The following is a 48268-nucleotide window of genomic DNA, read 5'->3' as shown; positions in this document are numbered from 1 at the left end:
CCCCAACTACTGCATTCAGGGTTGATCTTCTCATTGCCACTGCACTCGATTTAATTAATCCCGTGCATTTGAAAAACTGGTTTACTCACTGTTGCTACTGTGCCTCATAAAACTGCAATAGGCTGTATATGCATTAGTATTACAACAATAAATTTTTAAAAACCTATTGTTGTTTTATCTTTCTATTACATAAACAGAATAAAAACTCTAGCTATCTTGAGTTGTATTTAGGTTAATTGCTAGGCGTTACTGAAGAGGAGTATGATTTACCCCCTATCTCTCTGAATAGTCATTTTTACTTATCTTCTTCTCTAGGACTGGGGAAACTGAGAGGGGGCAGGAAAAACCAAACCTTTCAAAGTCCCCCAATTTTAGGAAATAACTGTGTTGCGAAGATTTCCCTCTTTATAGCAAGCAGCATGGAATCAGGGGGTTTATAAAAGTGATGTTAGTTAACTATCGATTGCTTTTAACTTATTCTTACTCAGTCAGTAGACATCTTTAATAAAGATGCTCAGATTGATCTACACTATAAACGATAGATAAAGTCTTTTTTTGAAAAGTATGTAGACAGTAAATCTATTTAGATTAAAATTCTTGACTTAAAACTAAGTTTGAGGTACTACTTGATGTTTCCATAAGGGAATTATAAGTCCTTCTGCATGAGCGATCGCAAAGCCAAGACAGTTAGCAAAATATTCGAGAAGCTTCACTTCGTCTCTAGTAAACTTACGCGAAACATAGCTACCGACATGAAACACTCCAAGGACTTCACCTTCTGCTTGCAAGGGAATGCCAAGCATTGAATGTAATCCCTTATTGCGGAGAATAGGACTCACAACCTCAATTGTGGACAAATCTTCTACAATCATCAACTGGCACTCAGCAGCAATACGACCAGCAAAGCCTTGCCTCAGAGGGATTCTAATTCCTGCTGTAATCTCATCTTCTAACCCAATAGAAGTATGCACTGCTAACTGCTCCTTATCTTGAGTTTGCAGTAAAACTGTAGCAGTGTCCATATTTACAATTTGACGCATTCCATTAAGTAGCTGATATAGCGGGGTTTCAAGCATTGAATTTCTCAAGTCAGTATCTTTCTGAACTAACTGTTGGGCTTTATGGTGAGTATTCTCTGTCTCGACCATATTGGTATCCGAACAAACAGTTAGGTTATCGTCATTATCTGTGTTTTCCTTTGATACCTGAGATGTTGTTGTCTGTTCTTGTGTTCTACGATTTTTAATCACCCTGGCAGGTACACCAACAGCAACAGAGTAAGGAGGAATGTTTTTAGTAACAACAGCACCTGCACCAATTACACTACCTTGACCAACAGTAACCCCATCTAATACTTTAACCCCACTACCCAGCCAACAATTATCTTCAATGACGATCCCCTTGTAACTGCTTCCCTGCCCTCTAATTGTACGGTTGGGATCGCCAAAGTTATGATTATTAGCATAAATACCTAAATGAGAAGCAATTCGGCAATCTCTACCAATTTTGATATAGTTACCCGACAGACAGGTGTAAGGACCAACATAAGTGTTATTACCAATCTCTATATCACCACTCTTATGGGTTTTGATAATAACTCCTAAATCAATCTTGACAAAATCTCTTAGCCGAATTCTACTATTTTGACCTGTATTTCGTAAGCAAACCCCTCGATCAATTCTTACCCCATTACCAATTTCAATTCTACTCGTATGAATCAGTTCAACTCCAGTTTTAATCTGTACTGAATTCCCAAATTGCGCAAAAATACTACTATAAGTTCGTCTTCTTAATGCTCTACCTACTGACAGGGGTACCCATCCCAACAAAGTAGTTACTACAGCTTCCTTCCAACGAAAATGTTGTGAGATAAATGGGAATTTTACAGCATTCATATTTACTGATTAATTTTGTTGAGTGGAATAATTTTTTAAGTAGCGCTATTTGAAACAACTCCTGCTCGTCAGTTTCTGCTGTTTAGTTATAATATCCTCGGCTCAATAATGAATTTTTCAATAATCTCTAAGGTTATTTAAAATGTTTTTATACTGAAGTTATAAATTAACTTAAAGACTATTTTTACTTGTTTTATTTGGTGCTTGGTAACAGGTTTTGATAAATAGCTACAGTATCTGCTGCCTCTACAGACATAGTTCGGATCGGCTGAATTCCTTCACGGAGTTTAGACAAGAAATCGATGTTTATAGCTAGTAAACTAAGCGCTTCTGCCCAGGCTGGAATATTACTAGGAGGTAGTAATAAACCGTCTACATTATGTTTGATTAGTTCATTAACTCCTCCTACATCTGAGCCTAATACAGGCAACCCTAGAGCGTGAGCTTCTAAAACAGCCATTGGTCTAACATCAAACCATTGTGCCGGTAAAGCTAAAACATCATATTTGGCTAATACTGTAGGTAATTCATCTCTTGTCAAAGTTTGAGCAACATGAATTCGAGGTTCATTTTCAATACTCTTGAGGATTTCTTGTCTATATTTTTCTTCATCAACTGCACTACCATGAATTGTTAATTCAATTGGTAAAGTAGTAGGTAAAGATTTGATTGCTTCTACAATAATATGAATTCCCTTGTTACGATTCCAGCGCCCTAAAAAGACAACTTTTAAAGTATTATTACTTTCTTGTTCTTTATTTTGAGTTGATGCTAGGAAAAAATCAGGTACACCTGTTTTACAAATAAGTAACTTTTCTTGAGGAACTCCATTAAGTAATAAGGTTTCATAAAGTCGCTCACTCAGCGTGACAATGCGATCTGCGAACTTTGCCATCTCTAACAAACCATTTCTGCGAGCAGCTACGTAAGCTGGCATAGAAAGTGGAGTTAGCAATCCTGTCACATTTGTATTAACTTGAACTGGTACTTTGTCTAATTGATGTATCAGCCCACTTGCCAGATTACTGATAAATAAAGGTGTATTAGCTAAGTTTCTAATTGCTACATCCGAAAGAGATTTTGGCACACCACAACAACGGCTACATCTTACTTCATCGATTTTTCCATCACAAACTTCTTGACCATTTAACATCAAAGTTTCACGCTGGCAAACAGGAGTCGGTAAGCGAATTGATACAATTGTTGCCATACCAAGTTCTTTCGCAAGGCGTAGATGCGATAAACCACATTTTGGAGTCCATTGATGTTGATGGTAAATATCAGCTTTCTGCTCTTTTAACCAATGTGCAAAAAACTCAAATCTACCATGCGGTGATTCTCCATGATTTGGTTCTGCCTTTGGTGTAGGAAAAACAGGATAGCGATAAACTTCTATTCCGTTGTGTACATAAGTATTTTCGCATTTACTATCTTGAGCTGCTGCTATTTTACTTTCAACTCCATACGTTTGTAGCAACGGCAAAAGTTCGCTAAGGCGAATTTGAATTCCGCCACATTTTTCTGGTAAGTAACGGGCAACAGCTTGAATAGTTTTCATAAATTATTCTTCCTCTTAAAATATTGAGGTATAGCAAATAAAAGTTGAGTTAGTCTTTTGAAAATATTACTTTTTCATAATTTTCTCAATAAGAACTTGACTGAACAAAATACTAAAAATTACAATTGCTGGTAGACAATGGAAAATATTTATTAAATATATAAAACTAATTAGATTCTACATAAACTTATTAAAAGCTTTATTAATTGTCGATACAGATAAGTTCAGGTATTTAGAAAATTTACTTTTATAAAGTTTGAGGAAGAATATTAAAAATAAATAGGATAATTTAATAGTTTTATAGAGCTTTTCTATAGCATTAATTAAGCTAATCTAGTCATCTAGTCAATATGGATGTGTTAATTATATTCGATTCATACAGTTGGCTGTAAATAACAAGTTATATGTGGTGGCTGCGATCGCCTCTCAACTCAATAAAAAGCGATCGCCCACTACCTAAACAACGAAGTCCTCTTAGCAACCCAACGAATCGCGTGTTGCCACTCCTGTTTTTGAATTTATCCCATTTGCTTGCGCACAGAGTTTTTTAACCACAGTTCTGTCAAGAACTGCATTAGTAAAATCAGCACCAGTAATCTCAACATTATTGAATGTGGAACGCAACATCATAGCCTCTTCCATCACAGCATCACTTAAGTCAGCCCCAGTAAAGTCAACTATATAGGCAATTCCATTTGTAAAATCGGCTCCATGTAAATTTGCTTTTGTTAACTTTGCACCATTAAAAACCACACCGCGTAAGTCAGCATTACTAAAATTAGCTGCTTCTAAATCTGCATTGGCAAACTCAGCCGTTTGTAAGTTTTGCCCTGAGTAATCTTTGCCGACGACTTCTCCAGTAGCCGCAGCACGAGAAATAGAAGAAGAACTAGCTGCTTGTGCAGTCATAGGAAAGACTACAAAAAGTAAAAACATAAAAGCAACTACTGCAAGTCGATAGAAACGCTTCATCATCCTTTAAGAAAAACAACAAAATCCACTAATACGGTGAATAATTGGGATTAGCAGGATACATTTAAAGCCTGCTGTTAGTACAGTAACCTAATTACATTCACAATAGAGATAATCAGCAGGCGTGGTTGTTTTCTCAATTGAAAACTGTCCATAACCTACTCAAATAAATCTAACGGCAGATGACCGTACATCTCGTTGATTGCTCCTGATTCTGGGGATTGACAAGAGACAAGTACACCTCGATGTTCTCCAGAATAAGGATTGAGATAACACAAACTAGTAACTGGATTAAATTTAATATAAACAGGATCTTCAATCAAAGTTAAATCAAGATTAGGTTGATAGCCCAAGGCTTCTGCATAACTTGCCAAGGCTGCTATACCTTGGGTTGCTGTATCAGCACAAATTCCCAAAATTTGGTAATCAGAAAAACGACTGACAACTAAAACAGCCTGACGAATCAATGCTTTCTCCGATTCAGAAGTGACTAACTTACCAGCAGTACAATTAAAGTCTTGCAAAAGTGTCTGTGCTGCTTCGACAGTAAGATGAGATTGCTGTTGTGGGTTAAACATAACTTTGTTAGCTATCGACTACTTAATTTTTATTGTGATATCGTTTGCAAATAAAAAAAGCGGTGACACTGAAGTGTTCCGCTTGGTTGCAATTAATAATTCCAATACTAAGCTGCTTTAGTTAAGCCACTGTGTCTCAGTAAAGGTTCAGTACTAGGTTCGCGTCCTCGGAATGATTGAAAGACTTCCATCGGATGCTTGCTACCACCTAGCGCCAGCACTGTGTCGCGGAAGCGTTTCCCTGTAGCAGCAATTTTCTCAGGTTCTAACCCTGATTCCTCAAAAGCCGCAAAAGCATCAGCACTTAGCACTTCTGCCCACTTGTAGCTGTAATAGCCTGCGGCATATCCACCAGCAAAGATATGACCAAACGAACATAAAAAGGCATCTTCTGGTAGCGGTGGCAATATAGTAGTAGTCTTAGCGATTTGATTGCGTATATCATTAACTGTTTCACTACCACCAGGTTGATAGCGGTTGTGTAATTCAAGATCAACCAAGCTGAAATGCAGTTGCCGTAACATTGCACTACCACTCATGTAGTTACGCGCAGCAACTAACTTTTGATAATAATGCTCAGGTAAAGTTTCACCTGTCTCATAATGCTTCGCCATTCCTAATAAGGTGTCGCGGTGATAGCACCAGTTCTCCATAAACTGGCTAGGCAGTTCGACTGCATCCCACTCAACATTATTAATGCCTGCTGCCCCAGCATAGTCTACCTTCGTCAGCATATGCTGCAAACCGTGACCAAATTCATGGAATAGAGTTTCTACTTCATTGAAAGTCATTAAACTTGGTTTGCCATCCACAGGGGGAGTTTGGTTGCACACAAGATAAGCTACAGGTTTACGAGTTGAAGTTGTTCCTGCTTCAGTCATTTTGGCACGACCGATGCAATCATCCATCCAAGCCCCGCCGCGCTTTTCTGCAGGGCGACTGTAGGGATCGAGATAGAAATATGCGATTGCACCACTTTCATCCGCAATCTGGAAATATCTCACATCTGGCTGCCATACTGGTGCTTGACCATCCGCAGCAGTCACACTCACACCAAAAACTCGTTCAACTAAGCCAAATAGCCCATCTAGAACTTGTGGTAACGGGAAATAAGGACGCAACTCTTCTGCCGTAAAATTAAACTTTTCTTCGCGTTGGCGTTCTGCCCAATAACTAATATCCCAATGTTTTAACTCACTATCCGCACCCTTAGCCGCTGCAAATGCTTTTAACTCTTCAAATTCTTGCATTGCTGCATCATAGCTGGCACTCCGCAATTCCTCTAAGAGGTTTTCTACTGCTTCAATGCTCGGAGCCATTTTACTCGCTAAACTTAACTCTGCATAACTATCAAAGCCAAGTAATTTAGCTTCTTCCTGGCGTAGTTGCAAAATCCGTTCAATCAGCGGCGAGTTGTCTAAATCACCTGATGATGCCCGACTAATGAAAGCCCTGTATAATTTCTCGCGTAAATCGCGGCGAGTACTATGCTGCATGAAAGGACCAAAACTGGGGAAGTCCAAAGTAATCCGCCAGGGACCTGCTTCGGGTGTAGCATTTTCTTCACCAGCAGCCCGCGCCGCTTGTGCAGCTAAACTTTTGAGACTCGGAGGTAAACCATCAACTTCGTCTTGTTCTGTCAATGTCAGGCTAAAAGCTTTTGTTGCGTCTAAAACATGATTAGAAAACTTGGTTGAAAGTTCTGCGAGTTCCAGTTGAATTTCGTTAAAGCGCGATCGCCGTTCTCCTTCTAAACCTACACCAGAAAGCTCAGCATCTCGAATCGCTGCTTCCACAATCCTCTGTTGCGCAACATCTAAACTATCCCAGCGATCGCTTTGTCGTAAAGCTTTAAACGCATCATACAAAGGTTTACTTTGATTGAGCTTGTTGTAGAACTCTACAACTTTGGGCTGTACGGTTTCGTACGCTTCGCGCAGTTCTGGGCTATTTTTTACACCCATCAAATGCCCAACGATACCCCAACTCCACCGCAAACGCTCTGTAATGTGGTCTAGTGGCTCTACTAAACCACTCCAAGTTGGACTGACATTCGCTTCTAATGTAGCAAGTTCGGTTTCCAATTCTCCTAGTAGCTGTGTCATTGCTGGCACAACGTGTTCAGGCTTGATTTGCTCAAATGGAGGAAGACCTTTACCGATTAGCAATGGATTGTCAGTAATTGTGGTTGCACTCATAACTTGTTTTAGGTCGCTGTATCTTAATTATCATTAACATTTACAACCCTTGCCGAGTGCAGAAGACCGTAACCTACATTTCCGTTATGACACATGAAGGTATCACTTGTTCAACTTACGTGAATGCTAAAAACCTCTTATCCCCAAACCTTTTTTTCAATGTTGACCAAAAGGGTAACTTTCTTTTAAAGTCCCTCTCTCAAGTTTGAGAAAGGGATTTAGGGTGAGGGCAAGGACTCATACGCACAAGTTTACTGCTCTTTCAAGCTCTCCTCTAGCTGTCTGCGCCCAGTAATTTCTTTTTCTAGTTCTTGTTTGGCAAGTTCAGCCACCGTCGCACGCAGCATTGCTTCTTTCATCTGTTTGAGTGCAGTAATATCCCTAATCATCACCTGCGTTGCTGGTTGACCCGAATGAATAATTGGTACTTCTGTCATCTCAACATCGATGACTTGGCTATCAAGCCGAATTAACTTTTCTTGATTGATAGCAACTGCTTGGTTGACTTGCACTTGATTTTGTCGCACTGCTACAGCTGCTCTAGAATCGGGGTGGACGAAATCTAAAAGCTGCTTGCCAATAAGTTGTTCTGGAGCAACTGCACCAAAAAGCCTTGCTCCCGCAGTATTGATATACTCGAGTTTTCCATCAATGTGGACAGCAATTGTTTCTGAAGAAAGATCCAGTAAACTGCGGTATTGTTCTTCTCTGGCTTTCAGGGCTTGTTCTGTTTCTTGACGTTGTCGGAGTGCTTCTTCTAATTCAGCGATGTTGCGGCGTAACTTTATTTGTGTAACAACCTGACGACCTAAAATTTCTAGTGCTTCTTGCTGCTGGGGAGTCAAATTGCGAGGCACATAGTCAATTGCGCATAAGCTACCAACAGCAACGTCTTCTGAAGTCAATAATGGTGCGCCAGCATAAAATCGAATCTGAGGACCTGATGTTACCAGGGGATTGTCAGAGAAGCGCATATCTTGCTGAGCATCTGGAACAACAAACAAATCAGTTTGGAGAATTGTATGCGCACAAAAAGCAACGTCGCGAGAGGTTTCTGAAGCATCTAAGCCTAACTTCGACTTGAACCATTGTCGATCAGAATCGACTAGACTCACTACCGCGATTGGAGTTTCACAAATTTGCGAAGCTAAACGAGTCAAGTCATCGAATGCTTGTTCGGGATCGGTGTCGAGAATTTCATACTCGCGTAGGGCTTTGAGCCTAGCTTCCTCGTTACTAGGTAATGGAGCTTTCACTGTTGTATTCCTTTGTTACTTGATTATACTTAGAGGCAAATTCAGGAAGATGGCAAGAGTTGATCGACATCCAGCAAGAAGACTGTTAAGGACGTTTCGGCTTGCGGAATGTGACAAACATGAGTTGCGATCGCTAGTAAATCTGCGTGACGATATGAGTCTGGCAAAACTTGAATTCTCGATAACGGAACATCTATCAAAGTCGGAACGGATGCAACGGGAATACCATAAAGTTCTCTTACTTTGTTCTCAACAATGATTAAGTATTTCCCTTTGGCTGTAAAAAAGCGTCGATGTAGCTCAACAATGGTAATCTGGCGATCGCCAAAATGTGCCAGCCCTACACCGTTAAATCCAGATCCGTAAACTGGCATTTGGTTAGTTACTTTAAATACGGCATCGCTGGGTAGTGCTAAGTTAATATTACCCATACCAAATACAACTAGTTTTTGGAACTTTACAGTATTTTGGTTATGAGACTTCAAACCAGGAAAACTTGAATTGGCGAATGCATTTTTCATCTCAAATTACTTGCTTTATCCTTCAGAAAAAACTAATTATTAAATACTCACTTAACAGTAGGTAGCATTGATGAATTTTGCTGGATAGTGTCTTTAATTGCTGCGATAAATTCTTGCTCAATATAAGGTTTAGTAAAGTAATTATTCGCACCTAAATGCTTTGCTAACTGTCGATGTTTATCACTGCTACGTGATGTCAGCATCACAACTGGAACCTTGCTCATTTGTGGATCTTGGCGACGATGGCTGAGAAACTCAAAGCCATTCATATTCGGCATTTCCACATCACAAACAACAAGTTGAACTACCGACTGTTGCAATTGCTCAATTGCTTCACGTCCATCACGTGCTTGTAAAACCCGATAGCGAGCTTTTTGCAGTGTAAGAGCTAATGTTTGGCGTAGGGTAATCGAATCATCAACAACTAAAACTGTTAGGGTAGTATCCTTTTTAACGATATTTGAAACACTATCACTCGTATCAATGATTGATAAATCAGATGGGAATTCAGTGGGTGTAGTCTTAGTTTGATTTCCAGCAAAAGATGCCAGCATTTCTGCTCCATCAATCACAGGAATAAGACTACCATTACCCAAAATCGTACAACCATAGATGTAGTTTGGTGGTGCGATCGCTTTACCAAAGGGTTTAATGACTAATTCCTGCTCAGTCACTAAACGGTCAACTTCGACAGCAACAATATTATTTTCCTGCTCCAACAACAACATAGGAGAAGCCCAATCTTCTGGAGTTGGAACTGCTTCCAAGTTAAGATTAGGAACTGTCTCAGGTAACGGACAGCTATATCTAATAACTTCAGATAGACGATATATTGGAATAATCCGATCTTGCCAGTGTAAAAAGCGATAACCACTAGAGTATTTAACTTGATTGGCTTCTGGAATCAAAATTTCTGCAATACTGTCCGAAGGCAAAGCATAAGCATTTGTGCCCACAAAACAAACTAGCAACTTCGCGATGGTTAGTGTTAGAGGAATCCGTAAACTAAATACGCTACCCTGCCCAGGTTCAGAAGTTACAGTAACATTACCTTTAAGCGATCGCAATTGAGCGCGGACAACATCGAGTCCGACACCTCTACCTGATAATTCACTCACTTGCTTGGCAGTAGAAAACCCAGGCTCAAAAATCAGATCTAACAAACGGGCAGTAGAAGCTGTATTAACTTGCTCTGGTGACAACAAACCCATTTCTGCAGCTTTAGCACGAATTCGTTCTAAGTTGAGTCCTCTGCCATCATCTTTTACTTCAATAATCGTTTGATTGCCCTGATGGTAAGCCCGAATTTCAATTTTGCCCTGCGCAGGTTTACCTTGCTCTACACGGACATCAGAAGCTTCAATTCCATGATCGAAAGCGTTACGTACTAAGTGCAACAAAGGATCGTACAGCTTTTCTAAAACTGCCTTATCAACTAACACTCCTGTACCGCTTAGCTTTAAATCAACCGGCTTATCATAAGACCGCGATAAGTCGCGTAACATCCGAGGAAAGCGGTTGAGAACCTCACCTAAAGGCAACATCCGTGCCCACATCAAGTCATCCCGCAAGTGTGCTAGCATTTGGCGCTGTCTTTCAATCGTCTCACTCGACTGTCCAGCCAGGAGAACAACGTCACCCACTGTCTCTTCAAGCTGCACCATGTCTTCGAGAGTAGCTTGCAACAATGAGTAAACTTCACCGTAGCTATCCATCTCTAATGAATCAAAAGATGCTAGCGAAGGAAGTAGAGTAGAGGCAGTAGCAGAAGCAACAGAGGAAGAAATCAGCTTCTGTGCTCCTTGAGCAGGTAATATCCCTGAACGACTTGAATTTTCCCGTGCATAATGCTCAGGTGCAACGACCATTAAGTCAGATAAATCGCGTAATTGCCGCGCCATTGTTTGAAACTTAGTAAAGCGGCGCAATAGTTCTTGAATCGTTGATTGTAATTGTTCGTTTTGTAGCGATAGACTGTTACGGTTAATTGCTAACTCACCAACCAAGTTGTTCATTCGCTCTAAACGATCTAAGTCAACTCGCACAGACAACTGAGCCGTAGGACTAGAATTTGTCGTAACTTCCTGTTTTGGTGGTGAAGATTGCGTTGTTACGATTTTCGTCTTTTGGGACGCTACGGGCACTACTTCAGGAACTACTGTATCTGAAAATTTGGCAACAGTGGAATTGTCAGCGATCGCTGGTGCGAATACTTCTGCAATGTTAGTCTGCGAAGCGACTTGTTCTGTGGATTGTGAGTCTGTGCTTGTTGGCGTGCGATCCGCAGCTATGTTGGCATTGAGACGAGTACTATCTTCTCCAAAGCTACCAAAAATATCATCGAGTGAACTCGCTGAAACTGCTGCAACCTCAAGGGGAATGGTAGCAGGTGTTGTTGGTTCTAGCTCAAAGTTAGGGTCTGGAACACTACTGAACAAGTCATCTAGCATTGAGCCTGCGGTAGAAGCAGTGCTAATATCTAATGCTGGCTGTAGGGATTGCGTAGGTGTTGGATCTAGAGTACCTTGCGTAGACTGCTTGACAAATTGGGTTAAAGCTAGAGAGGGAGAACCACCTTGAGTGCGATCGCCTGCGAGAACTGCTAGACGTGCTGCTTGAAAATCAGCAAATGCCGTTTGAGCAATTTGAACTGCTGCTTCAGGATGGGCATCTAGTGCAGCAAGTGTTGTCGATGCGATCAATCCAAATCCAGGCAAGTTTAGTAGTTCTGCAATCCCAGCAAAAACCTCTGCTTGTGCCCGTACTTCTCCTTCTATAATTTCTTGATCCTGTGAGTATGCTAAAACTTGGGCAAGCCGCTCAATTCCTTGAGCCACGTCTACTTCAAAAATTGATGCTGCAATATCCACACCTAATTCAACCGAACTAGGCATCTCTGTTGAACCTTTAAGGTATTCTCCTATTTGCGCTTCAATTTGGGCAAATACAGGTTCAGCATTAACCATTGCTTTTTCAGCATCAAACTCTCCCGTATTGAGTTGCTCGATCAATGGGAGACGGAGGCAGTCGTATGCTTGAAGTAACAAGTTTTCGACATTAACATCAATTTCTAATTCTGGATTATGCAGACCTTTAAAAATATCTTCGAGACTATGCGCTAAAGTTTTGATGATATCTAGTCCAACACTTGCCGCCCCACCCTTAAGCGAGTGCGCAGCACGCATCATGTTATGAATTTTAGCAGTACTGCGATCTTCTCTTAGTGTTAATAAATCTGTTTCAATTACTTGGAGTAATTCAGGAGCTTCTTGGATGAAAAACTGATAGGCTTGGTCGCGGATATCAGAATCGATTGCCATATTTATAAAGCTTTAAATATAAAAAAATGGAAATAGTAGGTAAGAGGTTAGAGATCAGGGATCAGGGAGAGAAAACTAAGATAAACTTCTACTCATCACTAGTTCCACTAATCACTAATCCCTTCACTTCTAGTTGACTTTGAATTGACCAACACTTGTTTGCAGTTCATCAGCTACGCTCATCAATTGGTTAAATGCAGTTGATACCTGAGTCGCTTCATCTGAAGTTTGACTAGCGATCGCGGCAACATCATTCATCCGTTGCGTAACTGCCTCAGAAGCTTGCGATTGCACGACCGATGCTTCACTAATTCCTTGCACCAAGTTACTGATTTCTGCACTAATTGCAGTAATTTGATTGAGGCGTTGGCGCGTATTATCAACAAGAACAGTTCCTGCAACAACTTGTTCCGTTCCAGCTTCCATTGCAGCAACTACGGCGTTAGTTTCTGCTTGAATGTCTAAGACAAGTTTTTCAATTTCTGCAGTAGCTTGAGCAGATTGACTTGCCAAGACTCGAACTTCATCTGCAAGAACCGCAAATCCACGCCCCTCTTCACCCGCACGCGCAGCTTCAATGGAAGCTTTTAGTGCTAATAAGTTTGTTTGTGCGGCAAACCGACCAATCAAGTTGACAACCTTAGAAATCTTTTGCGATGATTCCCCAAGCTGCTTAACTTTTTTAGCTGTTGCTGATACAGTTTCACGAATCGCTTCAATGCCATCAACTGTACGGTTCATTGCAGCATCTCCTGCGGCAACAGTGTCGTTTGCTTTTTGAACTGCAACTTCAGCTTGTTTTGCACTGGTAGCAACAGCAGAAATTGAGCCAGACATTTTCTGAAGTTGCTCTAACGCACTATTAATTTCTTCAGCTTGACGTAGAGCTTCTTGGGATAGAGCTTGTACCGAATTTTCGCTATAGTTAGTAGTTACAGCTACTTGTTGAGCTGCAGTTTTCACTTTGCTCACAATTTGCCGTAGACTAGAAATCGTCGCATTGTAAGAGTCTGCGATCGTACCAATTTCATCTTCAGTTACATTTGCACGAATTGTCAGATCTCCCTTGTTAAGAGGATCGACTTCTATCAGCAGTTCAAGCGCACGTTGCTGCAGTTTTTCTTTGGCTTGTGTTTGCTGTTTTAACAGGTTAGCACGGTCTAATGCAAAGCCAACTTGCGTTGTTAACTGAGCAAACAAATCAATCTCACCTTGTTGCCAAGCCCGTGGTGTAGAACACTGGTGCGCAATTAATAAACCTAAAAGTTGACCACCTTGAACAATTGGCGCAACTAAGTTAGCTTTTACCGCAAACTGCTCAAGTTGCTTGATATGGCACTCGGTTAGACCTGCAGCGTAGATATTTTCTGTTGCTTGCACCCGCCCTTGGCGATAGCGTTCCACATATTTGTCAGCAAAACACGGATCGCTAATATTTGCACCCAAAGCTTGCGGAAAACCCACAGCTACCGATTCTGCAATTACAGTACCTTGCCACTGCTCGTTGAAAGTATAGACAACTACGCGATCGCTCTGCAACACCTGGCGAACTTCGCTCACAGCAGCGTCGAAGATATCCTGTACTTGAGAGTATTGTCCTAAGCGTAAGGTAATATTTTTTAAGAATTTTGCTCGCTCAGCTTCTTGACGTTGGGCTGCAAGGTTAGCTTCAATACTCACAGCCATTTGATTTAATTCTTGGGACAGAATTCCAATTTCATCTCGACGTGCGGTTGTTTCTAAGCGCACTCCTTGTTTACCAGATCCTACCTGCTGAGCAAAACTTGATAATCGTCTTACTGGGCGTGAAAAAGAACCAGCAATTGGGAAAGCAATTAAACTAGATAGCAACAACACGCCTCCACCGATACCATACCCAGTGAACCTCAAATTTGCCAGAATTTGTTGTAATTCCGCTTTTGGCTGTCCCACGTAAGCAATGCCTACTGGCTTAGCTTGTGAGGGGTTGAGTTGTATTTGGTGATCGTACAGAGGACTGTAACCAGTAATATAGTCGGCACCAACAATATTAGTCTCGCCCAAAAACGTTTTTCCTTGATTCAAAACAGTTTCTGCCACTTCTCTAGCAACCCGCGTACCAATAGCTCGCGTTTTGTTGTCTGTATAGGGCACATTCGTTGTCACTCGCCAATCTTTGGCAAAGATTGTAGCTGTAGACACTCCTACTTGCTCCTTTACCCTGTCTACTAGAAAATGGTTGCGATTTAGTAAGGTACCAACTATAGCAGTACCTACTCGTTTACCACTAACCTCAATTGGTTCAACAGCCATGAGAACTAAGCCTGCTTTACCACTATCAATGTTGTACGTCCCTTCAGAAAAAGGCTGCTTTGGTTCTGGTAAACCTTCAATTGATTGTTGGCGAATCCCAATATTAGCTTGCTTATCTAATCCTAAGCGTTGCAGCAAGTTGGAGTTAAGCAATTCTGCACCTGCTAAGGAGCGTCCGCTACCTAAAGCATTTCTTATAATCGGAACATCTCCTAAAGGGATTCCTATGGGTAATGATATTGGACGATATTTTAGCGTTTCTAAAGTTGCGCTGTCGGATGGTAATAGCGGATCGCTGGAAAAATCCTCGTTCAAAACTGCAATAGACTGAGCAACTGTCCGACCTTGAGCGTCAGCAATTATCAGAAAACTTTGCCCCATTGGGTCAGCAGGAGCACTGACAAACTTTTGTAGCAGATTACGATTTATTAATGCGACTTGTGGGTTACTAACATTAATCTCGTTGTCTTGTACTGACTGAGCTATACTAGCAGCGATTATTTTGTTTTTGTCTTGCGCATTCTCAACTACGTCGTTTAAATAGGCTAACTCTTTCTTGAGTATTTCTTGATAGCTAGCACCTAAGCGATCTTCTGCAACGTTCTCAATGGCTTGAGTCACTAATATCGTTGGTAAAGCAGCACTACCTACTAATAGTAATGCTAGCTTAGTACGAAAGCTTCGGTTGTCCCATTGCTGACGCAGCCAAAACAAAATATTTTGAGTCTTACGTTGGGTTTGTCGTGTAGATGATTCTAAAGAAGTATTACTTAAATTTGTTAGCAGACTTTTGCTATCAAAGCTTGATATAGATTCTTTGGAGTGACGCTCTAACATAGCAATTACTAAATATTGATTAGGGATTAGAGGTGAGGAAATTTGTGGTTTTGAAAGTTTAGGGTTAAGGCTGCGATTCAAGCAGAGAGTCAAAAAGTTAAGGTAAATAAACTGATATTCCCTCACTCTAAACTTTAAGGATGCTCAGTTAATTCACTTTGAATTGACTGGCGTTAGCTTGGAGTTTTTGGGCGACTGCTAAGAGTTCTTTGAAGGATTCTGCGACTTGCGTTGCTTCGGTTAGAGTTTTGTTGGCGATCGCAGCTACATCAGACATTGTTTGTGTTACTTCTTCAGAAGCTTGGCTTTGTTCTACAGCAACTGTGGCGATCGCTTTTACAAGTTCATTAATTTGGATACTAACGTCAGAAATTCTGTTCAGGCTTTGGCGGGTTTCATCGACAAGCTGCGTACCTGCTACGACCTGTTCTGTACCAGCTTCCATCGCGGCGACAACTTCATTTGTTTCGACTTGAATGTCTGTGACTAGTTTTTCAATTTCTGCGGTAGCTTCAGTTGATTGGCGTGCTAGGGCGCGAACTCGTTCTGCTACAACGGCAAAACCACGTCCTTGTTCGCCTGCGTTAGCAGCTTCAATCGCTGCATTAAGTGCGAGTAAGTTTGTTTGATCGGCAAACGTACTAATCAAGTTAACGACCTTAGAAATTTTTTGCGAGGATTCGCCTAAGCGCTTGACTTTTTTTGACGTTTGCGCAACTGTTTCTCGAATCGCCAAAATTCCGTCAACAGTACGGTTCATTGCCTGATCGCCTTCTGCTACAGTTTGACTTGCTTGTTGTACCGCAGTTTCTGCCTGTTCAGCGTTAGAAGCAACAGCGCGAATCGAGGTTGCCATTTGTTGAATTCGCATTAAAGCACTAGTAATTTCTGCAGCTTGGCGCGATGCTTCTTGAGAAAGTTCAGCAACCGAACTTTCTTTAGTCGTCGTCGTTATAGCAACTTGCTGGGCTGCTTCTTGTACTTGAGTAACAATTTGTCTTAAGCTAGAGATTGTTGCATTGTATGAGTCAGCGATTGTCCCAATTTCATCCTCAGTCACGCTAGCGCGAATTGTGAGATCCCCCTGCGTCAGCGGATCAACCTCCATTAAAAGTTCTAAAGCTCTACGCTGTAGTTGTTCTTTCCCTGCTTTTTGCTGTTCTAGAAGGCTGACACGATCTAAAGCAAATCCGACTTGAGTTGCTAACTGAGAGAATAAATCAATCTCAACTTGTTGCCAAGCACGCGGTGCTGAACACTGATGTGCAATCAGTAAAGCAATTAACTTGCCGTTGGTGATAATGGGTGCTACTAAGTTTGCCTTGACTGTAAATTGTTCAAGTTGTTTGATATGACACTCAGTTAAGCCTGCTGCATAGATATTTTCAGTCGCTTGAACGCGCCCGCGACGATATTTATCTACATAGCGCTCAGCGAAGCAAGGATCGTCAATTTTAGCTCCCAAAGCTTGCGGAAAACTATCAATAACAGCTTCAGAAGTTACAGTACCTTGCCATTTTTCGTTGAAGCTATATACCACCACGCGATCTGCTTGGAGTGCTAGACGAATTTCTTGCACTGCTGTATCTAACGTATTTTGCGTACCCAGGGCTTGACTGATGCGAACAGTGATATCTTTTAAAATCTTGGCGCGTTCGGCTTCTTGGCGACGGGCTTCTAAGTTAGCTGCAATATTCTGCGCCATTGTATTCATTTCGCGGGAAAGTACCCCAATTTCATCTTGGCGATCGCTACCGACATCTAAAACAAGTCCTTCTTCACCCGAAGCGACCTGTTGGGCAAAACTTGATAACCGCCGCATGGGGCGAGCAAAAGAATTCGCGATCGGAATTGAGAGCAAACCCACAAATAGTAATATTCCACCCCCGATACTGTAGGCAATAAATTGTTGATTTGCCAGGTGGTTCTCAGCATCTAAGAAAGATTCTCCTACAAAGGCAATTCCGACAGGTTTTGCTTGCTCGGGATTAAGTACTTTTTGATGATCGTAAAGTGGAGTATAGAATGTGAGATATTGTCTGCCAATAATACTAGTTTCACCAATAAAATCTTTGCCTTCATTGAGGACTTTTTCTGCTACCTCACGCGCCACTCGTGTTCCAATTGCTCTTGTCTTATTATCGATATAAGGCACATTGGTTACAACTCGCCAATCTTTAGCAAATACAGTTGCCACAGGTACGCTGTAAGTTTCAGCAAACTTATCTACTAAGCCATAATTACGGTTCAGTAAAGTGCCGATGACAACAGTACCAACTAGGCGATTATTAATTTTGATTGGATGAACTGCCATACTCAATAAGCCTGCTTTTCCATCATCAATGTCATACGTTGCTTCAGGAAAAGGTGTTTTCGCTTCCGGTAAGTTTCGACTCGGTTGTTGCCGTAAGCCAATATCAGCTTGTTGTGCCAAGCCTAGTTTCTGCAGAGCTTGATTTTCAACTAACTCCAAGCCAGACAAAGGTTGCCCTGTTTTGAGAGCATTTTGAACAATAGGAATATCAGTAAGAGAAATTCCTGTAGGTAAAGATAGTTTTCGATAATTTGGTAAGCTTAATTCTTGATTTGGTACAGGTAAAAGTGGTTCATCAGAGAAGTTATCATCAATAACAAAAATGTTTTGAGCAACGCTTCTACCTTGAGCATCAGTAATGATTTTAAAATTTTTGGTAAGCTCAGGATTTTCTTGGTTCTCGTTAATGACTAAATAATTTTCTATAAGTTCGCGACGCGCTGCTACTTGTTCTGGATTATTGAGATCGACTTCAGTTGCTTGCAAAATGTTAGCTATATTTTCTGCTTGTGTTTCAGTGTCTACTTGTGTCCAAAGAACGTACTCGTTTGCAAAAGTTTGTCCTTGCTGCTGCAAAGTGTTCTTTAAATCTTCTATAGCGCGATCTCTATTTAGAGTAATTAAACCTTGCGTTACAACTAGAACAGGTATTGCCGCGCTACCTACGAGAAGCAAAGTCAGTTTGGTTCTAAAAGTTAAGTTGTCCCAGCTGCGTCGCAGCCAAGAAAATGGATTTTTAGATTGGGACTGAGATTGACTCGGTACAGTAGAGACTGGTTCGACAATTATTACAGGTGCTTCTAGCGATTCCGGTTCGATATTGCTAGATGCCGAAGTTTCGCCAATACTATTATTTACAAATTCTTTAGGGCGGTGATCTAACATAGTTATTGCTAAATATAGGAATTAGAGAGCGAAAATTGGGGAATGACTAAGTTAGAAAAGACAACCAGTCATTAGCCCCTCATGCCTAGTTAACTTTGAATTGACCAACACTCGTTCGCATTTCATCAGCCACTGCTAGTAGTTGCTTAAAGGCGGCAGATACTTGAGTTGCGTCATTAGAAGTGCGATTGGCGATCGCCGCCACATCACTCATCGTTTGAGTAACTTCATCAGAGGCTTGTGATTGCACTACAGATGCTTCACTAATTGCTTGTACTAAAGAGCTGATCTGAGCACTCACCATCGTGATTTTGTTCAAGCTTTGACGTGTCTCATCAACTAAACGAGTTCCATTCACAACTTGTTCAGTTCCGGCATCCATTGCGGCAACGACAGCATTAGTTTCTGCTTGAATTTCTGCAACAAGCTTTTCGATTTCTGCGGTAGCTTCTGCTGATTGTCGAGCAAGAGAACCTACTTCATCTGCAACAACTGCAAACCCTCGTCCTTCTTCTCCAGCACGTGCAGCTTCAATTGCTGCATTGAGCGACAGTAAGTTTGTTTGCTCTGCAAAGGAACTAATCAGATTCACCACTTTGGAAATTTTTTGTGAAGATTCACCCAACTGTCTGACTTTGGCTGATGTTTCTACTACAGTTTCCCGAATTGCTTCGATACCATCAACGGTGCGGTTCATGGCGCGATCGCCTGCGACTACTGTTTCATTTGCTTGTTGCACGGCAACTTCTGCTTGTGCTGCACTTGTTGCAACAGCTTGAATCGAAAGTGACATTTGACGAATTTTTTCGAGCACGCGGGCAATTTCTTCAGCTTGGCGTAATGCTTCAGTGGATAGTTCTGCGACAGCCGTTTCGTTATTTGATGTTGTATTAGCTACCTGCGCTGCTGCATTCTGTACTGTGCCTACAATCTGCCGTAAGCTATTAATTGTGGAATTGTAAGAATCAGCAACTGTACCAATTTCATCAGCAGTCACCTTGGCGCGAATTGTGAGATCGCCACGACTAACTGGATCAACTTCTTGTAGTAGCTCTAGAGCACGTTGTTGTAGTTGTTCTTTGGCAGTTTTTTGTTGTTCTAGCAACTTAGCACGGTCTAAAGCAAAGCCAACTTGCGATGCAACTTGAGCAAACAAGTCAATTTCAAATTGCTGCCAAGTTCTGGGTGCAGAACACTGATGCGCAATTAATAAACCTAAAAGTTGCCCATCTTGAAGGATAGGAGCAACTAAATTTGCTTTGACACCAAACTGTTCAAGCTGATTAATATGACACTCAGTGAGTCCAGCCGTATAAATGTTATTTGTAGCTTGTACCCGACCTTGACAATAACGTTCTACATATTTATCAGCAAAGCATGGGTCATTAATATGTGCACCTAAAGCTTGCGGAAAACCTTCTAAAACTGATTCTGCAGTAACCTTACCTTGCCATTGTTCATTAAACGTATAAACCACGACTCGATCTACGTTAAGAGCCTGACGAACTTCTCCAACAGCAACATCAAAGATATCTTGGACTTGCGTATACTGTACCAAATTAACTGTAATATCTTTTACCTGGCGTACCCGTTCAGCTTCTGCAGCTTGGCTATCTAGTAGTTGTTGCAATCTAGCTGCCATCGAGTTGATATTACTACCAAGAGTAGCAAGTTCGTCATTACCTTTTACAGGAATCCGACTATTCAATTGTCCTTGCCCAAGTTGTTCTACGGTATCCGCTGCTGTCAGAATTGGTTTAGTAGCACGGTTAGCTAGATATGCAGCTAGTAAACCGACAAGGAGTGCTGTAAGTCCTGTTCCCAATATCAGGGTTGTTTCTAAACGTTTTAGGGGAGCAAGTGCTATAGATGTATCTTTAAGTAATACGACTTGCCAGTACAAATCTGGTAGTCCTTCAAGCGTTTGGGTTGGAGTATATGCAACTATTTCTTCTTCGTCATCTTTGAGATCAGTCACAATTTGTGAGCCAGATTTTCTCGTAATTAAGGGTTTTGCCAGTTCAGGAAAATGCTCGAAAAATTCTCCACTAAGATGATGCTCTTCGCCAGTAGCAATAAAGACTTCTCCAGATGCATCAAGGATATGATACTCATCTTCGACACCTTCGGTCAGCAGAAAACTTTCGAGTTGCTTAACAGGCATACGTGTACGAAGGATGGCAATCATTTCACCTGTATCGCGATCGAGAATTGGTGCAGCAAAATTAATAACTAAATCTTCCGATGACTGTGATTTTGCTGGAAGATCAATGTATGCTTTAACGTTTTTCTTAACAAGCTGAAAATACAGTTGATCTCGATGGTTTGGCAAAGGTGCTCCTTCAGACTGAAATAGTACATTACCATTGAGGTCAAAAACAGCAATACTATCGTAGTACTTATAATTCTTGATGAAGGAATCGAGAATTTCTTGCCTTTGTTGCAGAGTTGTTTGCGATCGCAATTGAGAGTCTGTAAAAACTACTGAACTTGATAGTGTTTGCAAGTCTCCATAGCGTTCAAACATAAAGCCGTTGGCTTTGTTGGCAATCAGAGAGGTTTTTTCTACTTGTCCTTGAACAACTTGTTTGACAAATGCTTGATGCGTGAAGCGATAAGCTGTTGCTCCAATTGCTAATACAGGGAGTGTACTCAGTGCGATCGCAAGTACTGTTGCTTTATGCCGTAAGCTCATACCCTTAGACTTACGCTGCCTAGTTTCGGGCTGATCTAAATCCAACGTATTGCTTGCTACTTGCTGTGACAATTCGCTTGTATCTAATGGATTTTGTTGAGTAGCTGAGTCATGGCTTAACGATTCTGTTTGGGGTATCTGGTTGTGAATGGTAACTGTGTGCGAGGATTGATGAGGCACATCACTTTTAGGGGTCTTTGTATTGGGTTCAGAAGAAGGAACCATAGGTAAAAACTAATAAAAATATAGTTATTTACATCAAAACCTTCAAACAAAGGCTTGATATTATGTATGACTTAGAGGCTTACTAACATTGCAAGCACACCAATGCTAATTGCTGACTGCGCTGGGCAAGTAACAATTAGCGAGAACCAAAATATGAATGACTTAAGCTGATTTGAGACGAAATATCACTCGTTAAAAATTGAAGTTTTGAGTCATTCCAGCAATAATTGAGTTGCCGTCAAGAACTACGAAAATTTCACCAGTCTGCTTTAGCCAATAACCACGTAAATAAGGTACTAATTCAGATTTAACTGCAGATTCAGGCGGTGATTGAATGACGTCTGGATTGCACGATTCGAGGTCTTCTACACGGTTGACTAACAACCCTAGTACTTTGTCACTAGTATTTTGTCCTAGAGTAGCTCTATGTTGCTGAGCATCGCGAATGACAACAGCAGTATAAGTAGAAGAGTTTGTTGTATGTTGAGATAGGGGAGTTAGTCCTAACAAATGCCCTAAGTCTATAATCCATAAAATATCACCCCGCCAGTTATAGACACCCAATACCCAAGCTGGCATATGGGGAATCGGTACAACTTGAGTCATCGGGATAGTCAGCACTTCGCTGATCTGATTCACTGCCAACATAGCTGTTGTGTCAGGAATAAGGTGCAACCGCAAAAATTGTTGAGTTACACCGATTTGTTCAGTAGAAATGCTAGGTGTAGTGCCTCTAGTCAAAAACTCAGATATCATGATTCGTCTCCTGGCGAGGCTAACAATATTGCCTTAACCTTGAATGAGTTGCTTAACAGTGCGTACTAGTTCTTCTTGATCAACAGGTTTTGCCAAATAAGCATCGGCTCCCTGTTTTCTACCCCAGAATTTATCCATGTCACTGCCCTTGGTTGAGCAAATCACAACGGGAATTTTGCTGGTACTTGCTTCTGCTTTGAGATCGCGGCAAAGTTCAAAACCACTTTTGTCTGGTAGAACAACATCTAAAATGATCGCATCTGGTTTTTGACCACTTAGTTTGTTCATGGCATCACCACCATCACAGGCAGTGATCACATTTAATCCGCTACGACGTAGACAGCTGCTAATAATTTCGATTTCGGTAATAGAGTCATCAACAACTAAAACTGTACTCATTGTTTAACCTCAAAAAAATAATTCGTTGTATTTGTTGTGCTGTTTCCAGCACCAAGTATCCTGTTATTGTGTTGTTAGGTAAGATGTGAGATAAAACTCAATTACACCTGTAGGGTTTTATTAAGGTGTGTTTGTGTGACCTCTAGCAACGTTTGAGCATCTACTGGTTTACTCAGAAAATCTGTGGCACCAACAAGTTTGGCTCGAACCCGATCAATGATGCCGTCATTACCAGTAAGAATGATAATTGGAGTGTCACGAAACACAGAAACTTTGCGTAGCTGACTACAAATTTCATATCCATTTGTGTTTGGCATGACTAGATCTAAAAAGATCAAATCTGGCTTGCGGGTAAGCAATGTTGCGATCGCGCGTAACGAGTCTTGAATCGCAACAAATTGATAGCCTGCAGTTGTTAGCATCTTTTCTAAGCTTTGACACACTAACGGACTATCATCAACGCAAGCAATTAAAGTTTTTGATGCAGTTACTGCGGGTTGTGAAACTACTGCCGGTGGTGTAATTGGTGGTGCAGCATCAGGAATATCAACAAATTCTATTAACCCTGATTGAATGTAAGGTAGCAGCGATGCTGTTACGTCCATAACGTCCCGCTTCATTCCTGCTGCAATATCCCGTAGCGATCGCTGTCCATCTAATAGTTTTGTCAGATTTTGAAAGACTGCGGGGGATACTTGTTGCTGTAATTGCTCAGGCTCGCGAATGACTGGTGCGCGGTTTGGCGAACGATCTGCTAGCTTAGCTTTTTGCCAGTTTTGCCATGCGTGCTGAGCTTCGGCGATCGCTTGTCCTGGATCGAGTAAGACAAGTTGTGGAACGGAAAGATTTTCTGGTTTTATTTCACAAGTGATGTGTGTTACTTGAGTTACGTCAAATAATACTTCAGCAACAATTGACGCAATAATCTTTGCTGCCTGATCGCGAGATATATGTTGTTGTTCAATTGCAGAATACAACAAGAGATATTCCCAAGAAATATCTCCACTGAAACTCATATTACTTTCTGCAATTTTAAGAGTATTGACGTCAACTTGAGGACAGTAAGCAAGTACATTTCTTCGCCAGCGTTTTACAGGATGATGACCTCCTGTTGCATATAAAATTCGTCCAAGGAAAAGATAAAGATTCCACTCTTGAGTTTGGTCTTTCAGCAATACTCTTCCACTAAATCTCTCTTGCTTTAATATTGCTAGTTTACTAACAAAATCGGTGTTATTGATTGTTTCAGCAAGCATAACATTAATTTCTCATTATATTTTTGGCATTAACAAGTTTAGTTTAAATAGTTAGATATCATAATTTATCAAAAAACATAAAAATACTGTTTAGGCGAATCAACAATTAGTATTAATAGTGCGATTAGCATTAAAATATAGACTCAATGCCTACAGCTTAGAGCGTGAGAGAAACCACGATTCTTACACCACATTGATTCCAACAAATACTACGCTGTGTTAATTTGAGTTGATCATGACATTGGCATAATTAACTCAGTAACCGTATCAATACTGAATTTGTTTAGGGAAGAGAAGCTTATATAGGTGTTATCGCGGGATCTTAGAGGAATCAAACGAGTTATCAGTGTGAAACAATAACAATAAATTCTAAAAATTAAATTCTTGAGCTAAAATACTCAAAAGATAAATGGTTAAAAACTAAGACGCGAGAAACAATATCAAAATTAAGTCGAAAATGGCTGGAACTGTCATGTAGCTAGTAACATTAAGGGAATAGTTATCTATTACCCGTTATCATTACTGGTTCTAATTTGTTTTATGAGCTTTCAATTTCATACGATGTATTCATTACTACTAAAGAAAAGCTTGCAACTAGACAGCTTTGATGGCAGTGTTGTTTGCACTGAGCGAGAACTTCTCATTATCAAGCAATTGAAACAAAGTACAAAAAATCTTAGCAATGAGCAATCTTTTAAACTGCTAAGGCTATCATGTAGATCAGCTCAGTTAGCGTTTTTAGGTTTTCCCCACAATTTCCTCAATTTCTTTATATATATATAGATGAGGAAGACACAGCACTTTTGTAGCTACTCAACCTGCAGGACATATGGTAAGTAGGTCACTACGAAGTGAAGATACATGGGAGGCAGTCTAGATGTTCGATAGAATTCTCGTTGCAATGGATACCTCTGCAATTGGCAAAGATGTTTTTGAGGAAGCGCTGTGTTTAGCAACAGTCAGTCATGCAAGATTAATGCTGTTGCACGTTTTGTCAGGAGAAGTTGAAGGAAGTTCAAGTGTGCCTATATTTCCTACAATGGGCTACTATCCTGGAGTGAGCGATCGCACGTTGGAACTTTATCAACAGCAGTGGCAAGAAATGGAAAGATACGGCTTAGAGCTATTGCGATCGTATACTCAACAAGCAACTGCGGCAGGAATTACGACAGAATTTCATCAGTGTGCAGGAAGTCCAGGTCGCACAATATGCCGTACGGCTGGCGATTGGAAGGCTGATTTGATTGTCATTGGACGCAGAGGTCTTTCGGGTTTAAGCGAACTACTTTTGGGTAGTGTCAGTAATTATGTTTTGCATCATGCGCCTTGCTCAGTACTCACGGTACAACATCGTGTGAGCACTCGTCCAGAAACAACCCAAAAAGACCACACAATCGAAAATTTGCAAATTAGTAGTTAGCCGCTGTTGGGTAATAGGAAGTTATGAGTTATGAGTCGTGAAGTGTTGAGTTTAAGAGAGTTAAGAATATTCTTTAATTCAGAATAATTGCCTTCGGCACGCTGCGCGAACAAAACTCAAAATTCAAAACTCTCTTAGGTTTTCATTTCTACACATGAGTCGAATCAGTGGTGTGAGATCCTGAAGAAAGAGTGGCAGTTAACGGAGTCGGAAAATGGAGCAACATCGCAAGTCAACAGTTGTCATTACAGGAGCTTCTTCAGGAGTTGGTCTATACGCGGCAAAAGCACTTGCTCAAAAAGGATGGCACGTAGTCATGGCGTGTCGAAATTTGGAAAAGGCAAAAAATGCTGCTGAAAGCGTAGGAATACCACAAGAAAGCTACACGGTCATGCATATTGATCTTGGCTCGCTTGATAGCGTTCGGAAGTTTGTGAACGACTTTAGAGCAAGTGGCAAATCTTTAGATGCGTTAGTCTGCAATGCTGCAATTTATATGCCTTTGTTGAAAGAGCCGCAGCGCAGCCCAGAAGGCTATGAGTTGACTATGACTACCAATCACCTTGGTCATTTTCTTTTGTGCAACTTGATGCTTGAAGATCTCAAAAATTCATCAGCTACAGATAAGCGAGTTATTATTTTGGGAACTGTGACGCATAACCCTGACGAGTTGGGAGGGAAAATTCCTCCACGTCCTGACTTAGGAAATCTCGATGGCTTTGCTGATGGGTTTAAAGCTCCTATTTCGATGATTGATGGCAAGAAATTTGAGCCTGTCAAGGCTTATAAAGATAGCAAAGTTTGCAATGTATTAACAATGCGGGAGTTACATCGACGCTATCACGATACAACCGGAATTACTTTCACCTCGCTTTATCCAGGTTGTGTTGCAGACACGCCTCTATTCCGCAACCATTATCCATTGTTTCAGAAACTTTTCCCCTTGTTCCAGAAATACATTACAGGTGGTTATGTCTCTCAAGAATTAGCTGGTGAGCGCGTCGCAGCAGTAGTTATCGATCCTGAATACAAGCAATCTGGCGTGTATTGGAGTTGGGGCAATCGCCAAAAGAAAGATGGCAAGCCATTTGTCCAAAAGGTTTCTCCCCAAGCCCGCGATGATGCAAAAGCTGAACGAATGTGGGATCTCAGCGAACAGCTCGTTAAAGCTTAGCAAAATCAATTAATGAGGGGTCGAGATGAGGGAAGACTGTCACAGCCCTTAGACTTAAGGGTCAGACAATCATCATCCCCGATCCTTCAGTTGTCTTATGCCGATCGCGATATTTGTTGATGCATGAGAGTAGTTCTGTTGCAATTGATGCATATGATTGAATAAGTTCCAGCAGTATTGCTCGGTTAGCCCACAAGTGACAGCACCTCGGAGAACAACGTTAAAGTACCAATCGTTTGGGGCGAGTTCTTCAGTTAACTTATCGATAACTACGTAAGTACGTACGTTTTGATATACGCGATCGCGGCTGGAGACATTGATAGTTTCTTGACGATACCAATTGTGGACTACGCCTTCGCGTTCGTCTAAATGAGCACTTAATCGCCAAGGTAATTGATACAATACGCCTTCTACAACACCACTTTGATCTTTGATAATATCTAAAACTCCAGAGCGACGCAGCGCTGAATAAGAATAAAATCCCAAGCGATATCCTGAAAGCTGAGCAGGTCCAATCACGTAGATATGAGTTTTTTCACCAAGCGATCGCTTGAGGTCTACCGGACACATACAAGAACCGTAGGCAAAGTAGTAAAACATTGCTTCTTTATGTTGTCGCTGCGTTACTTGTGATGCCGGAAAGCTCATAAACTGCAATCAAAGTACTTAATTATTTTATTCAGCCAATTTTAGCAGAACTACTTGGATCTAAAGTGACGTATTCCGACCGACAAACTGTAGATTAAAATCATGAGTTACAAGTTGGTATCAACTGAGCTGCGATCGCTCATGCTATGCACATATTAAGGAACTGCAATTCTTGCAGAAAAAATCGTATTTTTGCCTGAAAAATTCAATTTTGGTGGGTGTAACCTCAAATACCTGTTTTTTGTTTTCACGTATTATTACTTAAATAAATTAGACAAGAAACTATTTTTTAATACTTTAAATCAATTTTGCAAAATAAAGAGAACCAAGATAACACTTGATAAAATACGATTTGAGCGGATTTTAAGGAATAAAGCGACTTATACTGGCTTAAATATGAATTAATGCTTGTTTGTAAGGAAAATCAGATATACAGCCAAACATACTTCCTGAGACTTATAGACTGCCGTAATCAAAAACAACATAATACGGGTATCTATATTGCTAATTTAATCACTTCTATGGCAGCTCCGATTGAATTTGAATTGTTTGCTCCATACGTCAAAGGAGCAGCCTTAATCGGGGATTTCTCAAATTGGGAAGATATCCCCATGCAAAAAGGTGAAGATGGTTATTTCCGCACGCAAGTAGAACTCGAAGACGGAGATTATCAATACAAATTCCGCGTTCAATCCAAATCATGGTTTTTTGAACCGGATCAATGGGTAGAAGTTGTCGATCCTTATGCTGTTGATATTGATAACCCTACTCAAAATGGAGTAGTGCGGATCAAAGATGGGGAACGTATCGTTGACACCTATGTTTGGCAACACGATGATAAGCCTTTACCAGCAGATCGTGAGTTGGTCATTTATGAATTACACGTAGGTGATTTTTCCGGCGGTGAAGACGATCCTTACGCCCGTGGCAAATACAAGCACGTAATTGAGAAACTCGACTATCTGTGTGAATTGGGCGTTAATGCAATTGAACTAATGCCCGTTAAAGAATATCCTGGAGATCATAGCTGGGGATACAACCCTCGACATTTTTTTGCTACAGAATCGAGTTATGGTCTAACTGAGGGATTGAAGCGTCTCATCGATGAATGTCATGGGCGAGGGATGCGCATCATCATGGATGGTATTTATAACCATTCAGAAGCATCAGCACCATTAACACAAATCGATCACGATTACTGGTATCACCATGAACCCCGCGATCCTGATAACAACTGGGGACCAGAATTTAATTATGAGCATTATGACGAAAAGCTAGAAACATATCCAGCGCGACGATTTATTGGAGATAATATCCGTTTCTGGATTCAGGAGTATCATACAGATGGTATTCGCTTCGATGCGGCACGACAAATTGCTAATTATGACTTTATGCATTGGATTGTGCAAGAAGCTAAAAATACAGCTAGCATGAAGCCATTTTATACTGTTGCTGAACATATTCCGGAAACACCTACCATCACTAATGCCGATGGACCAATGGATGGTTGCTGGCATGATAGCTTTTATCACTGTGTTTTAGAACATATCTGCGGTGACACGTTTGATTTAGATCGCCTCAAAGATGTGATTGACTGTAAGCGTCAAGGCTTCATGGGGACAGTTAACGTTGTCAATTACTTAACCAATCACGATCATAATCACCTAATGGTGGAGTTAGGCGATCGCGAAATTTTTGAAGAAGAAGCATTCAAGCGGATCAAGCTAGGAGTTGCCATTTTAATGACGGCGATCGGCGTTCCATTAGTATGGATGGGTGAAGAATTTGGTGAATACAAGCCTAAAACTCCTGATTCCGCCAAAATTGATTGGACATTACTGGGTAACGATCTCAACCGTGGTTTATTTGAGTACTACAAAGGGATGATTGCGCTACGTAAGCACAATCATGCACTTTACACTGAAAACATTGACTTCTTCCACGAAAATCCAGAAGCTAAAGTTCTCGCTTACACGCGCTGGAATGATGAAGGTTCCCGCATTGTTGTCGTAGCTAACTTCTCAGAAGACTTCCTCGGAGGTTATTATGTGTCTAATTTCCCTGCTGCTGGCAAGTGGCACGAGTGGACAGGTGACTATGATATCGAGTCTGGAGAAGATGGCTTGATGCTTGACATTGGAGGTTACGAAGCCAAAGTATTCGTCTGGCAACAGTGATGCGCTAGCCAACATCATCAGTCGTTCCTTGAGTGAGCTACACAAATGCAGCTCACTTTTGGTTTTACACAGATTTTTGAAAGCTCTTAGCAGTTTGCAATTAGCACTAAGCTAACAGCTCTTATTTTCTTACAAAATTGTGCCAATTTCTTTTAGATAAACTCGCGTAAACGGTTCGCCCGCGCCTAACGTATAATCTTCAATCAAGCCCCGACGACGAATAGAAATGTTGTCTCTTTCTTTGACAACTATGGTTGAATCTTCAAAAACGTCCCGCGCCAATGTCATTTCTGTTTCTGTTGGATCATTGAGCACAACCATATTGCTACCGTAGTAGAATATCCCTTCTTTTTCCAAAACTTCCTCGTTATACTCGGCAATTAGCAGATCGAGCCTAGGATTACGTAGTAAGTTTTGAATATTGTTGTTGTATTCTTTGTTCAAGACTTTTGGCGAACGGTTAACAAAAACACCATCTTGACATACCGCCCCAATTGTCCAGTCAGGATGTTGCAAAAGAATGTGATCGATTGTTTCTTGCAGTTCTCCTACAGAAACACGGTTGAATGTGATAATTGGTATTCTGGCATGACTGCCAGACTCAAAAAAGGTTTCGAGAATGTATGATGGCACATCCACACTTTCACCAACAGCAGGATTAAGATGCATAAAAATACCTGGCGCTGCATTAATTTCAATGATGCCAAAATTGCCTGATTTCCAGGATTGAGAAAGGCTATGGGTGATGACATCAATGCCAAGGCAAGTTAAGCGAAAATGCTGAGCAATGTCTTGCGCCAAAATGATGTTGTCGTGGTGAACATCGCGGGTTGCATCAATACTGAATCCGCCAGCAGAAAGATTGGCAACTTTACGCAGATACACAGTACGTTCTTGCTCTAGTATGCTATCTAGCGATAAGCCTTGTTCTTCTAGATAAAGTTCCATAGCCTCATCGCACTGAATTTTACTCATTGCAGAGGTTGGCGTGTCTAGACGTGCTGGTTTACGATTTTCGCGTTCAATTAACTCAGCAATTGTAGATTCACCATCACCAATAACGGATGCGGGACGCCGTTCAGTTGCAGCAACAAACCTGCCGTTGACACACAGTAACCGAAAATCTGATCCTGAGATGCTTTTTTCTACAATGATCCGAATTGGTTGATCTTCTGGAATCGCATTGACTGCTCTATTGTAAGCAGATTTGAGTTCCTCAGAATTTTGCACATCTGCGGTGACACCGATTCCTTTATGTCCCACTACAGGTTTAACTGCAACTGGATAACCAATGTCTGCTGCTGCTGCCGTAGCTTCCTTGAGAGAAGTCACAAGATCGCCCCCTGGAACAGGAAAACCAAGCGTCCCTAAAAAAGCCTTACAGTCATCTTTGCGTGTTGTAAAGTCCGAATCGAGGTGACTATCACAATCGAAGGTCGTCGCTACACCGCGTACTTGCTTACTACCATAGCCATACTGCATTAACCCTTCATCCCAAAGATAAAATGTGGGAATGCGCTTTTTATCAGCCGTACGTAGTAAAGCATAAACTGTAGGACCACCGTACACTGATTGGCGAAATTTGTTTTGAAGTATCCTAATTTGCTCTTCGTATACTATTTCGCGGTTTTGGGTAATTGATTCAAACCAGTCCCAAACAAAATAGACAACTGCATGGGCTGTTTTACCATGTAACGACTGTATAGCAATTCTGGCATACTCTGGATAGTATTGAATGCTCCAGTGCTCTAAATGCAAACCCATGTCGAGTTTTCCAACTTCAGAAACTGTGCGAGCAAATAAATGTGCATGAGATTGATACTTTTCTGCGCGCAGTTGCGGGTAGCGATCGCCAATCGCAGCAACATATTCTTCTATCGACAAGGGCTTTTCAGACTCTGTCAGTGCAATATCAAAGACAATCGCACCGGTTTCTAAATATTGATTGGGACCTTCGTAATGTTTAAGATTGAAGACATCAAAGACATCAGTTGCTCTAGCATTTACTCTCACTACATCTGTACTTGCGCTTTGTACCATTGAGTTTCTCCCAAAAATATCATGTGGACGCCCAATTGCGTCTTACGTTACTGCTTAGTGATGACTATTAATAAGCCGAAGACTAGGATATACGCGATCGCTGCACCATTTGGTTTCGTGCGTAAGCTTCCTTGAATAGTGAACCTACAATCTGCCTTAATTCTTTGAGAAAGATTACCTTTAATGCAATTATTTTGCAGCTATCTCAAGGTATAGTTTTGTATACTTTAGACTTCATCACTAAAGGTTTATTCTCGTTAATCATTTTATTACTGAGATATATAACCTGCGAAAGGTACGCTCTGACTTCTTCTATGAGTAAATATAGAAATAATTAAAGAAGTTTAGGAGACAGCATTATGCACGATATGGAAGCTGCTCTTCGAGAAGAAATTCGGCAACTAGCAGAAGAAGCTTTTCATAGAAGACTTATCTCTGGATATGGTGACGGTCCAACCAAGAATGAGTACCAAATTGTCTTTAAAGGAAAACCAAGACATCTCCCTCTTAAGAGAGCACGTGCCTTTTTAGACAACTTAATTTTGAGAAGTCGTGTTAGAGAAGCTTCATCAGTGTAGACTATATAACGATTACTTTGCAATAAAAGCAATATTCATAAATAAGGCTTAAAGTAAAAGACCCTAAACTGGGGTCTTTTTTTGATTATGGTAGTAATTTATACATTAATTTTTATATAGACCGATCAGTAAGTTGAAAACTTCTGTATATAAATCTACCAAACGGGTAGTAGCACAGATAATATTATTGTGATTTATTTAGTATATAAGTAGGACTTATGCACATTTCCATCACCTCTGTTTGAACTTTTGTAGCTATCAGAGGTAAGTCGGCAAGGAAGTAACAAAGGTTGAAACTTACAATTCCATCAATGGCACTTAAGTCCTAACCCTAAAAAATAACTAGGAGGGAATATGGCGCAGAGCCAAACTAAAGGTCAATTGGTTATTATCGGTGGAGCAGAAGATAAAGAAGGAGAATGCACTATTCTACGAGAATTTGTGCGTCGTGCAGGAGGAACCAAAGCACGGATTGTCATTATGACAGCAGCAACAGAATTACCAAGAGAAGTAGGAGAAAATTACATAAGAATCTTTGAACGCTTGGGTGCGGAGGATGTGCGTATAGTAGATACTGAATCACGCGAAGATGCTAGTTCTTCAACAGCATTAGAAGCTATTGATAAGGCAACTGGTATATTTTTTACAGGAGGCGATCAATCCCGCATTACAGACATATTAAAAGATACAGAGATTGATACCAGAATTCACAAGCGTTTTCAAGCAGGACTTGTCGTTGGCGGAACCAGTGCTGGGGCGGCTGTAATGCCAGATGTCATGATTGTAGAAGGGGATTCAGAGACAAATCCTCGGATGGAAATTGTCGATCTTGGTCCTGGTATGGGTTTTCTTCCAGAAGTTGTCATTGACCAGCATTTTTCTCAACGGGGACGTTTGGGACGTTTAATTGCTGCTTTAGCGCAGCAGCCTGCTGTTTTGGGATTTGGTATTGATGAAAATACAGCTATGATTGTCAGTAATGACCAATTTGAAGTTGTGGGAGCAGGTTCTGTTACAGTTGTAGATGATTCAAATATTACTCACAGTAACGTAGATGAAATATTAAAAGACGAGGCTTTGGCAGTTTGTGGTGCTAAGTTACATATTCTGCCACATGGATACAAATTCGATCTCAAAACTAGAAAGCCCATTCTAGATAATATTTCTCCAGCTACTAATCAGTCACAAAATAATAGCTTAGATGCTAACCAAACAGTAGCTCAATCTACTGAGGAACAATTACTAAAGCAATTAGCTACATAAGAGACATTTTATTAGATTAATTACTTAGTAAAATAACTTTATGAAGTAGTAGAAGCTACTTCTTTTTTATGCTCTTCAAAAGCATATATGTTTTGTCGTATGCTAAAAAAATCTTCACTAAATCATGTAGGAAAAACATTTTAAAATCAATAAACAAACATCATCGAAAAATAGTGTAAATATTTTTGTTCACTTCTAGTAATGTATATGTTTACTATTAAAAACTATTTTTTAATGTAAAACAAAGAAAAACAACCAAAGCAATTATCTATTTTTTTCAAAATCAATTCATTAAAAATAGACCGAGCTTTTATGACCAATAAAATAGAATTCAAGCTTTTTGCACCTCGTAATAAACAAGCAGCATTAATGGGTTCCTTTTCTAGCTGGAACCAAATCTCCATGACAAAGAATGAGCAAGGTTTTTTTCAGACTGTTATTGAGTTGGAAGACGGCATTTATCAGTATAAATTTCGGGTTCAACAGCTAAACTCGAATTCTGAAGTGGAGCAGTGGGTAGATGTTATCGATCCTTATAGTACAGATGTGAATGAAGCAGAAGGTACAAGTGTATTACAAGTCAAGGATGGAAAGAAAATCATCGATGATTATGTCTGGCAGTACGATAATAAAGCGCTACCTGAAAATCAAGAGATAGTGTTGTATGAGATACACGTTGCTGATTTTACAAGAGGAGATAATAACTCTGATAGACAAGGAAAGTATAATGATATCATCACTAAATTAGATTATCTCAGTGACCTAGGAATTAACACTATTCAGTTAATGCCAGTAACTGAATTTACCGGAAGTTATAGTTGGGGTTACAAAGTACGGCATTTCTTCGCTACAGAATCAAGTTATGGTTCAACGATGGATTTAAAGCAATTAATCGATGAATGCCATGCTAGAGGTATTCGAGTCATTATTGATGGCATTTATAAGCATTCTGATGAAGAATGTCCTTTGATATTGATTGATCGTGACTACTGGTATTATCATTCAGCCAAAAACCCTGACGATCCAGATAATTATTGGGGACCTGAATTTAATTATGAGTATTACGATGAAGAACTAGACATTAAACCTGCTTGGCAGTTTGTTGGTGATGTCGTGCGTTTTTGGATTGAAGAATATCACATTGATGGAATTCGCTTTGATGCTTTGAAGCAGTTAGGAAATTATGACTTTCTTTATTGGATTGCACAGCAGGCGAAACAAGTAGCTGGGAAGAAATCTTTTTACAACGTGGGAGAACATATCCCAGAAACACCAGAAGTAACTGTTGATTCTGGACCAATGGATGGTTGCTGGCGTGAAAGTTTTCGGATTTTCGTTTTAGATTATGTAAGTGGGAAAACGTTTAATCTAGAGCAGCTTAAAGAAGTTCTTGATGCAAAACGCCAAGGATTTTCTTATGCAGCAAATGTTGTTCACTATTTAGCCAGTCACGATCGCAATCACTTGATGGTAGAACTTGGCGATCGCGGTATATTTGATGCTGCTGCATTCCAACGAGCAAAATTAGCTGTTGTTCTCCAAATGACCGCAGTCGGAATCCCAATGATTAGTATGGGGGAAGAATTTGGTCAAGATACACGGCAAACTCCAAATCAACCGAATCCGTTGAAATGGTCATTGCTAGAAAATGCAGCAAACCGTAATTTGTGGGTACATTACCAGAAATTAATTAACTTACGTAACCAAAATTCTGCCTTACATACAGAAAATATTGAGTTTTTCCACGAAGATCCAGACGTCAAGTTGCTAGCTTACCAACGTTGGAATGATTCAGGTTCTCGTGTTGTCGTTGTGGTGAATTTGGGCGATCGCCATCTCACAAACTATTGTGTGAACAACTTACCCACTGATGGAAATTGGCGCGATTGGATCAGCAATGCAGTTGCGCAAGTCTCAGAAAATAACTTGTACATAGATTTACCAGAGTATGAAGCTAAAGTATTTGTCACCGATGAGGATCATTTTCAGATTGCTGTCTGTTGAAACTTAATCAGATTAGGTAAGGCTGTGATAACATGAGAGATTGCTGCATTATATCTATTTAACCGAGTAAATCATGGCTTTGACGCAAGAGCGTAAACAAGAGCTAATCTCTAGCTACCAAGTTCACGAAACCGATACAGGCTCAGCAGCTGTTCAAATTGCGATGCTGACTGAGCGAATTAACCGTTTGAGCGAACATCTCAAAAGTAATAAGAAAGATCATTCTTCTCGACGGGGATTACTAAAAATAATTGGTCAGCGCAAGCGTCTGTTATCCTATTTGCAGACAGAAGATCGAGAACAGTATCAAAATCTCATTGGTCGCCTCGGTATTCGTGGTTAGGGAGTAATTGAGTTCATGACACCTGAACCTGAAAATAAGCGTTTGCCCTTTGAACCTAGTAAAAAACGGCAAAAAACGGCAAAAACAAAAAAAGCTCCGGTTGTTAAAGGTAAAGAAGTAGAAACTAAGAACAAGCAAGAACCACAGGTAACTCGAGAACAAATGGCAGTACCGAAAGTGGTGAGCGATCGCATGGCGCGACGCATGGCAGCTTTTTGTGGCGTACCGACAGCATTAGGTATGACTACATTTATTGTCAGCTACTTAATTGTGAGCAACGGCTGGTTTAAATTGCCAACTGTAGCAGTTTTGCTAGTCAGCACGGGCTTTTTTGGTTTAGGTGTATTGGGTTTATCTTACGGCGTTATTTCTGCTTCCTGGGATGAGGAAACTGTCGGAAGCTTGCTAGGCTGGCAAGAATTCACCAGCAATTGGGGTCGGATGTTGTCAGCTTGGCGCTCAAGGCGGCAGAAGAAGAGTTCTGAAATTTGATTAAGTTAATTTCATCCCAAGTTCTGAATTTTGAGGTTTGACGTACAAGCTAGATCAAGTCTCTAAAATCAGTGTGCCTAGGTTGAAGAGAATAAAGAATTATGCAAAATAGTGCTAATTATAATTGACACAAGCAGTTGAATAATTCATTACTCACTCAAAACTTCAACATTTATAACTCATAACTCACCTATCTAGAGCGCTATATTTTAACTATGTAGGGTTTATTTATAGAGCAATAGCAACCAACTGAGCAAGGAACTAACATGATCGTAGTCATGAAAATCGGCTCTCCTGAAGTCGAGATTGCACGTATAAGCGAAGAACTTACTACGTGGGGTTTAACACCAGAAAAAATTGTAGGCAAGCACAAAGTTGTCATCGGATTAGTGGGAGACACTGCAAGCCTAGATCCATTGCAGCTACAAGAAATTAGTCCTTGGATTGAACAAGTGTTGCGCGTAGAACAGCCGTTTAAGCGAGTGAGTCGTGAATTTCGTCATGGCGAAGCTAGCGAGGTAGCAGTTGAAACCCCTAACGGTACAGTTTATTTTGGACAACATCATCCTGTAGCAGTTGTTGCTGGACCTTGCTCGGTAGAAAATGAAGCAATGATTGTCGAAACAGCACGGCGCGTTCAAGCAGCAGGAGCAACATTTCTACGCGGCGGGGCTTATAAACCAAGAACTTCGCCTTATGCGTTCCAAGGTCATGGTGAAAGTGCATTAGAACTATTAGCAGCAGCACGCGAAGCAAGTGGATTAGGAATCATTACGGAAGTCATGGATGCGGCTGACTTGGACAAAATTGTTGAAGTTGCAGATGTCGTTCAAGTTGGTGCGCGGAATATGCAAAATTTCTCGCTGTTGAAAAAAGTAGGAGCGCAACCCAAGCCTGTACTCCTCAAGCGGGGAATGTCTGCAACAATTGAAGAATGGTTGATGGCAGCTGAATATATCTTAGCTGCGGGAAATCCTAATGTTATTTTATGCGAACGCGGGATTCGGACTTTTGATCGTCAGTATGCACGCAATACACTTGATTTGGCAGTTATTCCAGTATTGCGATCGCTCACGCATTTACCGATTATGATCGATCCCAGCCACGGTACAGGTAAAGCAGAATACGTTCCGGCAATGTCGCTAGCAGCACTAGCAGCAGGTACTGATTCGTTAATGATTGAAGTCCATCCCAACCCTGCAAAAGCTCTATCAGATGGTCCGCAATCTTTAACGCCAGAACGTTTTGACAGCTTGATGCAAGAACTCAGTGTTATTGGTAAAGCTGTATCGCGTTGGCAAGAAAGAGCGATCGCGTTGTCACGTTAGACTTCATGCATGAATCACAAACGCCCTCTGACTAAAGTCAGGGCTACTCAAGCGAAGTGTGCGGAGGCACACTCTCAAGTTTAAGTTTTATTTAGGAAGTCCACCTCCGTGGACTTAGTTTATCTAGTAGCGAATTTATTCGCACTCGCATTCTATCCTCAACGGCGACGTCCACCACTACTACGGAAACCACCGCTACTGCGGCTGCGGCTTGAGCCAAATGAACGGCTGCTACCGAAACTTCCTGAAGAAGGACGTCTGTTGTAGTTAGAATTACCAGAACGCAAGTTACTTGCACCAAATCCTGAACCACTAGGACGGTTAGTTGTGGTAGTGCGCGGAGCAGTCCGTCGCGTGGTTGTAGACGGTTGACTATAACTTGGTGTTCTGATGCGCCCTGTAGTGCGGAAATTAGACCGTCGATTTCTTTCTGCAAGCGGTGCTGCGTTATATCGCGATTGATAGCGGTCAACTGCTTGACCATAAGAGCTACCATAACCACCATAGCCTGTAATTACAGATGCTCCTGGTCGATACAGAGGCGGTACGTAGTACTGCGGTCTAAACAACAGACTACCAATTGCTTGACCAGCTAAAGCACCAGCAAACGGCGACCAAAAACCCGTCTCGCGACGAACAACTACAGTTTCTTGCTGTCCAGTTTGGGGATTTGTCTGAGTTTCTGCAACATTATGGACGTATTCGATTTTAAAGTCTTCCGTTAAGTACAGTACTGGTTGACCATTTTCTACTTGGAGATAGCTTTTTTGACCAGCTTTGATGTCTTCATCTGTTAGCCGCGCCATCTGCAAGTTGGCGGTAGTAAATGTTGGCGGTGTACCAGGAGGAGTATTGAGTAAAAATAAACTATACTCTCCTGTCGCATCATCGTAAGTAGCTTGCTGGACAGGGTATTGTCCATCACTCAGCCGAGTACTCGTCGTCACTGGAGAAGCGACATTTCTCACCTGTGAAGCGTTAGATTCTGGTCTACCACCACAGGCGATCGTTGTCCAGCACAAAGATATCGTTAAAAAAATCAGTGTAACTCGCCGCAAGATTGTCATCATATTTTCAAAAATCAGCTTATTTCGAGATTAACAGGATCTCAACTCTTCCGACATCTGGCTATTGTAGGGACTTCAATTGATTACAAAGGAACTAACTCAGGAAAATATTGCAGCAATTGGTCATTGGTCAATTCATCACCAAATTGCGCTGGAGAAAAATGTACTTGAATTCCTCGCAGTTTTTCTTGATAATGCAAATTAATTAAAGCTTTTAACCCAGCTTTGAGAGCGGTAACATCGGCTAAATTTGTTTCTAATTCAGGAACTTCACCTTCAAAAGCCGCAGTCACCATAACAACGACATTACGAGTTGCTGGTAGCGATAATGGTTCATTCAAGTCAGAATCGGCACCATCTAAGTCTACTTCACTCAAGTAACGCTGCGCTGAGTCAGTAAACAACTCGTTGAAGTAATCGCCTGCTTCACCTTCATCCCAAAAAACATCACCCTCATTAGCCGCAGAAAGCCAGTATTCGTCGTATTGTAGTAGGCTTTGGCAAACTTCTACTAGTCCTTCTCCTAGAACTTCTAAATCGCCCTCTGTATCAATTGCCTCGCGTGCGGTACGATTTAATATTCCAAGGAGTGGTGCTACATCAGAACCCGCAAGATGTACAAAAATACGACACACAACAAAGCGAGTGCGATTCGTCATCCGATTTAAGCGATCGCGCCATGCGTTCATTTATCATATCCTCACGATTTACAAAAATGATTTAATGCCTACTAAGTTAACAAAGCATCCATTATGAATATTGGCATTATTGGTCTCGGTTTAATCGGTGGCTCTTTAGGTTTAGATTTAAGATTGCAAGGATACCGTGTTTTAGGCGTCAGTCGCCGAGAACAGACCTGCGAGCAAGCGATCGCTTGTGGTGCAGTTGATACAGCAAGTGTTGACTTAACAACGCTCAAACCTGCTGATCTCGTCATTATTTGTACGCACATTGCGGCAATTTTACCTACGGTACAACAACTGATTCCACATTTATCTCCTGCTACAGTTCTAACTGATGTCGGTTCAGTAAAAGTTCCCGTCGTGGAAGCGATCGCACCGTTGTGGGAAAATTTTGTTGGCGGACACCCGATGGCGGGAAAAACGGAAAGTGGAATTGAAGCTGCACAAAAGCAGTTATTTGTCAATAATCCATATGTGTTAACTCCCATTGCGTCAACACCAGCAAGCGCAGTGCAAATTGTCGAGGAAGTTGCGCGATCGCTCCAAGCAAAAATTTACCACTGTCGCCCAGAAGATCACGACCGTGCAGTTAGTTGGATTTCGCACTTACCAGTGATGGTGAGCACTAATTTAATTGCAGCGTGCATGAGTGAAAGTAACCCTGAAGTTTTAACTTTAGCGCAAAATCTCGCCAGTTCTGGATTTCGCGATACAAGCCGCGTTGGTGGCGGTAATTCAGAGTTGGGTGTCATGATGGCACGATACAATCGTCAGGAATTACTGCGATCGCTACAGTACTATCGCCAACACTTAGATGATTTGATTGCGATCGTCGAGCAAGAAAACTGGGAAGCTTTAGAACAACGATTAAAGTCTACACATGCCGCCCGAACTCGCTTTCTCAAAGAGTGATAGTTGATCTTAATACTAGGTTCACAACAGTTTACCTTAACAACATTTTATGTATTAAATGAAGTTATCATCGCACTAACATGAAAACGATGAAAACTGGTAGCAGTTCGGTCATTTGGGTACACTACATAAATATCATCTGTACTCAAACTACTCCTCGTATTTTAGTTTTTTGTAACTACAAACTCAGTGTTTTCTTTACGACAAAATTTGTATGACGGCAAGTAGTGATACCCGCAAAAGACGACAGTAAGTGCTTTGCATACTAAAGTAAATAGGAAAGAAGTTAAGATATACTATCTTTTTCCGTCCTTTAAGAAGTGAATACGTGTTGATTGAATTAGCAATAATCTTTCAACGTGAATGCAAAAACTGTTACTCAGAATAATTTCATTGAAGTGCAATAAAGTTGTCACAAAAATGACATAGTAGCTGTTTAAACTAAAACTAAGTTAAATAGGAAACTATCAAGATACCAAGACAGTCAATAATCTATAAAGAGCTTTGCTAAAACAGTATTTGTATTTTTGTATCTAGTCATTATTGATTTGCTGTAAGTGAGACATATGGACAACAAACCACAAGAAACAAGACAATTACATCACAACTCCTCAACTTCTCCCTGGCGGAAAACAGCGAGTTACGTATCAATGATGCTACTGGGAGCGGGTGTTGCTTTTTCAGGAAGTAATCTCGCAACGCGAATGCACTCATCATCGATCTCAACACCCATTAGTCCCGCGATCGCAGCACCTATCCCAACAACAGACCCCAACTTTGTCGCTAATGTTGTCGAAAGAGTCGGACCTGCTGTCGTGCGCATTGAATCATCACGAACTGTTACTACGCGAGTTCCTGATGTCTTTGACGATCCGTTTTTCCGGCGGTTCTTTGGTTCGCAAATTCCCCGAACGCAACAAAGAGTGCAACAAGGAACAGGCTCAGGATTTATTATTAGTGCAGATGGACGCATTTTAACGAATGCTCACGTTGTTGATGGTGCGCGTAGTGTCAGTGTAGTTCTCAACGATGGACGCCGCTTTACTGGTCAAGTGTTGGGCACAGATCCGGTAACAGATGTTGCTGTAATTAAAATTGATGCAGATCAACTACCGACATTAACAATGGGTAACTCAGATCAACTGCGTCCAGGAGAATTTGCGATCGCGATCGGTAATCCTTTAGGATTAGACAATACCGTAACAACTGGTATTATTAGTGCAACAGGTCGTACTAGTAATCAAGTCGGTGTTGCTGATAAGCGCGTACAATTTATTCAAACTGACGCAGCCATTAATCCTGGGAACTCAGGTGGACCTTTGCTCAATGCTCGTGGTGAAGTTATTGGGATGAATACCGCAATTCTACGCGGTGCTCAAGGCTTAGGTTTTGCAATTCCAATTAACACTGCACAAAATATTTCCAACCAATTGATTGCGAATGGTCGAGTTGAACATCCCTACGTTGGAGTTCAGATGGTAGCTTTATCGCCAGAGTTACGACAAGAAATCAATAGTAATCCCAACAATGGTCTAAGGATTACTGAAGATCGTGGCGTTTTAATTGTCAGAGTTCTTCCAGGTTCCCCCGCAGCCCGCGCCGGACTTCGCGCTGGTGATGTGATTCGTCGAGTTAATGGTCAAGAAGCAGCAACAGCTGAAGTCGTCCAAAGAGCAGTAGAAAACACCAGAGTCGGCGGACAATTACAACTAGAAGTAAGTCGTGGTGGTAGAAATGTTAACCTCGCTTTGAATACTGGTGCTTTTCCTAGTCAGCTACAGTCTCAAAATTAAAGCTACCAACAGGCGAAAATGTCTTCATAGATAAAATTGACAGGGACGAGTGTTTTCGCCCCTGTTTTTTCTTATATGCGTAATGGAGTGAAGCTAATCTTGAGGAAACAAGTAGGCGATCGCTGTAAAAGCAAACATAGTGACTAAACTTACTAAAAAGAATGCAAAAAAGAAATGATACATAACCAAAAAATTACTTATTTTGAGCTTTAGAATTTATGATTTAATTTCACGGCTCAAAAATCGTGTCTTCCTCATAAACAATCTATTCATAGTTTGAATTGCACAAGCATTAGGTGAGTCTAAACACCATTTATTGTGCTCTATAAGGTAGGCTCACTAAGTCAAACATGAAACTTGAGGTAGGAATATTGCCTGCCCGTTGCTATAGCTACAAACTATGTCTTAGATCAGGAGAACAAAGACTCACTACATTATTGTAAAAAAGTTCGATGCACCGATGGATACAACTAGTAAATCTTATATGAAAAAGCAAAGTTAATCTTGCAACTCTCTTGCTGTCCAATTCTCAAGTTGATTGACTTCGGGAAACAAACTTTCTACATCGTAAGGATCGTCATCAACAATCTCTCGGCGAATCCAATTTTTTAAACTACGATGCAAGGAAGATATTGTCATAGATTCTATTATCAAAGGAAAGCGGTATTTAAAACTTTGAGTAAAAAACATACTATTCTCCTGAGAATACAATGAAGTTAATTCAAACAACAATCTAATGTTTAAAAAATTAAAACTTTGAGCTACTGAACAAAAGTCATGACTTTTCTACTAAATAAATAATTGCAAATAGAATTTAAAGTTTTGTTTAAAAAATCAGATGATAAGTAACTAAGTGCGCTACCACCGAACAATATTAGACTACCAACTGCTTATGACAGTCATATGAAGAATATGTGTCGGATCTTTGTAAAGACTACTATTTAATATTTTAGATAGCTAAAGCCTTACCTAATGTTAATTTTAGTCACTTAATGTTGCAATACTCAACGCAAACCTAAGCCATAAATGCAAAAATTGAATACTTTACATTACATATGTGCAATGTTACCCAATACAAGTTTGATAACGAAGAGCACAGAGAAAGTTAATTTGAAATAGTAAAAAAGGGTAGGCATCTTGCCTACCCCACCCAATGAGTGAACTTAGCAAACATCACTACGATCTGCTGGCTTGTAGATCGTAGTGATGCCATAATGTCAGTTATTAAGGATACAGACGATAGAATCGGAAAAAGAAGTTATCAACGGGTAGAATTTCGATGTCACGAAAGCCTGCGGCTTGGGCATAACCCCGTAAGGTATCGGTTCGCATCACGGTACCTGTTCCACCACAGTGATATTCGCCGTCGTCTGCCATACCTACTGGCAAGCAGTGTAAAACGCTCCAACCGTACATCATCCATTCTATATCATTGCCAGAAGCTGTAAAGCGATCGCCAACCCGCTCATCTGCAATAAGAACTGCACCATTGTCTCCTACTAAACGCCGCATGGTTTGAAGTGCGCCTACAGGATTACCCAAGTCATGAATGCATTCAAAAGCAGTGACTAAATCATACTGCTGCGTCAGGATAGGGTTACTAACATCATGATGATGGATTGTTACGCGATCGCTTAATCCCGCTTCTCGGACATTTTGCTGCGCTAATTCAACTGAAGGAGTATCCAAGTCATAACCATCAACTTGCACCTTGGTGTATGCTTGCGCAATCCCAATACTCGACCAACCTCCACCACAACCAATATCTGCAATCCGCGCAGGAGGATCGGCTTGCAACCGAGCATGAAGATCAGGCATTGCCGGAATCCATTCAGTTCCCAACTGCTGGAGAAACATCGAGCGGTTAATCGCAGCTTGTCCTTCACGGAACATAGTTCCGTATTCACGATAGGGTACGCCACCACCGCTGCGGTAGGCATTTAATAGTGAGGTTAAGGGGCGTGTCACACCTACCAACATATAAGTTAATGGAGTTAGATAATCCAGACTATCGCGATCGAGGAGTGCTTCAACGTGTCCCGCAGGTAAGTGATAGCGTCGTGTTTTTGCAGGTGCGTTTTCATCATCAATTTCTAGGATACCTGTAACTGTTTGCTGTTCGAGCCATTCGCGTACATAGCGCTCAATCGTGTTAGTTTGAGTTGCTAGTTCCGTTGAAGTTAACCAGCCTTCAGCAAGTGCTCGATAAAAACCCAGTTGGTCACCAATGTAAATTGTGAAAATATCAAAAGTACCTGCAACTGATTTCAGCAATCGCTCAATCAAAGCTTCCTTTTGTTGCATTGCAACAGACTGTGTAGTCATCTGTTTCTCCTTATTGTGTTGTAATTAGAATTGAGAAGCAGTCAACTTGACATCAGCATATTTCCAAGCTGCGGCAAATTGTTGTTGTATCATTTGAGCTTCCTTTGTTTTGCCTTGAGCTTGTAGACTTTGTACAAGTCCAAATAGCGACCAACCGTTGTGTGGATATTGTTTTAAATCTTCGCGGTAAACAGCCTCGGCTTCCTGTACCTGACCTGCTTTTAGTAAGGTGTAGCCCAAGTTATGACGTACGGGGTAATACCAAGATGGTGGTTCGATATAGCTCAGACTATCTTGAATACTTACTGCTTTTTTAAGTTGGGCGATCGCTTCATTTGTTTGCCCTTGAGCCTGAGTAAGTTCCGATGCTAGTACGTGAGAGGCAATATCTAACAGCGTTGATGCTTGAGGAAATGATGCTAAAGTCAGCTTTTTCATTGCATCTGTCTGGGCAATTTTGCGTAACTGTGCGTACTCAGACTTTGCTTTATCGAGATTCCCGCGCCGCACATATGCTAAACCTCGCGCCCAGTGCCACATTCCCGTGGTATATTGCAGTTGTGATGCAGGCTGTGGTTCTTGAAGGATTTCTTGCCATTTACCAAAGCGCGCTAAGGCAAATAGTGGCATTGGTTTGAAGTCTTCCAAAGCAGGAACATCCTGATAGGCACGATCGGGAATTTTAGTAACTAACTTCCGCGCGGCTTCGAGCGCTAGAGTGCTACGCCCTGACATCTGTGCTGCTGCAAAGAGAAAGTGGATGTTGTGCGGATAGTACGCCAATGCATAGTAGCTGTGCGCATTCTGATCGCGAGTTCCACCGACACCATGTGTTTCATCTACTCGAATAGCACGTTCGTTGATCCGTACAGCATCGTAGTAGCGTCCTACTCGCCAGTAAACGTGTGACGGCATATGTACTAAGTGTCCAGCATCAGGTACGAGTGTCTCTAGCCGTTGTGCACTGGGTATTGCTCGTTCTGGAGTTCGTGATGCTTCAACAGCATGAATATAGTAGTGATTAGCTCCTGGATGATTGGGATGGCGCTGCAAAACTGATTCGAGTGTTGATACAATTTCGTTCGTGTAGGTTGTTGGTTGTCCGTCCTTCGTCCAGAAATTCCAAGGTGTGAGATCCATTAATGCTTCAGCATATAGTGTTGCTGCATCTAAGTCATTAGGGTAGCGCTGGGACAATTCGCGCATAGCCTTGGCATAATCTTGATCGAGTGAAGTACGATCCTTAACTGGCTGTGGAGCATAACGCTTTGCAAGTGCTTGGATATATGCTTGCTCCGCTTGGCTTGCCTTAGGTGCCAAATTTTGTGCTTTTTGCAATGCCGCATATGCTTTGGGAACTGCAGCATCATCCATCGGTGCATTAATATTTGGACCTAAAACTAAGGCAATTCCCCAATAACACATCGCGCAGTCGGGATCGAGTCTTGCTGCTTCGCGGAAAGAGCGCTCTGCCTCAGCATGGTTGAATCCGTAAGCCAGGATTAGTCCTTGATTAAAGTAACGTTGAGTAAGAGGATTATGAGTTGAAATCTGATAGTTGTGACTGCCAAGATTTAATAATGGTAATTTGCGATCGCCCACTTCAGTATGATAATGACCGCTCGATTGACATGCGATCGCTTTTTGCATTGGTGTAGCAGTCCATTCTGATAATCCGAATACGATCAGTAGACTTAAGAAAAATGTCGTTCGGTTCATCTGTGTCACCTCATTTGTGCTAGACATGTCAAACTGAACTAGCTGTTATGAAATACTTCACTAGCTCAGCTTGTGGTTTAGTATGCAATTGGTAAATTTTGATGTTTATTTGCTGACTTCTTTGGCGATCAGCGATAGATATCTTCTATAGTTGCGATCGCAACTGAGCCAAATTGAGCAAGTGCTAGTAACAGCATTACTGAAGCGAGATCAGCTATGGCAAAAAGCTGAAGTGCTGTTCCAACGGAAATACAAAGATGCATTGTGAATAACTCCTTTACCCGTACAGCATCAAGTTTTTCTGTTTATCCTGTTGCCGCCTAACCAAATTTATGTTGAACAAACAACTTATTCATCAAGTCACAAGCAAACCTGTGGATTAACTTGAGACAGAATCAAATGCTGCCAATACTACCCAAGTACTACTTCGCCAAACTCGTCAGCTAAATAGGACAAACACTTGAAGCGCAAAAGCATCACTTGTTCGTAAAAAGGATTCAACTTGCACAACGGTGGAATGTGAAGGATTGTATAGTTAAACAATTTGATTTCCCTCTCAAAAGGACAGCGATTAGGAATAATACGGCACAATAATCGTGCTACTTGGGGATTGCGAATTTCTATCGATTCAAGAAATTGGCGTGTTGGTTGCAGTAGCTTTAGCCTTGGAACCATTAAAGTTAAGCTAGACATTTGTTGTACCCCCTTTTTGTGCCACTATTGTTGTTGGTATTCCACCTATTACTTGCTCATAAGAATCTTTGGGAACTATTAAAGTCCCTGAAACGCAACTTGAGTTGATAAACTGTAGTTGAACTATTTCTGGAGGTAGCTATTTAGGTGGAACTACCTTGCTATTTCTAAAGTAATCGAAAATTTTGTATCTGTCGTTACAGAAAATCTCTGAACTTTACTGACTAAACCTCTCAGAAAAACTCAGCTTAGTCATTTAAATCTCTGTTACTAGAATCGAATAAGCTGTCCATGAGGCGGGACTTTGAGGTAATCGGTAAACAACCCAAGTACAGTTAATCTCAATAGTTCTTGATAATTAATTCCTTACCTTGGGCAGCAACTTTTTGCTTATAGTTATTCATGCCATATTGAAGAGTCCATTCGGTGATTTTGGCAAAGTTAAACAGTTTTCTTATTTCTGGAGAATCATCGTAAGTAATTAACCATCTGTGTTGGCATTTACACATATTTATGGCAAAGCGTTCATGATCAAAGGAAGTGTGTAAACCTCCTCTTACGCCATAAAGCCGTGATTTTGTTGCCCTGAAGTAGGGTGGATCAAGAAATAAAAAGACTCCATCTCTATCCTGATTCAATAAATCTTCGTAATTTTTGTTAGTAATGTAAACAGACGATAGTAAAGGAGAAACTTGCCGTAATCTATCAATTGATGAATCTGTAAACCTACGTTCAAATGCCTGCTGTGAATAGCCACCCGAATCAACAGTTCCAGAAAAAGTAATACGATTCAATACAAAAAATCTTACCGCTCGCTCAAATTTGCTAAGTTGTAAATCCTCACGAGTAAAGTAGGTAAATATCTCTCTGCCATTTGCATATTTTTGCTTAATTTCTGTGACTCTTGCCACAAGAGATTCTATATCATCTTGAGCGTATTCCCAAAAACAGCACAAATCATAGTTTAAGTCGTTGATCCAATAAAACTTTACTCTATTGCCCAGTAACTGCTTTACTGCCAGGAAGATAGAACCACCTCCTACAAAAGGTTCTCTGTACTCAGTAATATTTAAAGGAATATGTGGAATTATTTGGCTAAGAGCTTTTGATTTACCCCCTGGATAACGAAGTGGGCTTTTAATATTAGACATGATGTTAATGATTAGCTCTGATCTCAATCTCAATATTACTATTTCTCTGTACTTCAAGTAGAAGCTTTCTGACAAGATCTTGCCTTATTTTAGTGAGTACAGTCGAGTTGATTGAGAGAAATCTTTCCAACGCTTCTAGAGAACATGGCAAAACAATGTATTCTTTTATTCCCTTACCTGTAAGTTTCAATCTTGTAGTAAACGAAACTTGCTGACCGTTGAGCTGTAGAGAATCTATATTTGAGTATAGAATCAACTTGAAAAGACCATCTTGAATATCACTTAACTCTGGCAATGCTTTTTTAGTAGAATTCTTGGATTCCTAAATGACATAACGATTTGTGGCATGCAAGTTTTCATCTGGTGTTAAGTAATACAGCCTATTGCAAGTTTATGAGGTACAGTAAGAGGAGTACACAAATGAAGTCTAATGAAACCGTACTCGCTCGACTTGCGAGAAAAAATAGTTAAGGCATACACACAAGGTGACACCTCAATCAG

At 40.9% G+C, this 48268-nt stretch carries 35 protein-coding genes and 1 pseudogene; 11 read left to right on the top strand and 25 right to left on the bottom strand.

Going from position 1 to position 48268, the window contains the following annotated elements; all coding sequences use genetic code 11:
* Window positions 1-608: 608 nt before the first annotated feature.
* The 15 genes and pseudogenes from IQ230_RS27960 to IQ230_RS17980 all read right to left on the bottom strand — a co-directional run bounded on the left by IQ230_RS27960 (window position 609) and on the right by IQ230_RS17980 (window position 23957).
* Complete coding sequence (locus tag IQ230_RS27960) at window positions 609-1250, bottom strand: GAF domain-containing protein (protein ID WP_407646680.1); 642 nt, start codon at window positions 1248-1250, stop codon at window positions 609-611.
* Window positions 1242-1895, bottom strand: a pseudogene (locus IQ230_RS27955) (acyltransferase); the annotation flags it as partial. The pseudogene IQ230_RS27955 and the gene IQ230_RS27960, both read right to left, overlap by 9 nt.
* A 193-nt stretch (window positions 1896-2088) precedes the next feature.
* Complete coding sequence (locus tag IQ230_RS18040; protein ID WP_193933662.1) at window positions 2089-3453, bottom strand: glycosyltransferase; 1365 nt, start codon at window positions 3451-3453, stop codon at window positions 2089-2091.
* A gap of 474 nt (window positions 3454-3927) precedes the next feature.
* Window positions 3928-4425 carry a pentapeptide repeat-containing protein gene (locus IQ230_RS18035; protein ID WP_193933665.1) on the bottom strand — a complete coding sequence of 166 codons (498 nt, stop codon included), beginning with the start codon at window positions 4423-4425 and terminating at the stop codon, window positions 3928-3930.
* 158 nt (window positions 4426-4583) lie between these two features.
* The gene (locus tag IQ230_RS18030) at window positions 4584-5003 is read right to left on the bottom strand and encodes a DUF1824 family protein (protein WP_193933661.1); all 420 of its coding nucleotides are present in this window, start codon (window positions 5001-5003) and stop codon (window positions 4584-4586) included.
* 107 nt (window positions 5004-5110) lie between these two features.
* Complete coding sequence (locus tag IQ230_RS18025; RefSeq protein ID WP_193933660.1) at window positions 5111-7201, bottom strand: M3 family metallopeptidase; 2091 nt, start codon at window positions 7199-7201, stop codon at window positions 5111-5113.
* A gap of 251 nt (window positions 7202-7452) precedes the next feature.
* Entirely contained in the window at window positions 7453-8457 is a 1005-nt protein-coding gene (locus IQ230_RS27725; protein ID WP_193933659.1) for a GAF domain-containing protein, read from the bottom strand.
* Window positions 8458-8498: 41 nt separating this feature from the next.
* On the bottom strand, window positions 8499-8978 hold the full coding sequence (locus IQ230_RS18015) for a chemotaxis protein CheW (RefSeq protein WP_193933658.1): 480 nt from the start codon (window positions 8976-8978) through the stop codon (window positions 8499-8501).
* Between the two features lie 47 nt (window positions 8979-9025).
* Window positions 9026-12298, bottom strand: a complete 3273-nt coding sequence (locus IQ230_RS18010; protein ID WP_193933657.1) for a hybrid sensor histidine kinase/response regulator — start codon at window positions 12296-12298, stop codon at window positions 9026-9028.
* A gap of 129 nt (window positions 12299-12427) precedes the next feature.
* Window positions 12428-15427, bottom strand: coding sequence for a methyl-accepting chemotaxis protein (locus IQ230_RS18005; RefSeq protein WP_193933656.1), 3000 nt, complete (start codon window positions 15425-15427; stop codon window positions 12428-12430).
* 148 nt (window positions 15428-15575) lie between these two features.
* On the bottom strand, window positions 15576-18626 hold the full coding sequence (locus IQ230_RS18000) for a methyl-accepting chemotaxis protein (RefSeq protein ID WP_193933655.1): 3051 nt from the start codon (window positions 18624-18626) through the stop codon (window positions 15576-15578).
* 85 nt (window positions 18627-18711) lie between these two features.
* Window positions 18712-21546 (bottom strand): methyl-accepting chemotaxis protein, encoded by a 2835-nt coding sequence (locus IQ230_RS17995; protein ID WP_193933654.1) that lies wholly within the window; start codon window positions 21544-21546, stop codon window positions 18712-18714.
* A gap of 192 nt (window positions 21547-21738) precedes the next feature.
* A complete protein-coding gene (locus IQ230_RS17990) occupies window positions 21739-22302 on the bottom strand; it encodes a chemotaxis protein CheW (protein WP_193933653.1) in 564 nt (187 codons plus the stop codon).
* Window positions 22303-22335: 33 nt separating this feature from the next.
* Window positions 22336-22701, bottom strand: coding sequence for a response regulator transcription factor (locus IQ230_RS17985; protein ID WP_193933652.1), 366 nt, complete (start codon window positions 22699-22701; stop codon window positions 22336-22338).
* Between the two features lie 101 nt (window positions 22702-22802).
* On the bottom strand, window positions 22803-23957 hold the full coding sequence (locus IQ230_RS17980; RefSeq protein ID WP_193933651.1) for a response regulator: 1155 nt from the start codon (window positions 23955-23957) through the stop codon (window positions 22803-22805).
* Window positions 23958-24834: 877 nt separating this feature from the next.
* Here IQ230_RS17980 and IQ230_RS17975 point away from each other — a divergent pair.
* Together IQ230_RS17975 and IQ230_RS17970 are read left to right on the top strand one after the other, a co-directional pair.
* Window positions 24835-25377 carry a universal stress protein gene (locus IQ230_RS17975; RefSeq protein ID WP_193933650.1) on the top strand — a complete coding sequence of 181 codons (543 nt, stop codon included), beginning with the start codon at window positions 24835-24837 and terminating at the stop codon, window positions 25375-25377.
* Window positions 25378-25591: 214 nt separating this feature from the next.
* A complete protein-coding gene (locus tag IQ230_RS17970) occupies window positions 25592-26551 on the top strand; it encodes a protochlorophyllide reductase (protein ID WP_193933649.1) in 960 nt (319 codons plus the stop codon).
* Window positions 26552-26623: 72 nt separating this feature from the next.
* On the opposite strand, the gene IQ230_RS17965 is transcribed toward IQ230_RS17970, so the two are convergent.
* Entirely contained in the window at window positions 26624-27199 is a 576-nt protein-coding gene (locus tag IQ230_RS17965; protein WP_193933648.1) for a gamma-glutamylcyclotransferase, read from the bottom strand.
* 521 nt (window positions 27200-27720) lie between these two features.
* Between IQ230_RS17965 and IQ230_RS17960 the strand changes: the two genes are divergently transcribed.
* On the top strand, window positions 27721-29376 hold the full coding sequence (locus IQ230_RS17960; RefSeq protein ID WP_193933647.1) for an alpha-amylase family glycosyl hydrolase: 1656 nt from the start codon (window positions 27721-27723) through the stop codon (window positions 29374-29376).
* Window positions 29377-29505: 129 nt separating this feature from the next.
* Here IQ230_RS17960 and IQ230_RS17955 read toward each other — a convergent pair whose 3' ends face one another.
* A complete protein-coding gene (locus IQ230_RS17955) occupies window positions 29506-31416 on the bottom strand; it encodes an ATP-binding protein (RefSeq protein WP_193933646.1) in 1911 nt (636 codons plus the stop codon).
* A gap of 359 nt (window positions 31417-31775) precedes the next feature.
* Between IQ230_RS17955 and IQ230_RS17950 the strand changes: the two genes are divergently transcribed.
* From IQ230_RS17950 to aroF, 6 genes are all read left to right on the top strand, one after another.
* The gene (locus IQ230_RS17950; protein ID WP_193933645.1) at window positions 31776-31994 is read left to right on the top strand and encodes a hypothetical protein; all 219 of its coding nucleotides are present in this window, start codon (window positions 31776-31778) and stop codon (window positions 31992-31994) included.
* 354 nt (window positions 31995-32348) lie between these two features.
* The gene (locus IQ230_RS17945) at window positions 32349-33257 is read left to right on the top strand and encodes a cyanophycinase (protein ID WP_193933644.1); all 909 of its coding nucleotides are present in this window, start codon (window positions 32349-32351) and stop codon (window positions 33255-33257) included.
* Between the two features lie 312 nt (window positions 33258-33569).
* Window positions 33570-35261 (top strand): alpha-amylase family glycosyl hydrolase, encoded by a 1692-nt coding sequence (locus IQ230_RS17940; RefSeq protein ID WP_193933643.1) that lies wholly within the window; start codon window positions 33570-33572, stop codon window positions 35259-35261.
* Window positions 35262-35334: 73 nt separating this feature from the next.
* On the top strand, window positions 35335-35604 hold the full coding sequence (rpsO, locus tag IQ230_RS17935) for a 30S ribosomal protein S15 (RefSeq protein WP_099699602.1): 270 nt from the start codon (window positions 35335-35337) through the stop codon (window positions 35602-35604).
* 15 nt (window positions 35605-35619) lie between these two features.
* Window positions 35620-36096: a PAM68 family protein gene (locus IQ230_RS17930; protein WP_193933642.1), complete on the top strand. Its 477-nt coding sequence runs from the start codon at window positions 35620-35622 to the stop codon at window positions 36094-36096.
* A 266-nt stretch (window positions 36097-36362) separates the two neighbouring features.
* Window positions 36363-37424 carry a 3-deoxy-7-phosphoheptulonate synthase gene (gene aroF, locus IQ230_RS17925; protein ID WP_193933641.1) on the top strand — a complete coding sequence of 354 codons (1062 nt, stop codon included), beginning with the start codon at window positions 36363-36365 and terminating at the stop codon, window positions 37422-37424.
* Window positions 37425-37582: 158 nt separating this feature from the next.
* On the opposite strand, the gene IQ230_RS17920 is transcribed toward aroF, so the two are convergent.
* Both IQ230_RS17920 and IQ230_RS17915 read right to left on the bottom strand, forming a co-directional pair.
* Window positions 37583-38494 (bottom strand): hypothetical protein, encoded by a 912-nt coding sequence (locus IQ230_RS17920; RefSeq protein ID WP_193933640.1) that lies wholly within the window; start codon window positions 38492-38494, stop codon window positions 37583-37585.
* 80 nt (window positions 38495-38574) lie between these two features.
* Window positions 38575-39180, bottom strand: coding sequence for a DUF1517 domain-containing protein (locus tag IQ230_RS17915; RefSeq protein ID WP_193933639.1), 606 nt, complete (start codon window positions 39178-39180; stop codon window positions 38575-38577).
* Window positions 39181-39243: 63 nt separating this feature from the next.
* Here IQ230_RS17915 and IQ230_RS17910 point away from each other — a divergent pair, with 63 nt between their 5' ends.
* Entirely contained in the window at window positions 39244-40086 is an 843-nt protein-coding gene (locus tag IQ230_RS17910) for a prephenate/arogenate dehydrogenase (protein ID WP_193933638.1), read from the top strand.
* A 566-nt stretch (window positions 40087-40652) separates the two neighbouring features.
* The gene (locus IQ230_RS17905; protein WP_193933637.1) at window positions 40653-41879 is read left to right on the top strand and encodes an HhoA/HhoB/HtrA family serine endopeptidase; all 1227 of its coding nucleotides are present in this window, start codon (window positions 40653-40655) and stop codon (window positions 41877-41879) included.
* Window positions 41880-42377: 498 nt separating this feature from the next.
* Here IQ230_RS17905 and IQ230_RS17900 read toward each other — a convergent pair whose 3' ends face one another.
* The 6 genes from IQ230_RS17900 to IQ230_RS17880 all read right to left on the bottom strand — a co-directional run bounded on the left by IQ230_RS17900 (window position 42378) and on the right by IQ230_RS17880 (window position 47767).
* Entirely contained in the window at window positions 42378-42518 is a 141-nt protein-coding gene (locus tag IQ230_RS17900) for a hypothetical protein (RefSeq protein ID WP_193933636.1), read from the bottom strand.
* Between the two features lie 585 nt (window positions 42519-43103).
* Window positions 43104-44204 (bottom strand): SAM-dependent methyltransferase, encoded by a 1101-nt coding sequence (locus IQ230_RS17895; protein WP_193933635.1) that lies wholly within the window; start codon window positions 44202-44204, stop codon window positions 43104-43106.
* Between the two features lie 24 nt (window positions 44205-44228).
* The gene (locus tag IQ230_RS17890) at window positions 44229-45950 is read right to left on the bottom strand and encodes a tetratricopeptide repeat protein (RefSeq protein ID WP_228055102.1); all 1722 of its coding nucleotides are present in this window, start codon (window positions 45948-45950) and stop codon (window positions 44229-44231) included.
* 101 nt (window positions 45951-46051) lie between these two features.
* Complete coding sequence (locus IQ230_RS27450; protein WP_265576228.1) at window positions 46052-46186, bottom strand: hypothetical protein; 135 nt, start codon at window positions 46184-46186, stop codon at window positions 46052-46054.
* A 148-nt stretch (window positions 46187-46334) separates the two neighbouring features.
* On the bottom strand, window positions 46335-46616 hold the full coding sequence (locus IQ230_RS17885) for a Mo-dependent nitrogenase C-terminal domain-containing protein (protein ID WP_193933634.1): 282 nt from the start codon (window positions 46614-46616) through the stop codon (window positions 46335-46337).
* 341 nt (window positions 46617-46957) lie between these two features.
* Window positions 46958-47767 (bottom strand): DNA adenine methylase, encoded by an 810-nt coding sequence (locus IQ230_RS17880; protein WP_193933633.1) that lies wholly within the window; start codon window positions 47765-47767, stop codon window positions 46958-46960.
* Between the last annotated feature and the right edge of the window lie 501 nt (window positions 47768-48268).

This window comes from Gloeocapsopsis crepidinum LEGE 06123 (assembly GCF_015207655.1).
GTDB classification, from domain to species: Bacteria; Cyanobacteriota; Cyanobacteriia; order Cyanobacteriales; family Chroococcidiopsidaceae; genus Gloeocapsopsis; species Gloeocapsopsis crepidinum.
This window is presented reverse-complemented; position numbering and strand designations above follow the sequence as displayed.

Coding starts and splice junctions, on each gene's coding strand:
- IQ230_RS17985 (WP_193933652.1), bottom strand. CDS start 22,701: ATGAGTACAGTTTTAGTTGTTGATGACTCTATTACCGAAATCGAAATT.
- IQ230_RS17950 (WP_193933645.1), top strand. CDS start 31,776: ATGCACGATATGGAAGCTGCTCTTCGAGAAGAAATTCGGCAACTAGCA.
- IQ230_RS17885 (WP_193933634.1), bottom strand. CDS start 46,616: ATGTCTAGCTTAACTTTAATGGTTCCAAGGCTAAAGCTACTGCAACCA.
- rpsO (WP_099699602.1), top strand. CDS start 35,335: ATGGCTTTGACGCAAGAGCGTAAACAAGAGCTAATCTCTAGCTACCAA.
- IQ230_RS17910 (WP_193933638.1), top strand. CDS start 39,244: ATGAATATTGGCATTATTGGTCTCGGTTTAATCGGTGGCTCTTTAGGT.
- IQ230_RS17965 (WP_193933648.1), bottom strand. CDS start 27,199: ATGAGCTTTCCGGCATCACAAGTAACGCAGCGACAACATAAAGAAGCA.
- IQ230_RS18010 (WP_193933657.1), bottom strand. CDS start 12,298: ATGGCAATCGATTCTGATATCCGCGACCAAGCCTATCAGTTTTTCATC.
- IQ230_RS17915 (WP_193933639.1), bottom strand. CDS start 39,180: ATGAACGCATGGCGCGATCGCTTAAATCGGATGACGAATCGCACTCGC.
- IQ230_RS17960 (WP_193933647.1), top strand. CDS start 27,721: ATGGCAGCTCCGATTGAATTTGAATTGTTTGCTCCATACGTCAAAGGA.
- IQ230_RS17905 (WP_193933637.1), top strand. CDS start 40,653: ATGGACAACAAACCACAAGAAACAAGACAATTACATCACAACTCCTCA.
- IQ230_RS18025 (WP_193933660.1), bottom strand. CDS start 7,201: ATGAGTGCAACCACAATTACTGACAATCCATTGCTAATCGGTAAAGGT.
- IQ230_RS17955 (WP_193933646.1), bottom strand. CDS start 31,416: ATGGTACAAAGCGCAAGTACAGATGTAGTGAGAGTAAATGCTAGAGCA.
- IQ230_RS18015 (WP_193933658.1), bottom strand. CDS start 8,978: ATGAAAAATGCATTCGCCAATTCAAGTTTTCCTGGTTTGAAGTCTCAT.
- IQ230_RS17940 (WP_193933643.1), top strand. CDS start 33,570: ATGACCAATAAAATAGAATTCAAGCTTTTTGCACCTCGTAATAAACAA.
- IQ230_RS18000 (WP_193933655.1), bottom strand. CDS start 18,626: ATGTTAGATCACCGCCCTAAAGAATTTGTAAATAATAGTATTGGCGAA.
- IQ230_RS18030 (WP_193933661.1), bottom strand. CDS start 5,003: ATGTTTAACCCACAACAGCAATCTCATCTTACTGTCGAAGCAGCACAG.
- IQ230_RS17930 (WP_193933642.1), top strand. CDS start 35,620: ATGACACCTGAACCTGAAAATAAGCGTTTGCCCTTTGAACCTAGTAAA.
- IQ230_RS17895 (WP_193933635.1), bottom strand. CDS start 44,204: ATGACTACACAGTCTGTTGCAATGCAACAAAAGGAAGCTTTGATTGAG.
- IQ230_RS18040 (WP_193933662.1), bottom strand. CDS start 3,453: ATGAAAACTATTCAAGCTGTTGCCCGTTACTTACCAGAAAAATGTGGC.
- aroF (WP_193933641.1), top strand. CDS start 36,363: ATGATCGTAGTCATGAAAATCGGCTCTCCTGAAGTCGAGATTGCACGT.
- IQ230_RS17920 (WP_193933640.1), bottom strand. CDS start 38,494: ATGATGACAATCTTGCGGCGAGTTACACTGATTTTTTTAACGATATCT.
- IQ230_RS18035 (WP_193933665.1), bottom strand. CDS start 4,425: ATGAAGCGTTTCTATCGACTTGCAGTAGTTGCTTTTATGTTTTTACTT.
- IQ230_RS18005 (WP_193933656.1), bottom strand. CDS start 15,427: ATGTTAGAGCGTCACTCCAAAGAATCTATATCAAGCTTTGATAGCAAA.
- IQ230_RS17945 (WP_193933644.1), top strand. CDS start 32,349: ATGGCGCAGAGCCAAACTAAAGGTCAATTGGTTATTATCGGTGGAGCA.
- IQ230_RS17890 (WP_228055102.1), bottom strand. CDS start 45,950: ATGTCTAGCACAAATGAGGTGACACAGATGAACCGAACGACATTTTTC.
- IQ230_RS17880 (WP_193933633.1), bottom strand. CDS start 47,767: ATGTCTAATATTAAAAGCCCACTTCGTTATCCAGGGGGTAAATCAAAA.
- IQ230_RS17995 (WP_193933654.1), bottom strand. CDS start 21,546: ATGGTTCCTTCTTCTGAACCCAATACAAAGACCCCTAAAAGTGATGTG.
- IQ230_RS17970 (WP_193933649.1), top strand. CDS start 25,592: ATGGAGCAACATCGCAAGTCAACAGTTGTCATTACAGGAGCTTCTTCA.
- IQ230_RS17980 (WP_193933651.1), bottom strand. CDS start 23,957: ATGCTTGCTGAAACAATCAATAACACCGATTTTGTTAGTAAACTAGCA.
- IQ230_RS27450 (WP_265576228.1), bottom strand. CDS start 46,186: ATGCATCTTTGTATTTCCGTTGGAACAGCACTTCAGCTTTTTGCCATA.
- IQ230_RS17900 (WP_193933636.1), bottom strand. CDS start 42,518: ATGACAATATCTTCCTTGCATCGTAGTTTAAAAAATTGGATTCGCCGA.
- IQ230_RS17975 (WP_193933650.1), top strand. CDS start 24,835: ATGTTCGATAGAATTCTCGTTGCAATGGATACCTCTGCAATTGGCAAA.
- IQ230_RS17990 (WP_193933653.1), bottom strand. CDS start 22,302: ATGATATCTGAGTTTTTGACTAGAGGCACTACACCTAGCATTTCTACT.